This is a genomic window from Sphingomonas phyllosphaerae FA2 (genome assembly GCF_000427645.1).
GTDB classification, from domain to species: Bacteria; Pseudomonadota; Alphaproteobacteria; order Sphingomonadales; family Sphingomonadaceae; genus Sphingomonas; species Sphingomonas phyllosphaerae.
Window position 1 is genome coordinate 2,173,540 of sequence record NZ_KE386571.1, and the last position, 57,671, is coordinate 2,231,210.

49 protein-coding genes and 2 tRNA genes (2 of these 51 only partly in view) are annotated in these 57,671 nt (G+C 67.7%); 29 read left to right on the forward strand and 22 right to left on the reverse strand.

Translation table 11 applies throughout. From position 1 onward, the window contains the following. From SPHPH_RS0110530 to SPHPH_RS0110550, 5 genes are all read left to right on the forward strand, one after another. Positions 1-882, forward strand: partial view of an alpha-glucuronidase family glycosyl hydrolase gene (locus SPHPH_RS0110530; protein ID WP_028966659.1) — the 3' portion only. Its footprint begins 1,197 nt before the window's first position; the window shows 882 of its 2,079 coding nt (coding positions 1,198-2,079); the start codon falls outside the window, past its left edge; the stop codon is at positions 880-882. Positions 883-942: 60 nt separating this feature from the next. Then, positions 943-2,010 carry a LacI family DNA-binding transcriptional regulator gene (locus tag SPHPH_RS0110535; RefSeq protein WP_028966660.1) on the forward strand — a complete coding sequence of 356 codons (1,068 nt, stop codon included), beginning with the start codon at positions 943-945 and terminating at the stop codon, positions 2,008-2,010. 65 nt (positions 2,011-2,075) lie between these two features. Next, a complete protein-coding gene (locus tag SPHPH_RS0110540) occupies positions 2,076-2,747 on the forward strand; it encodes a glutathione S-transferase family protein (protein WP_028966661.1) in 672 nt (223 codons plus the stop codon). Next, positions 2,747-3,118 carry a tRNA-binding protein gene (locus SPHPH_RS0110545; RefSeq protein WP_028966662.1) on the forward strand — a complete coding sequence of 124 codons (372 nt, stop codon included), beginning with the start codon at positions 2,747-2,749 and terminating at the stop codon, positions 3,116-3,118. The genes SPHPH_RS0110540 and SPHPH_RS0110545 overlap by 1 nt, the downstream gene beginning before the upstream one ends. Further along, a complete protein-coding gene (locus SPHPH_RS0110550; protein WP_028966663.1) occupies positions 3,118-3,534 on the forward strand; it encodes a secondary thiamine-phosphate synthase enzyme YjbQ in 417 nt (138 codons plus the stop codon). The genes SPHPH_RS0110545 and SPHPH_RS0110550 overlap by 1 nt, the downstream gene beginning before the upstream one ends. Before the next feature lie 631 nt (positions 3,535-4,165). Here the strand turns inward: SPHPH_RS0110550 and SPHPH_RS0110555 are convergent. Further along, entirely contained in the window at positions 4,166-4,894 is a 729-nt protein-coding gene (locus tag SPHPH_RS0110555; protein ID WP_028966664.1) for a class I SAM-dependent methyltransferase, read from the reverse strand. Between the two features lie 16 nt (positions 4,895-4,910). Next, positions 4,911-5,360, reverse strand: coding sequence for a GtrA family protein (locus SPHPH_RS0110560; protein WP_051272963.1), 450 nt, complete (start codon positions 5,358-5,360; stop codon positions 4,911-4,913). 159 nt (positions 5,361-5,519) lie between these two features. Between SPHPH_RS0110560 and SPHPH_RS0110565 the strand changes: the two genes are divergently transcribed. Next, positions 5,520-7,316: an AcrB/AcrD/AcrF family protein gene (locus SPHPH_RS0110565; protein WP_238303035.1), complete on the forward strand. Its 1,797-nt coding sequence runs from the start codon at positions 5,520-5,522 to the stop codon at positions 7,314-7,316. Between the two features lie 18 nt (positions 7,317-7,334). On the opposite strand, the gene SPHPH_RS0110570 is transcribed toward SPHPH_RS0110565, so the two are convergent. The 6 genes from SPHPH_RS0110570 to SPHPH_RS0110595 all read right to left on the reverse strand — a co-directional run bounded on the left by SPHPH_RS0110570 (position 7,335) and on the right by SPHPH_RS0110595 (position 11,102). After that, positions 7,335-7,952 carry a MarC family protein gene (locus tag SPHPH_RS0110570; RefSeq protein ID WP_028966667.1) on the reverse strand — a complete coding sequence of 206 codons (618 nt, stop codon included), beginning with the start codon at positions 7,950-7,952 and terminating at the stop codon, positions 7,335-7,337. Continuing rightward, the gene (folD, locus tag SPHPH_RS0110575; protein ID WP_028966668.1) at positions 7,952-8,821 is read right to left on the reverse strand and encodes a bifunctional methylenetetrahydrofolate dehydrogenase/methenyltetrahydrofolate cyclohydrolase FolD; all 870 of its coding nucleotides are present in this window, start codon (positions 8,819-8,821) and stop codon (positions 7,952-7,954) included. The genes SPHPH_RS0110570 and folD overlap by 1 nt, the downstream gene beginning before the upstream one ends. Next, complete coding sequence (locus SPHPH_RS0110580; protein ID WP_028967999.1) at positions 8,818-9,120, reverse strand: DUF167 family protein; 303 nt, start codon at positions 9,118-9,120, stop codon at positions 8,818-8,820. The genes folD and SPHPH_RS0110580 overlap by 4 nt, the downstream gene beginning before the upstream one ends. Then, complete coding sequence (locus SPHPH_RS0110585; protein ID WP_028966669.1) at positions 9,117-9,428, reverse strand: YggT family protein; 312 nt, start codon at positions 9,426-9,428, stop codon at positions 9,117-9,119. The genes SPHPH_RS0110580 and SPHPH_RS0110585 overlap by 4 nt, the downstream gene beginning before the upstream one ends. Positions 9,429-9,495: 67 nt before the next feature. Continuing rightward, positions 9,496-10,401 (reverse strand): acetylglutamate kinase, encoded by a 906-nt coding sequence (gene argB, locus SPHPH_RS0110590; RefSeq protein WP_028966670.1) that lies wholly within the window; start codon positions 10,399-10,401, stop codon positions 9,496-9,498. Positions 10,402-10,415: 14 nt separating this feature from the next. Further along, the gene (locus SPHPH_RS0110595) at positions 10,416-11,102 is read right to left on the reverse strand and encodes a queuosine precursor transporter (protein ID WP_037489467.1); all 687 of its coding nucleotides are present in this window, start codon (positions 11,100-11,102) and stop codon (positions 10,416-10,418) included. Positions 11,103-11,315: 213 nt separating this feature from the next. Between SPHPH_RS0110595 and SPHPH_RS0110600 the strand changes: the two genes are divergently transcribed. Further along, positions 11,316-12,650, forward strand: a complete 1,335-nt coding sequence (locus SPHPH_RS0110600; RefSeq protein WP_028966672.1) for a NupC/NupG family nucleoside CNT transporter — start codon at positions 11,316-11,318, stop codon at positions 12,648-12,650. Between the two features lie 298 nt (positions 12,651-12,948). Here SPHPH_RS0110600 and SPHPH_RS21565 read toward each other — a convergent pair whose 3' ends face one another. Continuing rightward, positions 12,949-13,752, reverse strand: a complete 804-nt coding sequence (locus SPHPH_RS21565) for a PEPxxWA-CTERM sorting domain-containing protein (protein WP_028966673.1) — start codon at positions 13,750-13,752, stop codon at positions 12,949-12,951. Between the two features lie 157 nt (positions 13,753-13,909). Between SPHPH_RS21565 and aguB the strand changes: the two genes are divergently transcribed. Beyond that, entirely contained in the window at positions 13,910-14,773 is an 864-nt protein-coding gene (aguB, locus tag SPHPH_RS0110610) for an N-carbamoylputrescine amidase (protein WP_028966674.1), read from the forward strand. A gap of 85 nt (positions 14,774-14,858) precedes the next feature. Here the strand turns inward: aguB and SPHPH_RS0110615 are convergent, their stop codons facing one another. Then, positions 14,859-15,518: a uracil-DNA glycosylase gene (locus SPHPH_RS0110615; protein WP_028966675.1), complete on the reverse strand. Its 660-nt coding sequence runs from the start codon at positions 15,516-15,518 to the stop codon at positions 14,859-14,861. 23 nt (positions 15,519-15,541) lie between these two features. Here SPHPH_RS0110615 and folK point away from each other — a divergent pair, with 23 nt between their 5' ends. Both folK and SPHPH_RS0110625 read left to right on the forward strand, forming a co-directional pair. Continuing rightward, a complete protein-coding gene (gene folK, locus SPHPH_RS0110620) occupies positions 15,542-16,030 on the forward strand; it encodes a 2-amino-4-hydroxy-6-hydroxymethyldihydropteridine diphosphokinase (protein WP_037488441.1) in 489 nt (162 codons plus the stop codon). Further along, positions 16,031-16,106, forward strand: a tRNA-Lys gene (locus SPHPH_RS0110625). 239 nt (positions 16,107-16,345) lie between these two features. Here the strand turns inward: SPHPH_RS0110625 and SPHPH_RS0110630 are convergent. Next, positions 16,346-17,791 carry a methyl-accepting chemotaxis protein gene (locus SPHPH_RS0110630; protein ID WP_028966677.1) on the reverse strand — a complete coding sequence of 482 codons (1,446 nt, stop codon included), beginning with the start codon at positions 17,789-17,791 and terminating at the stop codon, positions 16,346-16,348. Between the two features lie 165 nt (positions 17,792-17,956). Here SPHPH_RS0110630 and SPHPH_RS0110635 point away from each other — a divergent pair, with 165 nt between their 5' ends. The 9 genes from SPHPH_RS0110635 (at position 17,957) to SPHPH_RS0110675 (ending at position 30,529) form a co-directional block, all read left to right on the forward strand. After that, positions 17,957-18,364, forward strand: coding sequence for a hypothetical protein (locus SPHPH_RS0110635; RefSeq protein ID WP_028966678.1), 408 nt, complete (start codon positions 17,957-17,959; stop codon positions 18,362-18,364). 87 nt (positions 18,365-18,451) lie between these two features. Beyond that, the gene (locus SPHPH_RS21420; protein WP_037488442.1) at positions 18,452-18,796 is read left to right on the forward strand and encodes a DUF2934 domain-containing protein; all 345 of its coding nucleotides are present in this window, start codon (positions 18,452-18,454) and stop codon (positions 18,794-18,796) included. A gap of 68 nt (positions 18,797-18,864) precedes the next feature. After that, on the forward strand, positions 18,865-20,961 hold the full coding sequence (glgX, locus tag SPHPH_RS0110645; RefSeq protein ID WP_037488443.1) for a glycogen debranching protein GlgX: 2,097 nt from the start codon (positions 18,865-18,867) through the stop codon (positions 20,959-20,961). Then, complete coding sequence (gene treZ, locus SPHPH_RS0110650) at positions 20,958-22,646, forward strand: malto-oligosyltrehalose trehalohydrolase (RefSeq protein ID WP_028966680.1); 1,689 nt, start codon at positions 20,958-20,960, stop codon at positions 22,644-22,646. Before glgX ends, treZ begins: the two co-directional genes overlap by 4 nt. Positions 22,647-22,809: 163 nt before the next feature. Further along, positions 22,810-24,672, forward strand: a complete 1,863-nt coding sequence (gene malQ / locus SPHPH_RS0110655) for a 4-alpha-glucanotransferase (protein ID WP_028966681.1) — start codon at positions 22,810-22,812, stop codon at positions 24,670-24,672. Continuing rightward, a complete protein-coding gene (gene treY, locus SPHPH_RS0110660) occupies positions 24,669-26,972 on the forward strand; it encodes a malto-oligosyltrehalose synthase (RefSeq protein WP_028966682.1) in 2,304 nt (767 codons plus the stop codon). Before malQ ends, treY begins: the two co-directional genes overlap by 4 nt. A 185-nt stretch (positions 26,973-27,157) precedes the next feature. Further along, positions 27,158-27,802, forward strand: coding sequence for a DUF47 domain-containing protein (locus tag SPHPH_RS0110665; protein WP_028966683.1), 645 nt, complete (start codon positions 27,158-27,160; stop codon positions 27,800-27,802). 18 nt (positions 27,803-27,820) lie between these two features. Then, positions 27,821-28,834, forward strand: coding sequence for an inorganic phosphate transporter (locus SPHPH_RS0110670; protein WP_028966684.1), 1,014 nt, complete (start codon positions 27,821-27,823; stop codon positions 28,832-28,834). 234 nt (positions 28,835-29,068) lie between these two features. Further along, the gene (locus SPHPH_RS0110675; RefSeq protein ID WP_028966685.1) at positions 29,069-30,529 is read left to right on the forward strand and encodes a DUF4403 family protein; all 1,461 of its coding nucleotides are present in this window, start codon (positions 29,069-29,071) and stop codon (positions 30,527-30,529) included. 93 nt (positions 30,530-30,622) lie between these two features. Here the strand turns inward: SPHPH_RS0110675 and SPHPH_RS0110680 are convergent, their stop codons facing one another. Both SPHPH_RS0110680 and SPHPH_RS0110685 read right to left on the reverse strand, forming a co-directional pair. Next, entirely contained in the window at positions 30,623-31,297 is a 675-nt protein-coding gene (locus SPHPH_RS0110680; RefSeq protein ID WP_028966686.1) for a hypothetical protein, read from the reverse strand. Positions 31,298-31,401: 104 nt separating this feature from the next. Then, positions 31,402-32,889 (reverse strand): replicative DNA helicase, encoded by a 1,488-nt coding sequence (locus SPHPH_RS0110685; protein ID WP_028966687.1) that lies wholly within the window; start codon positions 32,887-32,889, stop codon positions 31,402-31,404. An 85-nt stretch (positions 32,890-32,974) separates the two neighbouring features. On the opposite strand from SPHPH_RS0110685, the gene SPHPH_RS0110690 reads away from it, so the two are divergent. Genes SPHPH_RS0110690 through SPHPH_RS0110700 form a run of 3 tightly spaced genes read left to right on the forward strand, consistent with a single transcriptional unit; the run spans position 32,975 to position 34,602 of the window. Continuing rightward, complete coding sequence (locus SPHPH_RS0110690; protein WP_028966688.1) at positions 32,975-33,457, forward strand: UPF0262 family protein; 483 nt, start codon at positions 32,975-32,977, stop codon at positions 33,455-33,457. Positions 33,458-33,488: 31 nt separating this feature from the next. Further along, entirely contained in the window at positions 33,489-34,163 is a 675-nt protein-coding gene (locus SPHPH_RS0110695; protein ID WP_162143923.1) for a glycoside hydrolase family 25 protein, read from the forward strand. Continuing rightward, the gene (locus SPHPH_RS0110700) at positions 34,156-34,602 is read left to right on the forward strand and encodes a cytidine deaminase (RefSeq protein ID WP_028966690.1); all 447 of its coding nucleotides are present in this window, start codon (positions 34,156-34,158) and stop codon (positions 34,600-34,602) included. The genes SPHPH_RS0110695 and SPHPH_RS0110700 overlap by 8 nt, the downstream gene beginning before the upstream one ends. A gap of 460 nt (positions 34,603-35,062) precedes the next feature. On the opposite strand, the gene SPHPH_RS0110705 is transcribed toward SPHPH_RS0110700, so the two are convergent. Next, positions 35,063-35,146, reverse strand: a tRNA-Leu gene (locus SPHPH_RS0110705). 109 nt (positions 35,147-35,255) lie between these two features. Between SPHPH_RS0110705 and acs the strand changes: the two genes are divergently transcribed. From acs to SPHPH_RS0110720, 3 genes are all read left to right on the forward strand, one after another. After that, positions 35,256-37,184 carry an acetate--CoA ligase gene (gene acs / locus SPHPH_RS0110710; RefSeq protein WP_028966691.1) on the forward strand — a complete coding sequence of 643 codons (1,929 nt, stop codon included), beginning with the start codon at positions 35,256-35,258 and terminating at the stop codon, positions 37,182-37,184. Between the two features lie 165 nt (positions 37,185-37,349). After that, positions 37,350-38,198 carry a formyltetrahydrofolate deformylase gene (purU, locus tag SPHPH_RS0110715; RefSeq protein ID WP_028966692.1) on the forward strand — a complete coding sequence of 283 codons (849 nt, stop codon included), beginning with the start codon at positions 37,350-37,352 and terminating at the stop codon, positions 38,196-38,198. An 83-nt stretch (positions 38,199-38,281) separates the two neighbouring features. Next, on the forward strand, positions 38,282-39,226 hold the full coding sequence (locus SPHPH_RS0110720; RefSeq protein ID WP_051272964.1) for an alpha/beta hydrolase: 945 nt from the start codon (positions 38,282-38,284) through the stop codon (positions 39,224-39,226). Positions 39,227-39,433: 207 nt separating this feature from the next. Here SPHPH_RS0110720 and SPHPH_RS0110725 read toward each other — a convergent pair whose 3' ends face one another. Both SPHPH_RS0110725 and SPHPH_RS0110730 read right to left on the reverse strand, forming a co-directional pair. Continuing rightward, entirely contained in the window at positions 39,434-42,250 is a 2,817-nt protein-coding gene (locus tag SPHPH_RS0110725; protein ID WP_037489474.1) for a TonB-dependent receptor, read from the reverse strand. 506 nt (positions 42,251-42,756) lie between these two features. Next, positions 42,757-44,853 carry a malate synthase G gene (locus tag SPHPH_RS0110730; RefSeq protein WP_028966695.1) on the reverse strand — a complete coding sequence of 699 codons (2,097 nt, stop codon included), beginning with the start codon at positions 44,851-44,853 and terminating at the stop codon, positions 42,757-42,759. Positions 44,854-44,945: 92 nt separating this feature from the next. On the opposite strand from SPHPH_RS0110730, the gene SPHPH_RS19475 reads away from it, so the two are divergent. Further along, entirely contained in the window at positions 44,946-45,887 is a 942-nt protein-coding gene (locus tag SPHPH_RS19475; RefSeq protein WP_037488446.1) for a LysR family transcriptional regulator, read from the forward strand. Here SPHPH_RS19475 and SPHPH_RS20470 read toward each other — a convergent pair. Continuing rightward, positions 45,828-48,440: a PAS domain-containing protein gene (locus SPHPH_RS20470; RefSeq protein WP_162143924.1), complete on the reverse strand. Its 2,613-nt coding sequence runs from the start codon at positions 48,438-48,440 to the stop codon at positions 45,828-45,830. The two genes, SPHPH_RS19475 and SPHPH_RS20470, sit on opposite strands and share 60 nt — an antisense overlap. Before the next feature lie 138 nt (positions 48,441-48,578). Between SPHPH_RS20470 and SPHPH_RS0110750 the strand changes: the two genes are divergently transcribed. After that, positions 48,579-49,256, forward strand: a complete 678-nt coding sequence (locus tag SPHPH_RS0110750; protein ID WP_028966697.1) for a response regulator transcription factor — start codon at positions 48,579-48,581, stop codon at positions 49,254-49,256. A gap of 1 nt (position 49,257) precedes the next feature. After that, positions 49,258-50,577, forward strand: coding sequence for a sensor histidine kinase (locus SPHPH_RS0110755; protein ID WP_028966698.1), 1,320 nt, complete (start codon positions 49,258-49,260; stop codon positions 50,575-50,577). A gap of 130 nt (positions 50,578-50,707) precedes the next feature. Here the strand turns inward: SPHPH_RS0110755 and SPHPH_RS0110760 are convergent, their stop codons facing one another. The 5 genes from SPHPH_RS0110760 to hflK form a co-directional block, all read right to left on the reverse strand. Further along, on the reverse strand, positions 50,708-51,373 hold the full coding sequence (locus tag SPHPH_RS0110760) for an epoxyqueuosine reductase QueH (RefSeq protein WP_028966699.1): 666 nt from the start codon (positions 51,371-51,373) through the stop codon (positions 50,708-50,710). A gap of 131 nt (positions 51,374-51,504) precedes the next feature. After that, positions 51,505-53,142, reverse strand: coding sequence for a helicase HerA-like domain-containing protein (locus SPHPH_RS0110765; RefSeq protein ID WP_028966700.1), 1,638 nt, complete (start codon positions 53,140-53,142; stop codon positions 51,505-51,507). Between the two features lie 326 nt (positions 53,143-53,468). Next, positions 53,469-55,007 (reverse strand): Do family serine endopeptidase, encoded by a 1,539-nt coding sequence (locus tag SPHPH_RS0110770; RefSeq protein ID WP_028966701.1) that lies wholly within the window; start codon positions 55,005-55,007, stop codon positions 53,469-53,471. 109 nt (positions 55,008-55,116) lie between these two features. Further along, the gene (hflC, locus tag SPHPH_RS0110775) at positions 55,117-55,992 is read right to left on the reverse strand and encodes a protease modulator HflC (RefSeq protein WP_028966702.1); all 876 of its coding nucleotides are present in this window, start codon (positions 55,990-55,992) and stop codon (positions 55,117-55,119) included. Continuing rightward, a complete protein-coding gene (hflK, locus tag SPHPH_RS0110780; RefSeq protein WP_028966703.1) occupies positions 55,992-57,098 on the reverse strand; it encodes a protease modulator HflK in 1,107 nt (368 codons plus the stop codon). Before hflK ends, hflC begins: the two co-directional genes overlap by 1 nt. A 72-nt stretch (positions 57,099-57,170) precedes the next feature. Between hflK and SPHPH_RS0110785 the strand changes: the two genes are divergently transcribed. Further along, positions 57,171-57,671, forward strand: partial view of an Mrp/NBP35 family ATP-binding protein gene (locus tag SPHPH_RS0110785; RefSeq protein ID WP_028966704.1) — the 5' portion only. 444 nt of this gene lie beyond the right edge of the window; 501 of the gene's 945 nt are visible here — the first part of the coding sequence; the start codon lies at positions 57,171-57,173; the stop codon falls past the right edge of the window.

A 57,671-nucleotide genomic window follows, 5' to 3' on the forward strand; every position in this document is an offset into this window, starting at 1 on the left:
TTCGAGGAAGTGCTGTCGGCGAAGACCGGACGCGGCAACGAAACGGTCGCCAGCGTCGTCGACGGCAGCAGCGAGCGGCACCGGCTGACCGGCATCGCGGGCGTCGCCAATATCGGGCGCGATCGCGACTGGTCGGGCTCGACCTTCAATCAGGCCAATTGGTACGCGTTCGGCCGGATGGCGTGGGACCCGACGCTGACCGCGCAGCCGATCGCGCGCGAATGGGCGCAGCAGACCTTCGGCCCGAACCCGCAGGTGATCGACACCGCGGTGGCGATGATGATGGGCTCGCGCGAGGCGGTGGTCGATTACACCGGCGCGCTCGGGCTCGCGCATCTGATGGCGACCGGCCACCATTACGGGCCGGGGCCGTGGGTCGCCGACCTCGCGCGCCCCGAATGGAACCCGGTCTATTACCACAAGGCCGACCGCACCGGCATCGGCTTCGACCGGACGAAGACTGGCAGCAACGCGGTCGCGCAATATGCGTCGCCGGTCGCGAAGCGCTTCGCCGACTCGAAGACCACGCCCGAGCGCGACCTGTTGTGGTTCCACCATGTCGCATGGGACCGGAAGATGGCGTCGGGCCGGACGCTGTGGGAAGACCTCGTCGCGCATTACGATCGCGGCGTCGCCTATGTCGCGGCGATGCGACAGCAATGGGACGGCGTGCGCACGCAGGTCGATGCCGAACGCTGGCAGAAGACCGCCACCTATCTGGCGGTGCAGGAGCGCGAGGCGCGCTGGTGGCGCGACGCCAGCCTCGCCTACTGGATGTCGGTCAACGGCCGGTCGCTGCCCGCCGGGGTCGCGCCGCCCGCGCACGATCTGGCGTGGTACAAGGCACAGTCCTTTCCCTACGTTCCGGGTCATCACGACTAATCTCGTGCTTGCCGACGCCGCTCGGGCCCGCCAAGAACCGTAGCATATGGATTGCCCGGCATGAACGAACCGCGCGGATCGCGCCGCCAACGCAACGCCCCGACGATCAGCGACGTCGCGGCGCACGCGGGCGTGTCGCCGATGACGGTCAGCCGCGTCATCAATCGCGAAGGCAGCGTTCGCGACGCGACCCGCGAACGCGTCGAAAAGGCGATCGCCGCGCTGCGCTATGCGCCGTCGGCGGCGGCACGGATGCTGGCCGGGGGCGAGGATTTCCGCCTCGGCGTCCTGCACACCACGACCAGCCTGTTCTATTTCAGCGAGTTTCTGGTCGGCTGTCTGGATCAGGCCGCGCGCCAGAACGGGCAGATCATCGTCGAGCAATGCGCCGAGGGGGCGGAGCTGGCCGCGATCGAGCATCTGCTGAACGGCCGCGTCGACGGACTGCTGCTCCCGCCCCCGCTCGGCGATGCCGAAACGGTGCTCGCGATGCTGCGCGAGCGCGACGTGCCGGTCGTCGCGGTCTCGACCGGGCGCGCGCCGGAATGGGCGCTGTCGGTCAGCATCGACGATCGCAAGGCCGCCTACGAGATGACGCGCCATCTCGGCACGCTCGGCCACCGCCGGATCGGTTTCATCACCGGCGCGGCGAACCAGAGCGCGACCGGCGAGCGGCTCGCCGGCTATCGCGACGCACTGGCCGACATGGCGCTCGACGCCGACGACGCGCTGATCGCCGAGGGCAATTTCGGCTATCGCTCCGGGCTCGATGCGGCGGAACGCTTGCTCGATTTGCCCGACGCGCCGACGGCGATCTTCGCCAGCAACGACGACATGGCCGCCGCAACCGTCGCGATCGCGCACCGCCGCGACCTCGACGTGCCGGGCGACCTCACCGTCTGCGGCTTCGACGATTCGGCGCTGGCCACCACGGTCTGGCCGGAGCTGACCACGATCCGCCAGCCGGTCAGCGACATGGCGCGCACCGCGGTTGACCTGCTGATGCGCGAAATCCGCCAGCGGCGCGGCGGCAGCAGCGAGGATCATCCGCATGTCGTGGTCGATTACGCGCTGATTCGGCGACAGTCGGACGCGGTGCCGCGCCGTCGCCCGCGCGCCACGGGCTGATCGTCCCGAACCCGCGACGAAGGCGCTTCCCCCCGCCCCCTACTTCAGCCTAACAGCGCCAATATATGTGGCAGCTCTATCAGTTCCCGCTGTGTCCGTTCACGCGCAAGGTCCGTACCCTCCTCAATGAGAAGGACGTCGGCTATCAACTCATGCGCGAGAACCCGTGGGAGCGGCGCGACGCGTTCATCGACATGAACCCCGCCGGGCAGACCCCGGTGATGACCGACAACGAACGCGGCGTCGTGCTGGTCGATTCGATGGCGATCTGCGAATATTTCGAGGAGACGGTCGAGCGCGTCGCGATGATCAACGGCACCGCCGCCAACCGCGCCGAGATCCGGCGGCTGGTGGCGTGGTTCGACACGCATTTCTACCGAGACGTCACCCAGCCGCTGCTCGACGAACGCATGATCAAGCGCATCGCGCACCGCATGGCCCCCGACGCGTCGCGACTGCGCGAGGCAATGAAGTCGGCGGTCGGGCACCTCGATTACATCGACTTCCTGCTCGATCACCGCAAATGGATCGCCGGCTCGACGATCAGCCTCGCCGATCTCGCCGCCGCGGCGCAGATTTCGGTCGCCGACTATCTCGGCGGCATCGACTGGGCGGGCCATGCGCTGACCAAATCATGGTATTCGGCGTTCAAGAGCCGCCGCAGCTTCCGCCCGCTGCTCGCCGAACGGATCAGCGGGATCGAACCGCCCAGCTATTACGAGAACCCGGACTTCTGATGCACGCCACGCACGACCCCGCCGCCCCGCCCGCACCCGCGATCGGGTTCGACGACTTTCTGGCGGTCGACGTGCGGGTCGGGACGATCGTCGCCGCGGAGCCGTTGCCCGAGGCGCGCAAGCCGGCGTTCAAGCTGACGATCGACTTCGGCCCGACGATCGGCACGAAGCGTTCGTCGGCGCAGATCACCGAACATTACGATTGCGACGGGCTGGTCGGGCGACAGGTGGCGGCGGTGGTCAACTTCCCGCCCCGCCAGATCGGCAAGTTCATGTCGCAGGTCCTGACGCTCGGCTTCCCCGACGCGGAAGGAAAGGTCGTTCTGGTGCATCCAACCATTCCTGTGCCGAACGGCGGGCGCCTTTTCTGATGCGACAGGCGCACGGCAGATTGACGATCGCGACGCGCGGAGCGGGGCTGGTCGAGGTGACCGACGCGGTCACGGCATGGCTGGACGCGCAGGCTATCACCGACGGCCTGCTGACCGTCTTCTGCCGCCACACCTCCGCGTCACTCATCATCAACGAAAACGCCGCTCCAGCGGTGCGCCGCGATCTGGAACGCTATTTCCAGCGGCTCGCGCCCGAATCGCGCGACTACGAACATGACGACGAAGGGCCGGACGACATGCCGGCGCATCTGAAGACCGCGCTGACCAACGTCTCGCTCGGCATCCCCGTGGTCGACGGCCGGATGGTGCTGGGCACATGGCAGGGTCTCTACCTTTTCGAACACCGCGCCGCCCCCCATCGCCGCACCCTCGCGCTGCATGTGATCGGCGAGTAACCCGGCCTCTCGAAACGTCGTCCCGTAGAGAAAAACGTCGCCCCGTAGAAAAGGCCGTCGTACCTGCGAAGGCAGGGACCCATGTCTGCATCGTCCGGCAGCGCCCTCGACACAAAACCCGCCGCCCATGTGTCAGCGAACGACACAAACTCGACAGCCATAGGCCCCTGCCTTCGCAGGGGCGACGGCTGGATCATGATACCGTGCGTTCGACTATATCGTTCGTCATTGCGAGCGCAGCGAAGCAATGACGGCTTAGGTGGACGTCATCACGCGTTGAAGTGCCCGACGCGTCGCCCCGCCTTCGAACAGTCGTTCCGTAGAGAAAACCGTCGTCCCTGCGAAGGCAGGGACCCATGTCTGTATCGTCCGGAAACGCCCTCGACACAGAACCCACCGCCCATGTGTCAGCCGACCACACAAACTCGACAGCCATAGGCCCCTGGCTTCGGGGGGGCGACGATGGGAGCGCGATCGCTCAAAGTTGACGCGTCACCCCGGCGAAGGCCGGGGCCCAGTTGGGGGACGCTGATGCCGCGCATCGCGCTTCGTCACCGGCGCCTTCCCAATTGTCACCCCGACCTTCGCCGGAGTGACAGCCGAAATGACGCAAACCAGTGAGAAACCAGCCCTACCGCGGCTCCGCCAGCGTCAGGATCGACACGCCGGTCGGCATCGGCACCCGCCCGACCAGATACCGTTCCAGCCCGAAAATCCGCTCGAACAAGGCGTTGAGCGGCGCCGCGGGCGGCGAGTCGTCGCTGTCGTCGCGGCCGGTCAGCCGGCCCGCGACCCGCGCCGCGGCCGCCAGCGGAAACAGCAGCGAATTGAAATAGGTCAACCCGCGCTCCTTCAGCCCCGCCTTGTGGATCGCGCCCAGCAACGTCTTCTTCGAATAGCGGCGGTGATGGTGGTTCACCACGTCGTGCGCGCTCCACATCCATTGATGCGCGGGCACGGCGATCAGGATCTTGCCGCCGGGCGCCAGACACTCGCGCATCGCCGCCAGCGCCGCGACATCGTCCTCGATATGCTCGACGACATCCAACACCGCGATCAGATCGTAATGACCGCGCGGCACGCCCGGCAGCGCGGGGAGCGGGGCATCGCTAACCGGCTTGCCCAGCCGCTGGCTGGCGATCGCGCGCGCCGCCGGGTCGATCTCGATCGCATCGACGTCCCCGAACGCCCCGAGCATCGGCAGGTTGTGCCCGGTGCCGCAGCCGATCTCCAGGATGCGCGCCGATGCCGGCAATTTGCCTTCACGGGTCAGATAGTCGGCGAGGATGTCGCGGCGCGCGCGATACCACCAATGGGTGGAATCATGCTCGGCCATGCGATCATAGACGCGGCGGTCCATCAGCGATTACTCTTGTTCAAGCGAACACCCAGAAACGATAAAGTACGAACGTCACCATCGGCGTGACGAACACATTGGTGACGAGCGGCCACCAGGTCGCGCCGTGCATCGGCCCGGTCAGGAACCACACGAAGAAGGTGTTCAGCGCAAAGCTGACCAGCGTGACCACCAGAAAGCGACCGCCCGTGCGCGAGACATTGTCACGCGCGCCGACGTCGCGGAAGCTCCAGCGGCTATGGATGACATAGCCGGCCACCATCGACACCAGATAGCCGAGCACGTTGGCGATCAACGGCCAGACGCTGCGATGCTCCAGCGGCCAGCGCACCTGCGCATAGGTGGCGATCGGCCAGTAGACCGCGGCATAGATCGCGGTGGCCGCGCCCCCGGTCAGCCCGAAGCGCACCAGCTGCCAGAACAACGCACGCAACTGCTCGATCTTGCCGTGTGTCTGCAACGTCGCCACTGGCTTGCCCCTTTCGCCGCCCGACTAGGCCGGCACGTCGGTGCTGGCAATGGTCGCGTGTGTGCGAGCGCGGGACGCCCGTTGCCGTTTCCTCGCCCGCGGCCTAAGCATCGCCGGATCGACGGGCCGCCCTTTACGGTGCGGCGTGAAGGGAATGTGTTGACCGATCATCTGTTGCCGCCCGCCCCGCTCGACCGGGCCGCGCGGACGCTCGACCGCCACTGGCTTCGCCTGACGTTGCTGGCATGGGCCGGCATCGCGATCTGGTACGTCTGGCAACGCTGGGCGGCGATCCACTGGCTGTCGCTGGGCGACACCGACGACAACATGCGGCTGATGCAGGTCCGCGCGCTGCTGGACGGTCAGGGCTGGTTCGATCTGCGCAACTACCGGCTCAATCCGCCGGGCGGATTCGACATCCACTGGTCGCGGCTGGTCGATCTGCCGATCGCCGGGTTGATCGTGCTGCTCCGCCCGTTCGTCGGCGTGGCGGAGGCCGAGCGACTGGCGTGCGGCATCGCGCCGCTCCTCCCGATGGCGGTGGTGCTGGTGGCGATGGGCGCGACGCTGCGTCGGCTGGTGCATCCGCTGGCGTGGCCGCTGGGCATCGCGCTATTCCTCGCCACCAACGTCGCGCTCGGCATGTTCATGCCCGACCGGATCGACCACCACGGCTGGCAGCTCGCGATGCTCGCGGTGACGGTCGCCGGGCTGTGCGATCCGCATCTTCGGCGCGGCGGTGCACTGGTTGGCACCGCGACCGCGATTTCGCTCACGATCGGGCTCGAAATGCTTCCCTATGCCGCGATGTCGGGGGGTATTATCGCGCTCGCCTGGGTCTGGGAGCGCGCGGAACGTGAACGGCTGGCGCTTTACGCGCTCTCGCTCGCGGGCGGCGTGGCGGCGGGATTCGCCGCTTTCACCTCTTATGCCAATCGCGTCTATCGCTGCGACGCGCTGACCCCTGTCTATGCCTCGACCGTGGTGCTGGCCGGCGGACTGCTGCTGGCGCTCGCGTTCATTTCACCGCGCAAACCGTTGATACGCTTGCTGCTTGCTGTCGCGGCGGGTGCGGTGGTGGCGGCGTTCTTCGCGCTCGCCTTCCCGCAATGTCTGGGTCGCCCCGAACAGGTTTCGAACGAACTTTACACGAGCTGGCTGTCACAGGTCCGCGAAGCCAAACCGATCTATCGCCACCCCCTGCGCGTCGCCCTGCCGATCGTCACCCTCCCGCTCATCGGATTAATCGGCGCATTATTCGCGACTTGGCGGGCGCGGCGGCAGCCGACCTTGCGCGGCTGGGCGTGTGTGGCGCTGTTCGGCGCCTTCGCCGCGCTGATGCTGTTGTGGCAGGCGCGCGCCGGACCCGCGGCGCAACTCCTTGCAATCCCTGGCGCTTCGGCGCTGGCGTGGATGGCGGTGCCGTGGCTGATGGCCCCCCGCTTCTGGTGGGCGAAGGCGGCGGCCGCGGCGGCGCTGTTCGTGATCGTTTCGGGCAGCTTCACGCAGATCATCATCGACCAGTTCAAGGTCGATCGCCCCAACGCCTATGTCCGCCGCGTCAACAAGGCGACCGGGCGCTGCCTGACAATCCCGGCGATGCAACCGCTTAACCGCTATCCGGCGCAGACCGTCTTCACCTTCGTCGACCTCGGCCCGCGGCTCATCACGTTGACGCATCACAATGCGATCGCCGGACCCTATCACCGCAACGGCGACGCGATCCTCGACGTGCACCACGCCTTCATGGGCACGCCGGAGGTGGCGCGCGCGATCATGAAGCGCCACGGCGCGACGATGCTGCTGGTATGCCCGGACATGGCCGAGTCGACCAACTACCGCGCCAAGGCGCGCGGCGGCTTCTACGACCGGCTCGCGAAGGGCGAGCATTTCGAATGGCTGGTGCCGCTGCCGATCAAGAAGGGATCACCGTTCCGCGCGTTCCGCGTGGAATAGGCAGTCGCCATCAGCGGGTTACCGCAACTGCTCCATCACCCCGTCGATTACGAACTGCACCGCCAGTGCGGCGAGCAGCACACCAAGCAGGCGGGTGATGACCGCCTCGATCTTCACCCCCAGCACCCGCATCAGCGGCCCGGCGGCGAGCAGCGCCATCAGCATCAACAACAGGTTCGCGGCCAGCGCCGCCATCACCACCGCGGTCTGTTCGATCCCGTGGCTGCGCGCGGTGAGCAGCATCACCGAGGCGATCGATCCCGGCCCGGCGATCATCGGCATCGCCATCGGGAAGATCGAGACGTCGTCAGCCTCTTCCTCGGTGATCTTGGCGGCGCGGTCCTCGCGGCGCTGGGTGCGTTTCTCGAACACCATCTCCAGCGCGATCAGGAACAGCATCACCCCGCCCGCAATGCGGAACGACGCCAGCTCGATGCCGAGCGCGTGGAGCAAAGGCTCGCCCGCCAGCGCGAAGACCAGCAGGATACCCGCCGCGACCATCACCGCGCGGATCGCCATTGCGCGGCGGTGCGTCGCGGTGGCGCCGGCTGTGAGCCCGGCGAAGATCGGGGCGCAGCCGGGCGGATCGATGATGACGAAGAGCGTGATGAACGAGGAGACGAACAGCTCGATCATCAGAGCGCCGGATCGACCGCGATACCGGCGCGGCGCCCGGCGGCGACGAGCGTGTTGCGCATCAGCACGGCGATCGTCATAGGGCCGACCCCGCCCGGCACCGGGGTGATCGCGCCCGCGACCTCGGCGACGCGCGGATCGACGTCGCCGACCAGCCCGTCATCGGTGCGGTTGATGCCGACGTCGATCACGGTTGCGCCGGGCTTGATCCATTCCGGCTGGACGAACGCGGGGATGCCGACCGCGGCAACGACGATATCGGCCTGCCGGACATGTCCCATCACGTCGCGCGTGCGGCTATGGACGGTGGTGACGGTGCAGCTCTGCTGGAGGAGCAGCGCGGCCATCGGCTTGCCGACGATGTTCGAGCGGCCGATCACCACCGCCTCCAGCCCGGCCAGATGCGGGTGGATGTCCTGAAGCAACATAAGGCAGCCCAGAGGCGTGCACGGCACCAGCCCGTCGAGCCCGGTCGCGAGTCGCCCGGCATTGACCGGGTGGAAGCCGTCGACGTCCTTGTCGGGGTCGATGCGGGTGATGACCGCCCGCTCGTCGATGTGTTTCGGCAGCGGCAATTGGACGAGGATGCCGTCGACCGTCTCGTCGGCGTTGAGGCGATCGACCAGCGCGATCAGTTCCGCCTCGCTCACATCGGCGGACAGGCGGTGCTCGAAACTTTCCATTCCGGCCGCAAGCGTTGCCTTGCCTTTGGAGCGGACATAGACCGACGAGGCCGGGTCTTCGCCGACCAGCACCACGGCGAGGCCGGGCTTGCGCCCCGCCTGTTCGGTGAAGGCGGCGGCCGCAGTGGCGACACGGCCGCGCAGGGTGGCGGCAAAGGCTTTTCCGTCGATGAGGCGCGCAGTCATGGCGCGACCGCATAGAGCGAAGCGGCGGCGCGCGCCAGCACCTGTGGATCGCCCGTAATCGTCAACCGCTTCAGGCGGGCGGTCTGGCCGGCCACCAGCGCCACGTCGCGCTTGGGCACGCCGAAATGTTTGGCGACCAGCGCGAGCAGCGCCGCATTCGCCGCGCCATCGACGGGCGCGGCGGAGAGGCGTGCCGCGAAATGTTCGTCGGTGCCGGCGAGCAGCGCGTCACGCCCGCCGCGCGGGGTAACGCGCACCGCGATCGCGATCCCGTCCGCCGTCTCGCGCCAGGCGCTCAGATCGCCGCACCGCCGGTCATCGCGCTGATCGCGATATTGTTGAGGATGATGTTGAGGATCGCCATCAGCACCAGCACCACCGCCGGCGCGAAATCGATCCCGCCCGTGTTCGGCAGCATCCGGCGGATCGGCCGGTACATCGGCTCGGTCAGTCGATCGAGCCCTTCGTACAGCGAGCGGACGAAGTTGTTCGAGGTGTTGACGACGTTGAACGAGATCAGCAGCGACAGCACGAATTGCACGATGATGATCCACCAGACGAGGTTCAGGATCACCTGCAGGATCTGGATGATGGTGGTCGTCAGCACGCCGGGCGTCTCCCAATAGGTGTGCCGGTAATGTAGAGCACCGGCGGGCGGATCGAAAGGCTGCCGCTTATTTGCGGATCAGCGTGCCTGCACCGCGCTTCGTAAAGATTTCGAGCAGCATCGCGTGCGGCACCCGCCCGTCGAGCACGACGGCAGCGTCCACGCCGGATTCGACCGCAGCGACGCACGTCTCCAGCTTGGGGATCATCCCGCCCGAGATCGTGCCGTCGGCTCGCAGCTCGGCGACAGCGGCCGGGTTCAGGTCGGTGACAAGGTTACCCTGCTTGTCGAGCACCCCCGCCACGTCCGTCAGCAGGAAGAAGCGCGATGCGCCCAGCGCTGCCGCGATCGCGCCCGCCATCGTATCGGCGTTGATGTTATAGGTATGGCCGTCAGCGCCAATGCCGATCGGCGCGATCACCGGGATGATCCCGTCGCGGCTGAGCGAATCGATGATCCGGCGATCGACCGCGACCGGCTCGCCGACGAAGCCGAGATCGACCTTGCGCTCGATTCCCTGCAGCGGATCGGGGTCGCTGCGGCCGACCTTTTCGGCCTGCACCAGCCCGGCGTCCTTGCCCGAAATGCCGACCCCGCGGCCCCCGGCGCGGCCGATCCAGCTGACGATTTCCTTGTTGATCGATCCCGCGAGGACCATCTCGGCGATCTGCGCGGTTTCGGCATCGGTGACGCGCAAGCCATCGACGAAGCGCGATTCCACGCCCAGCCGCTTGAGCATCCGCCCGATCTGCGGCCCGCCGCCGTGGACGACGACCGGGTTGATCCCGACCGCCTTGAGCAACACCACGTCCTCGGCGAAATCGGCCTGCGCCTCCGGATCGCCCATTGCATGGCCGCCATATTTCACGACGAAGGTCGCGCCGGCATAGCGTTGCAGATACGGCAGCGCCTCGACCAGCGTTTCGGCCTTCAAGGCGGGCGACAGGTTCGGATCGGTCATGTGCGGCGCCATAGCGGCGGAGACGGTCAGGCGTCCAGACGGCGACCAATCGCGACCAGCGCGTAGATCAGCGGTGGGACGAGCGCGATCGACAGCACGACCTTGGCGAGCATCTGCCCCGCCATCAACCAGCCGACCGCCGACAGCCCGAAGGCGATCGAGATGAACAGGATCGAATCGACGATCTGGCTGAGCGCGCTGGCGGTTGCGGCTCGGAACCACAGGAACTTGCTGCCCTCCCGCCCCTTCAGCCACGAGAAGATCGTGACGTTGAGCGTCTGCGACACGCCGTACGCGACGATCCCACCCGCCCAGATCCACGGCGTCGCGCCCATCATCTGGTTGAACGCCGCAAGGTGACCGCGGTCCATCTCGGGTGCGGCGGGCAGGACGAGCACCACCAGCGTCAGAACCATCGACACCAGCAAGGGCACGAACCCCATCAGCACCAGCCGCCCCGCCACCTTCTGCCCGTGCAGTTCGGCGACCGCGCTGGAGGTGACGACCAGCAGCAGGAACGCGAAGATCCCCGCCTCGACCGCGAGCGGCGGCAACCCGACCAGCGGCCCAAGTTGCGAGATCGGGCCGAGCGACACCTGCTTGTTGCCGAGCACCCCGGCGATGCAGACCATCCCGCCGTAGAAGATCGAAAAGGCGAACAGCGAGGGCGAGATCGCACGGCGCGCGATCGGACGATGGTCGGGGGCTTCCATCGCGGCGGTGTACGGGGCGACGGCGGGGCGGGCAAGGTGCTGGCGCGGCGTCAAACCTCGTCGTTGCGAGCGCAGCGAAGCAATCCAGGGTTCCGTGCGACACCCTGGATTGCTTTGCTGCGCTCGCAATGACGGTGCACTCCGACCCGATCTTGGCTGGCGATCCGCCGGCGGGCATGTCATGGCGCGGAACTTCGGCAGCGAAGAAGAAAAATGCAACGGACTCTCATCGGCCTGGCGGGGATCGCCGTCATCCTGCTGCTCGCAACGTTGCTGTCGGCCGACCGGCGTGCGATCCGGCTGCGGATTGTCGCCAGCGCTTTCGCGCTGCAAGCGACGATCGCGGTGATCGTGCTTTACTGGACGCCGGGGCGCGCCGCGCTGGCCGGTGCCTCGGCGGGGGTCGCGGCGCTGCTCGGATATTCGCAGAAGGGCACCGAATTCCTGTTCGGCAACCTCGCCAGCCCGGCGGTCGGGGGGCAGAGCTTCGCGATCGCGGCGCTGCCGGTCATCATCTTCTTCGCGAGTCTCGTCTCGATCCTCTACTATCTGGGCGTCATGCAGTTCGTCGTCCGCTGGATCGGCGGCGCGATCGAGAAGGTGATCGGGACCAGCAAGGTCGAAAGCCTGTGCGCGGCCGCCAATATCTTCGTCGGGCAGAGCGAATCGCCGCTGGTGATCCGCCCCTACCTCGCCGGACTGACTCCGGCGCAGGTGTTTACGGTAATGACGAGCGGGATGGCGGGCGTCGCGGGGACGATCCTCGCGGCCTATGCCTCGATGGGGATCAGCATCGACTATCTGCTCGCCGCAAGCTTCATGGCCGCGCCGGGCGGGATCCTGATGGCCAAGATCATCATGCCCGACCGTGTCGTGCCGCCCGAGGGCGAATTGCCGCTTGGTGACCTGCCCGACGAGCAGCGGCAGATCGAACTGGCCGAGGCGCGGATCAGCGGGCGTGGCCCGGCGGCGCTGCTGCCCGAGGGCACGCCGGGCGAGCCATTGCCCGATGCGACGCATGACGAGGAAAAGCCGGCCAATCTGATCATGGCCGCCGCGCAGGGCGCGCAGACCGGCGTCAAGCTGGCGGTGGCGGTCGGGGCGATGGTGCTGGCGTTCGTCGCGCTGGTGGCGCTTGCCAACGGCTTGCTCGGCGCGGCCGGGGGTCTGGTCGGGATGCCGGGGCTGAGCTTCCAGGGGCTGCTCGGTTATGTATTCCAGCCGGTCATGTACCTGCTGGGGGTGCCGTGGAACGAGGCCGGGATCGCGGGCGGACTGTTCGGTGAGAAGATCGTGCTCAACGAGTTCGTTGCCTATATCGACCTCGGCAAGCAGGCGGCGGCGCTGTCGCCGCGGACGATCGCGGTGGTGACCTTCGCGCTGTGCGGCTTCGCCAATTTCAGTTCGATCGCGATTCAGATGGCGGTGACCGGCAGCCTCGCCCCCAACCAGCGACCGACGATCGCGCGGCTGGGGCTCCGCGCGCTGGCGGCTGGAAGCCTTGCCAATCTGATGAGCGCGGCGCTGGCGGGATTGCTGATCGGCTGAACCTCCAGACCGAAGTTGTCGAAGTTTGCGCAGAACGGCCTCTATGCGCGCGTCGGCGTGATGGTGATGCGCGAGCGTCGCGCCCATGCTGGCAGATGTTGGACGGTGTAGGACAGCGGTTCGGTGGGACCCGGTGTCTCTGCGGACCTTGTCCGGGGCTCTGCTGTCGGCCCCATCACTGAAAGAAGAAGCGGGGTCCCGGATCAAGTCCGGGACGACGTCGCTACCGGCCGGAGGCAAAGGAAAAGGCCGCCGGATCGCTCCGACGGCCTTCCCGCACGCAAAGGTGGAAGCAGGATCAGGCGATCGCGGCCTTGTTGCTGCTGCGACGGCGGCGGGCCGCTGCACCGATCATGCCGAAGCCCAGGATCATCGTCATCCAGGTGGTCGGCTCGGGCACCGCGCTGGTCACCGCGATCGAGTTCAGCTTGAACGCGTCGTTCTTGTTGTCCGGCCCGAAGTACGAACCGCCGATCACCCAGACGTTGCCACCCTTGCTCGGCGACAGATTGTAGGTCTGCTTGTTACCGGTGTACTTCGTGCTGTCGCTGTTGAACCAGGCGTCGCCCGACTGCTTGGTGGTGTCGATCTTCAGCCCGTCGGCCAGCGACTTCAGCGTCGTCGCGGTCATGGCCGTGGCGTAGTTGCCGATGCCGCGCGCGATGAACGCATCATTGTCGGTGTAATTGTTTGTGCCCAGCGCGAACGGCGTCAGCACCGCCGACTGCAACGCCACTTCCTGATCGAACTGCAGAACCAGGAACTCCCAGCCGTTCGCATTGTCGATCTGGTGCGTGTTGGTGATGTTTTCGCCCGGCTGGTAGATGCCCAGACCGTTGCTGCCCCACGATGCAATGGTCGAGGCCTGATAGGTGCCGTTCGTCAGCAACGTCCACGCGGTCGCGCGCACGTTCAGCGTCGACTTGCCGTCCGACGACTTCACGGCATAGTTAACGGTGCCGTAAGAGCTGCCGTCGTTGCTCGTGATCGTCTTGCCGTTCGACGTGCCGGTCGCGGTGCTGATGACGAAGTCTGCGGCCTGCGCCGGCATGGCGGCGAAAAGCGCGCCGGTAGCGATCGCGAGTTGCGCGAAACGAGTCATGTTGATGATTTCCCCTTACTTGTTGCGCGCAGCCTTCCCTTATCTGGATTATACCCGCAATGGTGATCGAAACGGGCCACGTCCCTGATCGGCACAATCTCAAGGGCTTGCCATCAACAGGTGGAAACCGGCGCGCGGGTCGCCTAAATGCGCCGCCATGACCGAGATCACCGTCGCCGCGCTGCAGCTCGCCTTTTCCGCCGACATCGACGCGAATATCGCGAAAGTGTCCGACGCCGTGCGCGAGGCTCATGGGCGCGGCGCGCAGGTGATCCTGCCGCCCGAATTGTTCGAGGGCGAATATTTCTGTCGCGTCGAGGACGAGGCACTGTTCGCCAACGCCGCCCCGGTCGCCGAGCACAAGGCGGTGCTGGCGATGCAGGCGCTGGCCGAAGCGCTGAAAGTGTATATTCCGACCAGCTTCTTCGAGCTGGACGGCCCGCATCATTACAATTCGCTGGCGATGATCGGCCCCGATGGCGAGGTGCAGGGCGTCTATCGCAAGAGCCATATCCCGGACGGGCCGGGTTATGAGGAGAAGTTCTATTTCCGCCCCGGCAACACCGGGTTCAAGGTGTGGGACGGTCCGCGCGCGCAAGGGCACCAGACCAAATTGGGCGTCGGCGTGTGCTGGGATCAATGGTATCCGGAAACTGCCCGCGCGATGATGCTGATGGGCGCCGAAGTGCTCTTCTATCCGACGGCGATCGGCAGCGAGCCGCATGATACGTCGCTGGACACCGCGCGGCTGTGGCGGCGCGCGATGGTCGGCCACGCGGTGTCGAACGTGGTGCCGGTGATCGCCGCCAACCGCGTCGGGGTGGAACACGGCCAGACCTTCTACGGCACCAGCTTCATCACCGACGAGCGCGGCGACATCCTGGCCGAGCTGGACCGCGAGGAAGAGGGCGTGATCGTCGCGACGCTAGACCTCGACCGCGTGCGCCGCCATCGTGCCGCGTTCGGCTTCTTCCGCGACCGGCGGCCCGAACTTTACGGGCGGCTGGTGCAGGATATCTGAGGCCCGTCCGTCATTGCGAGCGCAGCGAAGCAATCCAGGGTGTCGCGCAGAACACTGGATTGCTTCGCTCCGCTCGCAATGACGATCAGGACGGCCGTAATTCCAGCGCCCTGGCGAACACGCTCTCGAACATGTCCGCGGTCAGCCGCCCGGTGTTCTGATTGTAGCGCGAGCAATGATAGCTATCGATCAGCACGCGGCCGTCGGGCACGCGGTGCACCGCGCCGTGTTCGAAGCGCGCCTTGGGCAGCTTGCCGCCGAGCACCTTGACCACCGACTGATGCGCGAGCTGCCCCAGCGCGATGTAGACGCGCGCGGTCGGCAGTGCCGCGGCCTGATCCGACAGGAAGGCGCGGCAGGTGCGGACTTCCTCGGGGGTCGGCGCGTTACCGGGCGGCAGGCATTTCACCGCGTTGAGGATGATCGCGCCGTCTAGCGTGATATCGTCCTCGCGACTGCCGGTGAAGGTGCCGGAAGCCAATCCGAACTTGGCGAGTGTGGCGTATAGCATTGCGCCGGCACCATCGCCGATGAACGCACGTCCGGTACGATTCGCGCCCTTCATGCCCGGCGCGAGGCCGACGATCGCCAGCCACGGCTGCGGGTCGCCGAACGCCGGCACCGGCGCATTCCACCATTCGGGATGCTGCGCGCGCAGTTCGTGGCGAAGATCGACGAGGCGGGGGCAGCGCGGGCAATCGAGCGGCGGCTCGGTTGCGGGCAGCGGAGAAGGTGCGAAGTCCATCATGGTGCGATAGGCGGTTGTCGATGGTGGCATCAATCTTTCTCGTCGCACTGGGCTCCAATCGCTGCGGCCGGCACGGTCGCCCACGCGACGAGGTGGCGGCGGCGTTGCGATTGCTCGGCGGGCGCGCGGCGCCGATCGTGGCGAGCGCGCCTCTCGGGCCGTCGACGCGCACCTTCGCCAACAGCGCGGTGCTGATCGAGAGCGATGCGACGCCGCCAGAATTGCTGGCGCGGCTGAAGACGATCGAGCGCGCGTTCGGGCGGCGGCGCGGCCGGCGCTGGGGCGCGCGGGTGATCGACCTCGACATCATCCTGTGGTCGGGGGGCGCGTGGCGGAGCCCGAGGCTGACGATTCCGCATCCGGCGTTCCGCGCGCGCGCATTCGTGCTGGGGCCGGCAGCGACGATCGCGCCGGCGTGGCGCGTGCCGGGCAGCGCGCTGACCTTGCGCCAGCTTCATGCCCGGTTGACCCGGACGCGCGCCGCCCCTAACCGGCTTCGATCCGCGTGAGGGTCCGTAGCTCAGTCGGTAGAGCAAGCGACTTTTAATCGAGAGGTCCCGGGTTCGAGCCCCGGCGGACCCACCACGCGGAGCTTTTCAGCAGCTCCTTGCCTCTCTTCATTTCCTTATTCCCGCGCAGGCGGAATCCAGAGACGCTGTCGGTTGCGTTCCTATCGACGGACCTGTGCGTCCGGATTCCCGCCTTCGCGGGAAAGACGGCAACCCGTGTCCGCCGCGGCGAAGCCGCGTCGTCGGTCGGGGCGGTGCCCCGCCGGCCGGTCTTGGGCGAGTCCCGTCGCAGGATGCGACGGGCCGCCCTGCGACCTAGAACTCCGACCATTCCTCGTCCGCCACCGCCAGCGCGGTGCCGCGCGTGCCGGTGACCGGGCGGCGCGCGGTGCGCGCCAGGTCGCGGCCGGCCTGTGCGGCGCGCGCCTGAAGATCGTGGACCGGCGAGGCGGCCGGCGCGCTGGCGGCGAGCAACGGGCGTTGCGCGGTCGCGGTGCGGAAGCGCCCGACTTCGGTGGTCAGACGATCGGCCTCTTCGGCAAGGCTGCGTGCGGCGGCCGTGGCTTCCTCGACCATCGCGGCATTCTGTTGCGTGACGCCGTCCATCTCCGACACCGCGGTGTTGACCTGCTGCAAGCCGGTCGCCTGATGTTCGGCCGATACTGCGATCGTCGAGACGAGCGTGCTGATCTCGCCGATGCGCGTGATGATGCGCTGGAGCGCCTTGCCGGTCTCGCTGACCAGCGTCACGCCGGCCTCGACCTGCTCGGACGAGGCGAGGATCTTGGTCTTCACGTCCTTGGCGGCATCCGCCGAGCGCTGCGCGAGTGCGCGGACTTCACTCGCCACGACCGCGAAGCCCTTGCCCGCGTCACCTGCGCGCGCCGCCTCGACGCCGGCGTTGAGCGCCAGCAGGTTGGTCTGGAAAGCGATACCGTCGATGACGCTGATGATCTCGCTGATTTCGGAGGAGGAACGCTCGATCCCGCCCATCGCTTCGACCGCGCGGCGCACGACGTCGCCCGAGCTTTCCGCCTCGGTACGCGCGTCGACCACCGCATCGTTGGCGCGGCGCGCGCCAGCGGCAGTCTCCCGCACCGTGGTGGTGATCTCGTCCATCGCCGCCGCCGTCTCTTCGAGCGAGGCGGCCTGTTGCTCGGTGCGCTGCGACAGGTCGTCCGACGCCTGGCGGATGTCCGCCGCGCCGCTGTTGATGCCGTTGGCGGCATTGGTGACTGCGCCGATCGCATCGGACACCGCCGCCATCGCGCGGTTGAAGTCGCGGCGCAGCGCCTCGTAATCGGCAGTGAACGTCTGTTCGATGCGATACGTCAGGTCGTTGTCGGCAAGTCGGCTGAGCCCGGCGCCGAGCGCATCGACCACCTCGCGCTGCGCCGCCGCGGAGACCGCGATCACCTTGCCGTTGTTACGGAACACCTCCATCGCCTTGGTCATGCGTCCGACGCAGTCGCGCGAATCGGTGTAGCGGATCGGGCTGTCGTAATCGCCGCGCGCCAGCCCCTCCATCCGCACGACGGTGTTGACGTACGGGTCGCAGACGAGCGTGCGCGAGACGATCGCGACGATCGTCACCAATGCCAAAGCGGCACCGGCGATCGACAATGCCGGCATCGCTCCCAGCACGCCGAACGCCACGGCGCCGGTCGCCGCGAGCGAGAGGAGCGACAGGCCGATGTAGATGAAGGCCAACGTCGCGAACTTCGTTCGGACAGGCGCTACGTCACGAAACCAGGTAATCATCGCTTCCTCTCCGCACGCGTAAGGCGCGTTGCCGAACACAATTCGTCAGTAGCAAGCGTCACTAAAGATTACATAAATAATGTAGATCAAGGTTGCGTCGCAGCATCATGCAACTTCGCGATGGATGTGAAGTTGAAGAGCCGAACCTTCTGGAGCTTTTCAATAATGTTACGGTCGATCCTGATGGGCGCGGTGGCAGGTGCGCGCGCGATGACGCCGCTGGCGGCGCTGGCCGCAACGCGCGGCGGCGCACGCCGGCCGGTCGTCTCCGCCGGGTCGCTGCTGCTCGCAGCGGGCGAACTGGCCGGGGACAAGATGCGCAACGCCCCCGACCGCGTGGTCCCCGCCGGCATCGCAGGACGACTGCTGAGCGGCGCGATCGCCGGGGCGGTCTGCGCTGAACGCGACGATCGCGTCATGGGCGCAGTGTTCGGTGCCGCGGCGGCCGTGGTCGCATCGCACCTGACCTTCCGGTTGCGCGCGGCAGCGACGCGGCGGTGGGGACAGACCGCCAGCGGGCTGATCGAAGATGGCGTGGCGGTGGCGAGCGCGGTGGCGCTGGCGCGGGCTTGATCCTGAGAAAGCGATTTTCTTGACGACGCGTGCGACGATCCGCGCGTTCGGGAGTTTCGCGGTCAGGGACAATAAGGGGAAAAGCTCATGGGCGACGATCGTCACGCACGCATCAGCGAACATGCCTACCGGCTGTGGCAGCAGGAAGGCGAGCCGCATGGACGCGATCAGGCGCATTGGGACGAGGCCGAGCGCGCGTTCGCGGGTGAAGGCCCGATCGCCGACGAGCCCGATCCGCAGGACGGCGATCCGCAATCGGCGACACAGGACGCCTCGGGCGACGCGGCCCCCTTCGCGGCCCCCGAGCAACCGGCCGGCGCCGCCGCTGCCCCTTCCGAAACACCGGCCCCCGCCCCCGCGGCGAGCAAGCCGGTCGATGCCAAACCGGCCGCTGCGAAGAAGCCCGCCACGCGGCGCAAGCGCACCACCTGACCCACGGCGCGCCGTGTCGCGCCGTTCGGATCATTTAGCCCCCATTTCCTCCTGACGGGAGCACATCGTTGCACGACTTGCCGGACCGGCTACTGCCGGGATCGCCCTATCCGCTTGGCGCCACGTTCGATGGCGAAGGGGTCAATTTCGCGGTCTTCTCCGCCAACGCCGACGCGATCGAACTGTGCCTCTTCGACAGCGCGGGCAAGCGCGAGCTGAAGCGGCTGCCGCTGACCGAATGCACCGACGAGGTGTGGCACGGCTATCTACCCGATGTCGGGCCGGGGCTGGTCTACGGCCTGCGCGCGCATGGCCGCTATGCGCCCGAGGAAGGGCATCGCTTCAACCCCAACAAGCTGCTGCTGGACCCCTATGCGCGCCGCATTCAGGGGCAGATCAAATGGACCGATGCGCTGCACGGCTATCGCATCGGGCACCGCAAGGAGGACCTGTCGTTCGACAAGCGCGACAGCGCGCCGGCGATGCCCAAGGCGGTGGTGGTCGACGATCACTGGGACTGGTCGCGCGACCGGCGGCCGAATACGCCGTGGTCGGAAACGGTGATCTATGAGGCGCATGTCAAGGGGCTGACCAAGCTGATGGAGCTGGTCCCGGCGCGCGAACGCGGCACCTATGCCGCGCTGGGGCATCCGGCGGTCATCAAGCATTTGCAACGCACCGGTGTGACCGCGATCGAGCTGTTGCCGATCCACACCTTCACGCAGGACCGCTTCCTGCAGGAAAAGGGGCTGCGCAATTACTGGGGCTATAACACGCTCGGCTTCTTCGCCCCCGAACAGTCCTATATGGCGACCGAGCATCAGGACGAGCTACGCCGCGCGGTCCACCGGCTGCACAAGGCCGGGATCGAGGTGATCCTCGACGTCGTCTACAACCACACCTGTGAGGGGTCCGAGAAAGGCCCGACTTTGTCGTGGCGCGGGCTCGACAACGCCAGCTACTACCGGCTGGTCAAGGACAATCCGCGCTACACGATCAACGACACCGGTACCGGCAACACGCTCAACATGAGCAAGGCGCGGGTGATCCAGATGGTCGCTGACTCGCTGCGCTACTGGGCGACCAGCTTCGGCATCGACGGGTTCCGCTTCGATCTCGGGCTGACGCTCGGGCGCGAGGAGACGGGGTTCGATCCGGGCGCGGCGTTCTTCGACGTGCTGCGGCAGGATCCGGTGCTCGGGCGGCTCAAGCTGATTACCGAGCCGTGGGACGTCGGGCCGGGCGGCTATCAGCTCGGCAATTTCCCGCCGGGCTTTGCGGAATGGAACGACAAGTACCGCGATACGGTGCGCGAATATTGGCGCGGCGAGCCGGGCAAGCGCCCCGATCTGGCGGCGCGGCTGGCGGGGTCGGGCGACCTGTTCGACCGGCGCGCGCGGCGGCCGTGGGCGAGCGTCAATTTGCTGGCGGCGCATGACGGCTTCACGCTCGCCGACACGGTGATGTACGAGGAACGCCACAACGAGGCGAATGGCGAGGACAATCGCGACGGCCATTCGCACAATGCCTCGTGCAATTGGGGCGTCGAGGGGCCGACCGACGATCCGGCGATCAACGATGCGCGCGGACGGGTGATGCGCTCGATGCTGACGACGCTGATGACCTCGCTCGGTACCCCGATGCTGGTGGCGGGCGACGAGTTCGGGCGGACGCAGCAGGGCAACAACAACGCTTATTGCCAGGACAATGAGATCAGCTGGCTGGACTGGAAGGCGGCGGCGTCGCCCGAGGGTCAGGCGCAGATCGACTTCACCGGGCGGCTCGCGGAATTGCGGCGGCGGTTCGTGGTGCTGCGCAGCCCGACCTTCCTCTACGGGCAGGAAACCGCCGAGGGCGGGGTCAATGACATCGAATGGTGGGACGAGCGCGGCGGGCAATTGTCGCCGGAGGACTGGCAGAACCCCGACGGGCGCGCGCTGATGATGCGGCGTGCGGCACGCACCGGCACGGGCGAGATCGAGGCGGTGTCGTTGCTGCTCAATGCGTCGGGCGATCCGGTGACCTTCACCCTGCCCCCGCCCGAGGTGAAGCGGATCGTGCTGATCGACAGCGCCAAGCCCGAGCAAGGCGAGATCGAGATCGATAACAGCTACGAGGTCGCGCCGCAGGGTGCGGTGCTGGTGACGTGGACGAGCGCAGCGTGACACGCTGGGGCCCGGAGCCGCTGGCGGGCGGCGGCACGCGTTTTCATCTGTGGGCGCCCGATGCCGATAGCGTGACGCTCGAGATCGACGGCGCGGAGGCGGTGGCGATGGAGCGTGGCGCGGACGGCTGGTACGCGCTCGACCGTGCCGAGGGACCGGGTGCGCGCTATCGCTTCCGCATCGGGGAACAGGCGGTGCCCGATCCGGCGTCACGCCTTCAGTCGGGCGGGGTGCACGGGTGGAGCGTGGTCCCGGAGACGCGCTACGACTGGCAACATGCCGACTGGCGGGGCCGCGCGTGGCACGAGATGGTGATCCTCGAATGTCACGCCGGGACGCTGGGCGGGTTCGCGGGGGTGATCGAGCGGCTGCCGGCGATCGCCGCGGCCGGCATCACCGCGATCGAGCTGATGCCGGTCGGCGCCTTCGGCGGCACACGCGGCTGGGGCTATGACGGCGTACTGCCCTATGCGGTGCAGGAGGATTACGGGTCGCCCGCCGAGCTGCGGCGGCTGGTCGACACCGCGCACGGACTGGGCGTCAGCGTGTTCCTCGACGTGGTCTACAATCACTTCGGGCCGGACGGGAATTATCTTGGCGCCTATGCCGCCGGCTTCTTCGATGCCGAGGTCCATACGCCGTGGGGCGGCGCGGTGGCAGTCGAGCGCGAGCCCGTAGCGCGGTTCTTCGTCGACAATGCGTTGATGTGGCTGCGCGACTACCGGATTGACGGGCTGCGCTTCGATGCGGTGCACGCGATCGGCAACCCCGCCTTCCTCGACGCGATGGCGGCGGAGATCCGCGCCGCGCTGCCCGACCGGCACGTCCATCTGGTGCTGGAGAATGAAGAGAATGACGCCGCGCGGCTGCGTGACGGCGGGTTCGATGCGCAGTGGAACGATGACTTCCATAACGTCATGCACGTGCTGCTGACCGGCGAGACCAATGCCTATTACAGCGATTTCGCGGATCGTCCGGCCGAGCGGCTGGCGCGCTGTCTGGCCGAGGGATTCATCTATCAGGGCGAAGGCTCGGCCAACCACGACGGCAAGCCGCGCGGGAGCGCGAGCGCGCATCTGTCGCCGACGCGCTTCGTGGCGTTCCTCCAGAACCACGATCAGGTCGGCAACCGCGCGCTGGGCGAGCGGCTGATCGCGCTGACCGACAAGGCGAAGCTGCGCGCGGCGACCGCGCTCCTGCTGCTGTGCCCGCAGGTGCCGTTGCTGTTCATGGGTGAGGAAGAGGGCAGCGAGACGCCGTTCCTGTTCTTCACCGATTTCCATGACGAACTGGCCGATGCGGTGCGCGAGGGGCGGCGCAAGGAATTCGCCAAGTTCGACGCCTTCGCCGATCCGGACGCGAGGGCGCGGATTCCCGATCCGAATGCGGTGACGACCTTCGCGGCGTCGGTGCCGCAGCCGGGGGCGGAGGCGGACGAATGGCGGGCGTTTTATCGCGACCTGCTGACCTTGCGGCGCGAGCGCATCGTGCCGCATCTGTCGGGAGCGGTGTCGGTCGGGGCGCAGGTGCTCGGCGAAGCGGCGGTGGTCGCGCGCTGGCGGCTGGGTGACGGGACGACGCTGGGGGTCGCGATCGATCTGGGCGATACGCCCGCGACGCTGCCGGGCGGTGCGGACCCGCTATTTGTCGAGGGTGAGCGGTTCGTGGCGTGGATCGAAGCGTGAAGAGGTCGGCGACTCCCTCACAACCGTCAGCCCGGCGAAGGCCGGGGTCCAGCCGCGTACGTAACATCCGTGGTGCTGCTTGGCTCTGGACCCCGGCTTTCGCCGGGGTGACGGTTAGTAGTGGGCGGCGCCCCCTTCACGCCCGCCGCACGGATACTCCCGCATGACACTCTCCGAACGCGCCGCCGCCGCCGGCCTCTCGCGCGACTGGGAGGATGCCGACGGCCGGCCGCAGCGGGTCGCCGACGAAGTGCTGGAGGCGATCCTCGCCTGTCTTGACACCACCCTGCCCGACGTCCCGTTCCTCTCCGCCGATGCCGGGCGCGCGATCGACCTCCCGGACGGCGTAACCGGCGACGCCGAGCTGCTGCTCGACGACGGCAACCGGCTCGCGCTGACGATCGCTGCCGACGGGACGCTGCCGCCGGTCGAGCGCGTCGGCTATCACCGGCTCCATGCCGGTGGGCGCGAATATACGCTGGCGATCGCGCCCCGACGGTGCGCGCTGCCGAAGCGCGGCTGGGGCGTCGCGGTGCAGGTGCCGAGCCTGCGCGCGGGCACCGACAGCGCGTTCGGCGATGCCGGTGCGCTGGTCGAGGCGGCCGCGTCGTTCGCGCGCGTTGGAGCGCAGGCGCTGGCGATCAGCCCCACCCACGCTTTGTTCCCTGCCGACCCGACGCGCTTCAGCCCCTATTCGCCGTCGACGCGGCTGTTCCACAACGTGCTGCTCGCCGATCCGGCGCTGATCGGATTGCCGCTGCCCCCGGCGCGTGCCACGACGCTGATCGATTGGCCGCAGGCGGCGCGCGAGCGGATCGCGCAATTGCGCACCGCGTTCGAGCTGGCGAGCGAGGGCGCCTTGTCGGCGGCGCGTACCCATCGGCGGCAGCGCGGTGCGGCGCTGGAGGCGCATGCGCGGTTCGATGCGCTCCACGCGGCGCTGGGCGGGCATGGCTGGCAGGACTGGCCCGCCGCCTATCACGATCCGAACGGCGAGGCGGTGATCCGCTTCGCCGCCGAGCATGAGCGCGAAGTCGCTTTCTACGCCTTCCTGCAATGGCTCGTCGACCTCGGGCTGGCGACCGCGCAGCGCATCGCGAAGGAGCGCATGGCGACCGGGATCGTCGCCGACCTCGCGGTCGGGATGGACGCCGGGGGCAGCCATGCGTGGGGCGCGCGCGACGAATTGCTGACGGGGCTGACGGTCGGCGCGCCGCCCGACCCACTTGGACCGGACGGGCAGAATTGGGGGATCACCGCGCTCGACCCGTTCGCGCTGCAGCGCACCGGTTTCCGCGCCTTCATCGAGACGCTGCGCGTCGCGCTCGCGCATGCCGGGGGCATCCGGATCGACCATGCGCTGGGGCTGGAACGGCTGTGGGTGATCCCGGCGGGCGCGGACGCCAGCGAGGGTGCGTATCTGCGGATGCCGGGCGAGAATCTCCGCCGGATCGTCGCGATCGAGGCGCATCGCGCCGACGCGGTGGTGATCGCCGAGGATCTCGGCACCGTGCCGCCCGGCTTCCGCGACACGCTGGCGGCCCGCTGTATGCTCGGCATGCGCGTGCTGCCGTTCGAGCGCAATGCCGAGGGCGGGTTCGTGCCGCCTGCCAACTGGGATGAGGCCGCGGTGGCGATGACCGGCACCCACGACACGCCGACGCTAGCCGGCTGGTGGAAGGGCCGCGACATCGACTGGGCGGAGAAACTGGGTCGCAGCGGCGCAGATCGCGAGCGCCGCGCCACCGAGCGTACCGCCTTGTGGCAGGCGATGGACAAGCCCGGTGATCCGCCGGCCGCGCCGCCGGTCGACGCGATGATCGCGCATGTCGCAAGTGCGCCGTGCCCGCTGGCGATCGTGCCGCTTGAGGATCTGCTCGCGCTCGAGGAGCAACCCAACCTGCCCGGCACGATCGACGAACATCCCAACTGGCGGCGGCGTATGGATGCACCCACCCCCGCCCTGCTGGCGCGCCGCGACGTCGCGCGCCGCATCGCCCTGCTCAACGCGGAGAGACACGCATGACACCCCCCCGCGCCACTTATCGCTTCCAGTTCCACAAGGACTTCACCTTCGCCGATGCCGAGGCGCTGGTGCCGTATCTCGACGATCTGGGCATCAGCCACGTCTATGCCTCGCCGGTGACGACAGCTGCGCCGGGCTCGACGCACGGCTATGACGTGGTCGATCCGACGACGATCAACCCTGAGCTGGGCGGTGAGGCGGCGTTCCGCTCGCTGGTCGCGGCGCTGCGCGCGCGCGGGATGGGCATCATCATCGATATCGTGCCGAACCACATGGGGGTCGCGGGTGACAGCAACGCATGGTGGCGCGACGTGCTGGCGCGCGGGCCGGACAGCGACCATGCCGCGGTGTTCGACATCGACTGGCGCGAGCGCGTCGTGCTGCCGGTGCTCGGCGCGCCCTTGCCGGAGGCGCTGGCCAACGGTGACCTGACGCTGGAGCGTGACGGTGCGCGCTGGACGATCGTCGCTTATGGCGAGCATCGCTTCCCCGTGCGCGACGCGGATCAGGATACGGCCGACACGCTGCCACTCGCCGAGTTGCTCGCGCGGCAGCATTACCGGCTCGCTTATTGGCGGGTCGCCAACGACGAACTGAACTGGCGGCGTTTCTTCTCGATCAACGAGCTGGCGGGGGTGCGGATCGAGGACCCGGCGGTGTTCGAGAAGACGCACGCGCTCTATTTCCGGCTGCACGACGAGGGGCTGATCGACGGGGTGCGCGTCGATCACGTCGACGGGCTGACCGATCCGATCGGCTATTGCCGCGCACTGCGGGCACGGCTCGGCGATAACGCGTGGATCGTGATCGAGAAAATCCTTGCCGCCGGTGAGCCGCAGCCGCTCGGCTGGGGCGTGGATGGCACCAGCGGCTATGACTTCATGGAACAGGTCGCGGCACTGCTCCACGATCCGGCCGGGGCGGAACCGCTCGGTGCCTTGTGGGAGGAGATCAGCGGGCGCAGCGCATCGTTCGAGCCCGAGGAATTCCAGGCGCGGCAGGACCTGTTGTCGTGGCAGTTCAGCGGGCAGCTCGACGCATGCGTCGCCGCCTTCCACGCGGTCGCGCCGGAGGGCGTCACGTCCGCGATGCTGCGTCGCGCGATCGAGCGGTTGCTGTGGGTGTTCCCGGTCTATCGCACCTATGGCCCCGCTGCGCCGGCCAGCGACGCCGCGATCCGGGCGGAGGCGTGCGCGCGGGTCGCCGAGCTGATCCCGCCGGGCGAGGCGCAGGTGGTCGATCTGGTGCTCTCATGGCTCGCGGGCGAAGGTCCGGTGGAGGCAGCGGATGCGGTGCGGCGCTTTCAGCAACTCTCCGCGCCGATCGCGGCCAAGGCGGTCGAGGACACCGGCTTCTATCGCTACGGTAGGTTGCTGTCGCGTAACGACGTCGGCTTCGATGCCGAGCGGATGGGGATGACGCCTGACGACTTCCACGCGCTGATGCAGGCGCGCGCGCGCGACGTGCCGCACGCGATGCTGACCACCGCCACCCACGACCACAAGCGCGGCGAGGACACGCGCGCGCGGCTCGCGGCGATCAGTGCACACCCCGAGGCGTGGCGCGACGCGGCAACGGCGTGGCTGGAGCGCGACGACGGCGGGGTCGACGATGCCGACCGCTACATGCTGTTCCAGACGCTGGTCGGTGCATGGCCCGAGGATGGCGCCACCCCGGAGTTCGTCGACCGTGTAAATGCGTGGCAGCAAAAGGCACTGCGCGAGGCGAAGCTGCGCTCCTCATGGGAAGCACCCGACGAGGAATATGAAGCGGCGGCGACCGCGCTGGTCGAGGCTTTGCCCGGTGATGCCGAGGCGCTGGCGCTGATCGCGAAGACGGTCGCGATGCTGGATGCGGCCGCACAGGACAATATGCTGGCGCAAGTACTGCTGCGCTACACCGCGCCGGGCGTGCCCGATCTGTATCAAGGGACCGAGTTCGCCGACCTCAGCCTCGTCGATCCCGACAATCGCCGGCCGGTCGATTACGACGCGCGGCGCGCGGCGTTGGCAGGCGACCCGCCGGCCAAGCTGCGGCTGATCGCCGACCTGCTACGGATGCGGCGCGACGATCCGGCCCTGTTCGCCGAGGGTTCGTACCTTCCCGCGCAAGTCGAGGGGCCCGGCGCGGCGCAGGTGCTTGCGTTCGAACGGCGGCACGACGGGCGTGTCGTGCGCGTCGCGGTGGCGCTGCATGGACAGCGCCCGGGTGCCGACACGTACGTCACCTTCAGTTCGGGTCATCGCACCGACGCCGCGACGCTGTTCGGCAACGCGGCGATCTGGTACGAACGCAGCTGAGCCGGTAACCGGACGTCGTCCCGATCGGGGGCGACGACGAACGGCACGGGAGACGGAATGCGCCAGACGCGGCTCCTGAGTCACGCAATTGTCTTACATGACGTGCACGGCCCGACTCGGCCTTCCGGTGCGATCGTGTCCGGAACGGTGCAGCTATTCTCTAGATTTGTTCGGGATGGAGTTTGATGTTCGCCTGGTTCCAGCGACTGTTGCCGAAGACCGGCAATTTCTTCGAGCAGTTCGAAGGACATGCCGCCATCGGCCTGGCCGCCGCGCGCGCCACCGCGCAATTGCTGGAGGGCGGGCCGGACCGTTCCGCGTTGCTGGTGGACATCAACAAGCGCGAAAATGAGGCCGACGAAATCACCCGCGACGTGCTGAAAAGCGTGCGCGCGACGTTTTTGACGCCGTTCGATCGCGGCGCGATCACCGCGCTGATCGGTGCGCTCGATGATACGATCGACGAAATGTACGCGGCCGCCTCGGCGATCGACCTGTACGGACTGACCGAATTCGCGCCCGAGATGCGCGAGATGGCGCAGGTGGCGGTCGATGCCGCCGGGCTGGCGGTCGAGGCGATGCCGCTGCTGCGCGACGTCAGCCGCAACGGCCCGCGGCTGCACGAACTGACCGAGCAGCTGATCCGGCTGGAAGGCCGCGCCGACGATTGCCACGCCGCCGGGCTGCGCCGCTCGCTGGGGCAATATGGCAAGAGCGACACGCTGCGCTTCGTCGTCGAGCGTGAGATCTACAAGCATCTGGAGCGGATCCTCGATGCGTTCGAGGATGTCGCCGACGAGATCGACGGCATCGTCATCGACCACGCCTGACGCCCGGTCGACGCTCCCATGCACGAACTCGCCTTTCCCCTGTTGGTCGGCCTTATTCTGGTCGCGCTGGCGTTCGATTATCTCAACGGACTGCACGACGCCGCCAATTCGATCGCGACGGTGGTCGCCACGCGGCTGCTGTCGCCGGTCAAGGCGGTGGCCTTCGCGGCGTTCTTCAACTTCGCCGCCTATTTCCTGACGCTTGCGGTGCCCAGCCTCCATGCGGTGGCGGAGACGATCGGTAAGGGCCTGATCGATAAAGACGTCATCACGCCGGCGGTGATCTTCGGCGCGCTGGGCGGGGCGATGACGTGGAACGTCATCACCTGGCTCAAGGGCATTCCGTCGTCGAGCAGCCACGCGCTGGTCGGCGGGTTGGTCGGCGCGGGCGTCGCGCATGCCGGGATGACCGGGGTGAAATGGGCCGGGCTCAACAAGACGTTGCTGGCGATCGTGCTGTCGCCGGTGATCGGCATGTTCCTCGCGATGCTGGTGATGTTGCTGTCGAGCTGGGCGTTGCGCCGCTCGACCGCGCCGCAGGCGGAGCGCAGCTTCCGCGCGCTGCATCTCGCATCCTCGGCGGCCTATTCGCTGAGCCACGGGCTCAACGACGCGCAGAAGACGATGGGGATCATCACCGTCCTGCTTTATTCGACCGGCTATCTGACCGGGCCGTTCGAGGTGCCGCACTGGGTGGCGATCAGCTGCTACATCGCGATCGCGCTGGGCACGATGACCGGCGGCTGGCGGATCATCGAGACGATGGGCTCGCGGATCACGCGGCTGTCGCAGCATCAGGGGTTCAGCGCCTCGCTGGCCGGATCGATCGTGGTGTTCAGCGCCTCGACGCTCGGCATTCCGGTATCGACCACACATACGATCACCGGATCGATCATCGGCGCGGGCGTCTCGCGGCGCGCCTCCGCGGTGCGCTGGGGCGTGGCGAAGAATGTCGTCGTCGCGTGGGTCATCACGATCCCGGCGTCGGCAGTGGTCGGGGCACTGGTGTATTCGACGACGTTGCTGTTCTGACGCCGGATCGACGTGCGGGCTTCTCGAAGGCTTGCATCTGCCAACCCGAGCAACTTTCTCCTTCCTCGTCGCGGACTTGATCCGCAACCCCGCTCCATCGGACTGCTAAAAAAAGAAGTGGGGTCCCGGATCAAGTCCGGGACGACAGGAAGGGCGTGAACCCCTTACGGTACCAACAAGGATCGAAACCAGCCGTTACGGATTGGTAACATCAATCAGGGGACGGAGACCGGCGTGCGGCGCGTGTTGTTCATTTTCGTGCTGCTCGCCGCGGGGTGTGCGCGGCATGATCCGTCCCCTGCCCCGCCGCGTGTCGAAAGCGCGATCGCGCCCTTCCCCGACCAGACCTCGACGATCGTCGTGCCGATGACCGCGCGGCTCGATCAGCTCGAGCGCGGGCTCGACAAGGAAACGCCGCGCGTGCTGTGGACGATCGACGAGCATCGCGACCGGTGCGTCAAGGGCAAGCGCGTCGACCTCGGCATCGGCAAGGTCAAGGTGACGCCCGACCTCGGCTGTCGGCTGGTCGGGCAAGTGACCCGCGGCGCGATCCAGGTGTCCGGCGCGGGCGAGCGGCTCGACATCACCATGCCCGTGTCCGCGGTGATCCATGTCCGCGACATCGGCGGGGTGCTGGGCGAGACGGTGACCGCGCGCGCCTTGGTGCATGCGACCGGCAAGCTGGCGATCGTCGGCAATTGGCAGCCGCGCGCAACGCTCAACCTCGCCTATGACTGGCGCGAGCCGCCGGGGATCGAGATCGCCGGACAGCGGATCACCTTCACCAGCCGCGCGGACCAGAAACTGAAGCGCGTCGTCGCCAAACTGGAGCGCGATCTGCCGCGCGAGGTGGCGAAGCTCGATCTGCGCGCGCAACTGGACGGTGCGTGGCGGCACGGCTTCACGGTCGTCGAACTCAGCAAACGCAACCCGCCCGCCTGGATGCGCATCGTGCCGCGCGCCTTGGGGGTCGGCGGCTACCGGATCGATGGACGGCAGTTGCAGTTGACGCTGGCCGCCGAGGCGCTGACGCAGACGTTCGTCGGCAAGCGCCCCGCCGATCCGACGCCCGCACCGCTGCCGCCGCCGTCGCGCGTCGCCGGGCAGCCGGGGCTGCGGTTCTTCATCCCGGTGCTCGCCGATTATGCACAACTGGAACCGGTGGTGTTGCGCACGCTGCGCAAGCTGGCGGCCAAGGGCATCTCGCTGACGGGGGTCGGTCCGGTCGACGTCGATTTCGGCAAGGTCACGGTCTATGCCACCACCAACAACCGGCTGGCGGTGGGCGTGACCGCGCGCGTCGTGCCGCGCGACCGCGCGTTTCCGGCGACCAGCGGCGAGGCGTGGCTGACCGCGCAGCCGTATAATGACGAGAATTCGCAGCTGGTGCGCGCGCGCGACGTCCAACTCGCCGCCGATACCGACTCCGACGCGGTCGACCTGATCGTCAGCCTCGTCGACGCCACGCAGGTGCAGCAGGCGGTGGCGCTGGCATTGCAGCACGATTTCGCGCCCGATTATCAGCACGTACTCGGCAAGGCGCAGGCGGCGATCGGCGCGCGGCAGGAGGGCGACTTCTTCCTGTCGACCGATGTGACGCGGGTGTCGACCGGGCGGTTGCAGGTGACCGGCGCCGGGCTGTTCCTGCCGGTGCGTGCCGAGGGCGCCGCGCGGATCGCGTATCGGCCGCGGTGAGGCCCTGCGCGAAGTTGCGAGCGGAGCGAAGCGATCCGGGAGCGCACCAAGACGCCCTGGATTGCTTCGCTCCGCTCGCAATGACGACGTTAGTTAGAAGCGCCAGCCGAGCGCCAGTTGCACGATCGGCCAGACCTTTACCTTGTCGACATCCTTCTGGAGCGACACGCGTTCGCGCTCCAGCGCGGCCTGGAAAGCGGGATCGTCACGCAGCGTCCCGCTCGACTGGAAACGCTCGATCCGGTACGCACCCTGGAACAGCGCGCCGAATTCAGTCCCGAAATAAAAGCCGGTGCGGTTCTTGCCCGCCCAGCCGAACGTCAGCGCGGGTGCGAACTTCTTGACGTTCGCACGGCCGCTGATCCGTCCGACCTCGGCTGCGGTATAATCCTCCTCGCCGATCGTGGTCTCACCGCTGGGCGTCAAGCCGACGTCGACGCGACTGCGGTTGATCCTTGCGCCCGCCGAGAGCCGGAACGCGCCGCCGAACGGATAGACGTCGGCCATCCCGCCGAACGACTTCAGCCGGACCTTGGCATCGTATTTCTCTTCGTCGGACTCGGCGGTGCCGTTGCCGGTCAGAAAACCGGCCCCGGCGCGGATACCGAGATGATCGTTGAAGCGCACGCCCAGCTCCGGGCCGATACCCAGCGTTCCCACCGTCACCGCGGCGCGGACGTGCGTGCCGTTGTCGGCGTTCTGTGCGCGTGCCGGGGTCGTGCCCAGCATCAGTCCAGCCGCCAGCGCGGCCGCCCCCATCGTCTTCATCTTATCCCCCTGTCAGGCCGCCCCCCGGCGGCTCGATCACGCCCTTGTGCGATTTTGCGCGCTGCGTCTTACCCTGAATCAATTAGGGCGATCAGTTTCCTGCATCAGAAGCCGGCATAATCCGAGAAGCGCGTAATCGTCGGGTCGAATTTCAGCACCACCTTGCCGGTCGCGCCGTGACGCTGCTTGGCGACGATCAGCTCGGCGAGGCCGTAGACGCGCTCCATGTCCGCCGCCCAGCGCGCGTGATCCTCGAACACCTTGGCCTCGTCGCCCTCCATCGGGCGCTTGGGCTCGCGCTGCGCCGTGTAATAATCCTCGCGGAAGACGAACCACACCATGTCGGCGTCCTGCTCGATCGACCCCGATTCGCGCAGATCCGAGAGCATCGGGCGCTTGTCCTCGCGGCTTTCGACCGCACGGCTGAGCTGCGACAGCGCGAGCACGGGGACGTTCATGTCCTTCGCCAAGGTCTTGAGCCCGCGCGAAATCTCCGAGATTTCCTGCACGCGGTTGCCGTCGCCCTTGCCCGAGCCGGTCAGCAGCTGGAGATAGTCGACCACCACCAGCCCGATCTCGTTATTATGCCGGCGCTGGAGCCGGCGGACGCGGGTGTGGAGCGAGGCGATCGTGAGGCCGCCGGTATCGTCGATGAAGAACGGCAGGTTTTCCAGCTCCGCCGCCGCCGCCGCGAGTTGCTCGAACTCGGCCTTGCTGATCTTGCCCATGCGCAGCGCCTCGGAACTGATCCGCGATTGTTCGGCGAGGATACGCGTCGCGAGCTGGTCGGCGCTCATTTCGAGGCTGAAGAACGCGACCTTCGCGCCGACCGACTTCGACGGCGGGATGCCGTCGCGCATGTCGCGCATCCAGCGTTGCGCGGCGTTGAAGGCGATGTTCGTCGCGAGCGAGGTCTTGCCCATGCCGGGACGCCCGGCGAGGATCATGAGATCGCTGTGGTGCATGCCGCCGATCTTGGAATTGACCGAATCGAGCCCGGTGGTGACGCCCGAGAGATTGCCGCCCCAGTTGAGCGCCTTCTCGGCCATCTTGACCGCCATCGTGCTGGCCTGCGCGAAGCTCTTGACGCTGTTCTCGGCCCCGCCGTCGGCGGCGACGCGATAGAGTTCCTCCTCGGCGGCCTCGATCTGCGCGCGCGGGTTGACCTCCTCGCTGGTGTCCATCGCGCGATCGACCATCGAATGGCCGACCGAGACGAGCGTGCGCAGCATCGCGAGATCGTAGATCTGCGTCGCGAACTGCCGCGCGCCGATCAGCCCCGCGCCCGACCCGGTGAGGCTGGCGAGATAGGCGACCCCGCCCAGCTCCTTCATGCCCTCGTCGGCCTCGAACATCGGGCGCAGCGTCACGGGGGTGGCGAGCATGTCCTGCGATCGCAGCGACTTGATCGCGGCGAAGATGCGACCGTGGACTGGCTCGTAAAAGTGCATCGGCTCGAGGCGGTCGACGATGTCGTCGGCCAGCCGATTGTCGATCATCATCGCGCCGAGCATCGCGGCCTCGGCCTCGACGTTGCGGGGCAGGTGGACGGGTTCGGCCGAAGCCGGTTGCGGGAATGCCAGAGTCGCCATTTCCCCGGCTATAGTCGATCGCGGCGCATCGCATAACCGGGGAACGACGTTGTCGCGGCGCGACTTCGGCTTTAACGGGACACGGATGGCCGATCCGCGGATCATCGACATCGAACTCGACGAGCGCACGATCCTGTGGCGCTCGGCCGATATCGAGCAGGAACGGCGGATCGCGATCTTCGACCTGATCGAGGACAATCACTTCGCGCCGCAACGCGAACAGCCCGACGGTTATGCCGGGCCATATCGCGTTAAGCTGGGCGTCGAGGAAGGGCGGCTGGCGATCCAGATCGCGCGCGAGGACGGCACCCCGCTGGAGACGCTGGTGCTGGGGCTGGCGCGATTCCGGCGGCCGATCCGCGACTATTTCGCGATCTGCGACAGTTACTTCCAGGCGATCCGTCAGTCGACGCCCGCGCAGATCGAGACGGTCGACATGGCGCGGCGGGGTATTCACAACGAGGCGGCCGAGCTGCTGCGCGAGCGGCTGGACGGCAAGATCGATATCGATTTCGACACGGCGCGGCGGCTGTTCACGCTGATCTGCGTCCTGCACATCAAGGCTTGAGTTACGGATTATGTGGGGTTTGGGACGGCTCGTGCTGGTTCTGGCCGCGTTGGCGCTGGCCGGCGTCGCGGCGTGGCGGCTTGCGGTGCGCTGGGCGCCGGGGGTCGAGAAATATCCGGTGCAGGGCGTCGACGTGTCCGAAAATACCGGCACGATCGTGTGGCCGGTGCTGAAAGGTGCGTCGGGCGCACGCTTCGGATACGCGGTGGCGACGGTCGGTGCCACGACGCGCGACCGCAACTTTCAGGCGAACTGGGATGCAATGGCCAAGATCGGGCTGAAGCGCGGCGCGGTGCACGTCTTCTCCTTCTGCCAGTCGCCGCGTGTGCAGGGCGACGTGTTCAACACCGTCGTGCCGCGCGACCTGAAAGCGCTGCCCGCCGCGATCGCGTTCGATTATGACGAGACCTGCGCCGACCGGCCCGAGCGCGCCGCGCTGATCACCGGGGTGCGCGCGATGATCGAGCGGATCGAGGCGCATATGGGCAAGCCGGTGGTGCTGCGCATCTCAGGCCGGGTCGAGGACGATTACCGGCTGACCGAGGCGCTGGACCGCAAATGGTGGGCGATGGGCAATTTCCTGAAGCCCAGCTATGGGGCGCGACCGTGGGCCGTGTGGCGCGCGAGCGACATGCGCGGCGTCGACGGGGTCGATGGACCGCTCAACTGGGATGTGGCGACAGAAGGAGCCTTCGAAAATGAGTGACGCCCCCCGGTTAATCGCCGCCGCGCGTGAGGCTGCGCGCCATGCGCACGCACCTTATTCACGTTTTGCGGTCGGCGCGGCGGTGCTGCTGACCGACGGCAGCGTCGTGACCGGCGCGAATTTTGAGAACGCCAGCTACGGGCTGTCGCTGTGCGCGGAGACGGTGGCGATCGCGACCGTGTCCGCGCAGGGGCGGCTGCGCGAGGTGGTCGCGGTGGGCGTGATCGGCGGGGCGATGGACGCTGAGGGGCGCGCGCGCGGCGACCAGCCGGTGCGGCCGTGCGGGCGGTGCCGGCAGGTGCTCAACGAGGCGGCGCAGATGGGCGGGCGCGATCTGGCGGTGCATTGCGCGGGCGCCGAGGGGGACGCGGTGGCGAGTTACCGGCTGAGCGAGCTGTTGCCGGATGCGTTTGGGCCGGGGGATCTGGGGATTTCGTGAGGTACGGGGAGTAAACCCAGTTCTGTTACCCCGGACTTGATCCGCGGGGGCGCTTCTTTTCTCGGGCACGGGGAAGAAGAAGCGGGATCCCGGGTCAAGCCCGGGATGACGGTAGAAGGTGAGCGGGCCCCCGCCCCAAGCGCCGTCGCCCCTGCGCAGGCAGGGGCCTATCTCTGCTTCGTCCGGGCGGGATGGCTGACACATGCGGCGCCATGCCCGTGACCGCCGTTTCGCGACACGACGCAGACATGGGCCCCTGCCTGCGCAGGGGCGACGGAATTTGGTGCGGGCGGCGCTGGTCCCAGTGACCATCGCCCCTGCGGAGGCAGGGGCCTATTTCTGTATCGTCCGGGTGGAACGGCTGACACATGCGCCGCCGCCCCCGTGACCACCGCCGCGCGGCACGGTACAGACATGGGCCCCTGCCTGCGCAGGGGCGACCGGCGTTTTTGATTTGGGGTGGTGCGGGCGGTCGGACTCGAACCGACATGTATTGCTACGGCAGATTTTGAGTCTGCTGCGTCTACCATTTCGCCACGCCCGCAGCGTGCGACCGGCGGCGCTATAGGACAGCAATTCGGCGCTGGCTAGGTGTCGCTGTCTTGACCCATCACCTACTTAGGAGTCATCGCACGTCGCCATAGGAGAGCTGCATGAGCGATAGCGTTTACCCCGCCCCCGCAGGCACCGACGACAGCATCGACCGCGCGCAGGCCGCGGCGGCGTGGCAGCGCTCGGTCGACGACCCCGAGGGCTTTTGGCGCGAGGAAGCGCAGCGGCTCGACTGGATCGCACCGTTCACGCAGGTCAAGGATACCTCGTTCGACGAGGCCGATTTCCGCATTCGCTGGTTCGCGGACGGCGTGCTCAACGTCTCGGCCAATTGCGTCGACCGTCATCTGGCGACGCGTGGCGACCAGACCGCCATCATCTGGGAGGGCGATGAGCCCGGCGAGACGAAGACGCTGACTTATCGCGAACTGCACCGTGACATGTGCCGTTTCGCCAACGTCCTCAAATCGCTGGGCGTCAAGAAGGGTGACCGCGTCACGCTCTACCTGCCGATGATCGCGGAGGCGGCGGCGGCGATGCTCGCCTGTACGCGGATCGGCGCGATCCACTCGATCGTATTCGGCGGCTTCTCCCCCGACAGCCTCGCCAACCGCATCCAGGATTGCGATTCGACGCTGGTGATCTGCGCCGACGAAGGCTGCCGCGGGGGCAAGCGCATTCCGCTGAAGGCCAATGTCGACAAGGCGGTCGCGCGCTGCCCGAGCGTCCAGCATGTCCTCGTCATCCGCCGCACCGGTGGCGAGGTGGCGATGAGCGAGGGGCGCGACATCTGGCTTCACGATGCACTGGAGGGGGTGAGCGACGATTGCGCGCCCGAGCCGATGAACGCCGAAGACCCGCTGTTCATCCTCTATACCTCGGGGTCGACCGGCAAGCCGAAGGGCGTGCTCCACACCACCGGCGGCTACCTGTTGTGGGTGACCAAGACGTTCAAGGACGTGTTCGATTACCGCGATGGCGAGGTATACTGGTGCACCGCCGATATCGGCTGGGTCACCGGGCACAGCTATGTCGTGTACGGCCCGCTGGCGAACGGCGCGACGACGGTGATGTTCGATGGCGTGCCGAACTATCCCGATCACGGGCGGCTGTGGGAGACGATCGACCGGCTGGGGGTCAACATCCTCTACACCGCGCCGACCGCGATCCGCGCGCTGATGCGCGAGGGCGACGATTGGGTGACGCGCCACGACCGTGGATCGCTGCGGCTGCTGGGCAGCGTCGGCGAGCCGATCAACCCGGAGGCGTGGAGCTGGTATCACCGCGTCGTCGGCGGCGGGCGCTGCCCGATCGTCGATACGTGGTGGCAGACCGAGACCGGCGGCATCCTGATCTCCCCCCTGCCCTATGCCACCGACCTGAAGCCGGGCTCGGCCACAAAGCCGCTGCCGGGCGTGCAACCGCAGCTCGTCGATGCCGAGGGCAAGGTGCTGGACGGCGCGGCCGAGGGCAATCTGTGCATCACCGATAGCTGGCCGGGGATGATGCGCACCGTCTGGGGCGATCACGAACGCTTCTTCCAGACCTATTTCAGCACCTATCCGGGGAAGTATTTCACCGGCGACGGGTGCCGGCGCGATGACGACGGCTATTATTGGATCACCGGGCGCGTCGATGATGTCATCAACGTCTCCGGCCACCGCATGGGCACCGCCGAGGTCGAATCGGCGCTGGTCGCGCATGCCAAGGTCGCCGAAGCGGCGGTGGTCGGGATGCCGCATGAGGTGAAGGGTCAGGGCATCTATGCCTTCGTCACGCTCAACAGCGGGGTCGAACCGTCGGACGAGTTGCGGACGGAATTGCGGCAATGGGTGCGCAGCGAGATCGGGCCGATCGCCAGCCCCGATGCACTGCAATTCGCGCCCGGGCTGCCCAAGACGCGGTCGGGCAAGATCATGCGCCGCATCCTGCGCAAGATTGCCGAGAACGACACCGGCAATCTGGGCGATATTTCGACGCTCGCCGATCCGGGGGTGGTCGAGACGCTGGTCGCCGAACGGGTGCGATAGCGCTTTGGCGATCTGCCTTCTCCCGTCATCCCGGATTTGATCGGGGATGCCGCTTCTTGCGCCGGTCATCAGGAAGAAGCGGGGCCCCGGATCAGGTCCGGGGCGACGGACGAGGGAGCCGGCGGGATGTGGGTTAATCCGGACCAATCAACGCAAGGGCGGATGATGGACGATCTGTACATACTGCGGCTGTCGTGTCGCAACCGGCCGGGACTGGTGGCGCGGGTCGCCACCTTCCTGGCCGAGCGTGGCGGCGACATCATGGATGCGCAGCAATTCGACGACCGGCTGAACGAGCATTTCTTCATGCGCGTCGTGTTCGCGCTGCCCGGCGCCGACGTGGCGGAGCTGCGGGCTGCCTTCACCCCGGTCGCGGCGGCGATCGGCGCGGACTGGACGCTCCAGCCCAAGGCGCGGCTGCCGCGCGTGCTGTTGATGGTGTCGAAATTCGACCATTGCCTCGGCGACCTGCTGTACCGGCAGCGGCTGGGCGAGCTGCCGATGGAGGTGGTCGGTATCGTCGGCAACCACCCGCGCGAGGCGCTGACCGTCGATGTCGGCACGGTGCCGTTCCACCACCTGCCGGTGACGCGCGAGACGAAGCCGGCACAGGAGGCGGCAGTACGCGCGCTGGTCGAGGAGACCGGCGCGGAGCTGGTGGTGCTCGCGCGCTATATGCAGGTGCTGTCCGACGAGATGGCGGCGTGGCTGTCGGGACGATGCATCAACATCCACCACAGCTTCCTGCCCGGCTTCAAGGGCGCCAAACCGTATCATCAGGCGCACGAGCGCGGCGTGAAGATGATCGGCGCGACCGCGCACTACGTCACCGCCGATCTCGATGAGGGACCGATCATCGCGCAGGACGTCGAGCCGATCGGGCATGCCGACACCCCTGACGATCTGGTGCGTAAGGGACGCGATATCGAGCGCCGCGTACTCGCCGAGGCTGTACGGCTGCACCTTGAAGGACGCGTGCTGCTAAATGGCGGGCGGACGGTAGTTTTTCGCTGAGGCGACACTTGGCAGCCCCCTTACGTTAGCGCTATCTTTTGCAGGCTCGCTGCGGCGGGACGCGAAAAGATAACGATGGAGGGATGGCCATGACGAGGCGCAAGGTTCGTAACGGATGGGTCGCGGGCTGGGCGGCGGTGCTGCTCGCGGGGGCAGCGTCGCCTGTGCTGGCGCAGGCCGACAGGATGACGCCGATCGCTACCCCGGCGCAGCCGACCGCGATCACGCTCGACACCGGGCCGCTGCCCGATGCGCCGAACAAGGAGGCGTGGCACCGGCAATATGGCAGCACCTTTACGCGCAACGTGACGGTCGCGACGCTGACCCCTTTCCTCCCGGCCCCCGGCACCGCGACCGGTGCGGCGGTGGTGGTCGCGCCGGGCGGTGGGTTCCGCACGCTGTCGATGGAGAATGAAGGCTGGGACGTCGCCAAGGCGCTGGCGAAGCGCGGCGTGGCGGCGTTCTTGCTGAAATACCGGCTGAACCAGACGCCCGCCGACATGCCCGGTTTCGAGAAGTCGATGGCGGAGATGTTCTCCGGTTCCGCGCCGCGACCGCGGGTCGATCCGGGCGCGATGACCGCGCGGCTAGGGCCGCAGATCGCCGATGCGCGCGCCGCCTTCGCGCTGATCCGGAGCCGTGCCGCGGAGTGGAAGGTCGATCCCGACCGGATCGGGATGATCGGCTTTTCGGCGGGCGCGATGCTGACGATGGCGACGACGCTTGCCGGGCAGGACGCGAAGCCGGCGTTCGTCGCGGACATCTATGGTCCGCTCGGCGCGGTCGAGGTGCCGGCGGATGCGCCGCCGCTATTCATCGCGCTGGCGGCGGACGATCCGTTCTTCGCCAATGACGGGATCGGACTGGTCGACAGATGGCGCGCGGCGAAGAAGCCGGTCGAGTTCCACCTGTACGAGCAGGGCGGGCATGGCTTCGGCATGTACCAGAAGCCGACGACCAGCACCGGGTGGTTCGATGCGTATGTGCGGTGGCTGGGGATGCACGGGTTGCTGGCGAAGAAGAAGTAACCCGTCGTCGCCCCTGCGCAGGCAGGGGCTATGACTGTTTCGTCAAGCGGAGGGGCTGACACAGCAGCCAGCGAGCATGTGTCCGATGATCCTCGGCACGAGACAGTCATGGGCCCCTGCCTTCGCAGGGGCGACGGTGTTTCTGGCGAGTGTACGAAGACCCGGCCGCCGGTATCGCCCCTGCCTTGGCAGGGGGCGACGGGAGCGTCAGAGGCGGAAGCGGATGCCGAGCGAGTAATAGCGGCCTTCCTCGCGGACATCGACGGGATAGCCGGCGTCGGCGGCGAAGTTGCGATAGTTCTGCCACGGCTGCGCGAGGATGTTGCTGACGTCGGCGGTGAGCGTGATGTTCTCGAACGGCGTATAGGACGCCGAGAAGTCGAGCCGCGAAATCGGCCGCACCGTCACGCCCGCGAACTGCGCCTCGCCAGGGTTGCGGGTGAAGCTGTCGACGAACTCCGAGCGGCGATTATACGACAGCCGCGCCGAGATCGGGCCCTTTTCGTAGAAGCCGGTGGCATTGTACGTCCACTTCGACACGCCGGTGATCGGGACGACCGGCGCCGCCTCGCCCAGCGTCGAGGGCAATTGGTTGGTGCCGTCGAGGTAGGTGACGTTGAGCTGCGTCCCGAAGCCGCTGAGCAGGCCGGGCAGGAAGTCGAAGAAGGTCTGGAAGTTGGCCTCGGCACCCTTGATCCTGCCCGAACCGGCATTTTCTGGGCGCGATATTTGCACCCGGCCAAAGGTCGGATCGTCGACGACCGAGGTATAATTGCTGATAAAACCGAACAGGTCGCGGTAGAAGACCGACGCCGTGAACGAGCCGGTCGGCGCGAAATACCACTCCAGCGTCGCATCCCAATTGTTCGAGGTCAGCGGCTTCAAATCAGGATTTCCTCCGCTGCCGGTCGCGGCGAAGGCAGCACCAGTATCGGTATTGCGGGTAAAGCTGAACGCGGGATTCAATTGATTGAAGTTCGGTCGCGTCCGCGTTTCGGTGTAGGCGAGGCGCGCCTGCAGCTTCGGCGTGAACTTCAACCGCGCGCCGAACGACGGCAGCACGTCGACGTAATTCTGGCGATTGATCTGCGGTACGAAGGAGATGACGTTGTTGGTGCTGAGCCGCGTCACACCCCGATAGGTGCCGTCGTTGTTGACGACGCGCACGCCCGCGGTGCCGTCGACCTCGACGCCGGCAATCGTGAAGTCGTAGTGCGCCATCGCATAGGCGGCATAGGTGCTTTCCTGCGCGCTGAACCCGCCGTCCTCGCGCAGCGCAATCTCTTCCTGACCGAAGCGGGCGACACTGTCGCGCAGGTCGACGTTGGTCGGATCGCGCGCGATCAACTGAGGGCCAACCGAATAGGTCAGCGCGCGCAACGCGTCGAAGTTCGAGCGGATCGCGGTGCGCGACGGCATCAGCCAGTTGCGGAACTGCGCGGCGGGCTGACGGAAACCGTCCTCGACCTTCTCCAGCGCGCCGGTCGGCAGGCTGGCGAGCGGGATGCCGAGCGCGTCGGTGGCGAGGTAGCGGTCGCCCTGCTCCAGCTTCGCGGTGCGCGATACCCAGCGGACGCCGAAGTCGAGCCGCTGGATCAGCGGCAGTTCGGTATCGAGCTGCAGATCGGCGCGCCACTGATGCCCTGCGCCGGTCGCGTGGTACCGCTTCTGATAGAAGCCGCGCCAGATGTAATTGTCGGGGTTGAGCGCGTCGAAGCCGGGGAAGTTGAACGATGCGCCGCCGTCGCGGTCGAACTCGACATCGACCTGCGGCGACGAGGCGAAGCGCGCGTCGAGGCTGTATTCGAGCTGCGAATAGGTGCTGTAGGTATAGGCGTAGTCGCTGCTGATCTTCGCGCGGTCGCCCTTCCATACGAAGCCGATCGCGCCCTGATAGGTGTCGGTGCGGTCGTTGAAGGTCGAGCGGAACTGCTGCGGGGCGAGCCCACCGGTCTTGGTGAGGCTGAGCACCTTGCGCGGATCGCTGGGGTCGAGGACGATGTTGCTGAGCGTCGGGCGCGTGCCGTTCTGACCGGGTAGCGCCAGCGTTTCCGCCTCCAGCAGCGCGGTGAAGTTCTCGTTCGACTGTTCGCCGCGATACGCCTGCCACAGTCCGTCGGCGTAGACCTCCAGCCGGTCGTTCGGGCGCCATTGCAGGCTGCCGTTGACAGACGGCCGCGTGCGGGTGCCGGTCGCGAAATAATTGCCGACCGAATTGGGGATACGGAAATCGGTGCCGACGCCCGGTGTCGCGACGGTCAGGTCGTCGTTGGCGTTGTTGACGTCGCCGGTCGGGGTGCGGGTCGTCTGGTCGTTGAAGCGGACCGCGTTGCGGTAGCGCGTGCGGGTGACCGCGACGTTGACCAGCGCGCCGATCTCGCCGATCCCGGTGTCCCAGCGGTCGGTGATCAGGATGTTGCCGACCGGGTCGAGTTTGCCCGACTGATCGTTGTACGCGCCGCGGATGCCGCCGGCGATCTCGAAGCCGGTGAAGTCGAACGGGCGACGCGAGCGGACGTTGACCAGCCCCGCCAGCCCCGGCTCGATCAGGTCGGCGGTGCCGGACTTGTAGACCTCCAGCGCGGCAAGCGCACCGGCCGGAAAGTCCTGAAGCGCGACGCCGCGGTTTTCGGCGGTGAAGATCTCGCGGTTGTTGAAGGTGGTGCTGATGTCGCCGAGACCGCGGATCAGCACACCGTTCGCTTCGTCGTTCGAGCGGTTGACCTGCACGCCGGTGACGCGCGCCAGCGCCTCGGAGGCGTTGTTGTCGGGCAACTTGCCGATGTCCTCGGCGACAACCGCATCGAGGATCGACGTCGAATCGCGCTTGAGCGCCTGCGCCGAGCGGAGGCTGGCGCGCACGCCGGTGACGACGATGTCGTCGGCGGCGGGGCCGGTGGTGGCGACCGGCGACGTCGGCGCGACCGCGCTCGCCTCCTGCGGCAGCGGTGCGTCCTGTGCGGCGGCGAGGCCCGGCGTCAGCGCGGTTCCGGCCAGCAATGCCGTTCGGAACAGGGTTTTCATCGTCGCCTTCACTGCATCTCTCCCAAGCTCCGCAGCCGGTGCCGCGGCGTTTATTAAATCAGACATAATGCTCGGAGTATTGAAGCGTCAATATCATGACAGATTCATGCAGCACAGATTTGCAAAAATTAAGTGAGACTCCACTGAGTGTTAGCAATGCAGAACAAGGCGACCTAGGGCCTTACTGGGGCTCAGCTTGTCTGACATTCGCGTCGGCTTACCGCGCATGATCACCTGCGCTGAAGGCGAACACACGACGACGGTAGGTTGGCGAGGTGGCGGTGCCCCGCCCTCAATTCGTCCGCTTGTTCGCCGATGCTGCCTGCTCGGCTTTGGCGCGGTAACCAGCCGCCATCGATCGCAGGAATGCAGCGTCGCCACGACTGTCGAGTTCGCTCGCGAGCCGGCCCTAACGCGCGGCCTGCGCCAGAAGATGCCTTACAATCGATTCCACAACAAAGGAGCGAACAAGGGCGGGAACCGTTCCCGCAGTTCACCGTTTTGGGTCACCCAGCAGCCTTGGCCCCGCGGCGATACAGATGAAGCAACGGCTCGGTGTAGCCGCTGGGCTGTGCGGTGCCCTTGAACACCAGCGCACGCGCCGCCTGCATCGCGAGGCTGTCGGGCGTCAGTGGACGATAGGCCGGGTCGGACGCATTCTGGGCATCGACCCGGGCCGCCATGCGCGTGAACGCGGCATCGACCTGCGCCGCGGTGGCGACGCCGTGCTCCAGCCAGTTGGCCAGGTGCTGCGACGAAATGCGCAACGTCGCGCGGTCTTCCATCAGCCCGATGTCGTGGATGTCGGGGACCTTCGAACAACCGACACCCTGATCGATCCAGCGCACGACATAGCCCAAAATGCCTTGCGCATTGTTGTCGAGTTCGTCGGCAATCTCCTGCGCCGACCAGTTGTGCCCGGCAGCGAGCGGGATCGTCAGCAACGCGTCGAGCGACGCCACCTGCTCGGTCGCGCGCGCGGCCTGTCGCGCGGCGACGTTGACGCGGTGGTAATGCGTGGCGTGGAGCGTCGCGGCGGTCGGCGAAGGTACCCAGGCGGTAGTCGCCCCGGCACGCGGGTGCGCGACCTTCTGTTCGAGCATGTCGCGCATCCGGTCCGGCGCGGCCCACATCCCCTTGCCGATCTGCGCCCGCCCCGCCAGCCCGCAGGCGAGCCCGATCTGGAGGTTGCGATCCTCGTATGCGGTGATCCATGCCGCGCTCTTCATGTCCGCTTTGCGCACCATCGCTCCGGCGTGCATCGCGGTGTGGATCTCGTCACCGGTGCGATCGAGGAAGCCGGTGTTGATGAAGACGATCCGGTCGCGCACCGCATGGATGCAGGCGGCGAGATTGGCGCTGGTACGGCGTTCCTCGTCCATGACGCCGATCTTGATCGTGTGCCGCGCCAGCCCGAGCAAATCCTCCACCGCGTCGAACAATCGATCGGTGAACGCCGCCTCGTCGGGGCCGTGCATCTTGGGCTTGACGATGTAGATCGAGCCGGTGCGGCTGTTGTAGCGGCCGCCCAGATCGTGAAGGTCGTGCACCGCGATCAGGCTGGTGATCGCCGCATCGAGGATGCCTTCCGGCGCCTCGCTTCCGTCCGGTAGCAGGAGCGCCGGCGTCGTCATCAGATGACCGACGTTGCGCACGAAGAGCAGACTGCGTCCCGGCAGCCAAAAGGCTTTCCCATCGGGCGCGACATAGCCGCGATCGTCGTTGAGCCGACGGGTGAGCGTCCGCCCGCCTTTCTCGAACGTCTCCTCCAGATCGCCGCGCATCAACCCCAGCCAGTTGGCATAGGCCGCCACCTTGTCTGCGGCATCGACCGCGGCAACCGAATCCTCGAGATCGCAGATCGTGGTGAGCGCGGATTCGAGGATCACGTCGGCCAGCCCTGCGGCATCGTCGCGCCCGATCGGGTGCGTGCGGTCGATCACCAGCTCGATATGCAGCCCGTGGTGGCGCAGCAGCCAATTGTCGCCCGCGCGCCCGGCCAGTTGCGACGGATCGGCGAGCGCGGGCATGCCCCCTGCCCAGTCGCGCCAGCTTCCGTGCGCCAGCGGCACCGCATCGTCGAGGAACGCGCGCGCCCAGTCGATCACCTGCGCGCCGCGTGCCGGATCGTAGCCGGGGCCGGCGGCGGCACCCGGCAGCGCATCGGTGCCGTACAGCGCATCGTACAGGCTGCCCCAACGCGCGTTGGCGGCGTTGAGCAGGAAGCGGGCGTTCAGGATCGGCACCACCAGTTGCGGCCCGGCGATGCGTGCGACCTCGTCATCGACGTCGCGCGGCGCAATCTCGAACGGTGCCGGTTGGTCGACCAGATAGCCGATCGCGCGCAGGAACGACTGATAGGCGACCGGATCATGCGGCTGCCCGACCCGATTGCGGTGCCAGGCGTCGATCTGCGCCTGCAACGTGTCGCGGTGGCGAAGCAATGCCGCATTCTCCGGGGCGAAGCGCGCGTAAAGCGCCGCAAGGCCGCGCCAAAAGGCATCCGCCGCGATGCCGGTGCCGGGCAGCGCGCGTTGCTCGACGAAGGAGGCAAGCTCGCTTGCGACCCGCAATCCCGCGCGATCCTCATAAACATCGGCCATCGTGCACCTCCTCCTCGCCGACCGACATAAACGCCTTGCGATCCTGTCGGTAGCAGACAAAGGTTCGAAACACCTTTTCCTTGGAAGAACGAATGCTCGATCCCGATTACGTGCTGTTCGCGCAAGTGATCGAGGCGGGCAGCCTGTCGGCGGCGGCGCGCGCGCTGGGCATCTCCCCGGCGATGGCGTCGAAGCGGCTGGCACGGCTGGAGGCGCGGCTGGGCGTGCGGCTGATCCAGCGCACCACGCGGCGGCTGGCCGCGACCGATGCCGGCGAACGCTTCCACGCCGATGTCGTCGCGATCCTGCGCGACATCGCCGCGGCGGAGGCGCGCGTCACGGGGGTCCGCGACGAACCGACGGGGGTGCTGCGCGTGTCGGCGCCGACATCGTTCGGGCGGCTGCATATCGCGCCGCGGCTGCACGACTTCCTGCGCGCCGCGCCGCGCGTGACGCTGGAGCTGAACCTGACCGACGCCAATGTCGATCTGGTCGCCGAGCGCGTCGATGTCGCGGTTCGGATCGCCAGCGAGATCCCGCCCAGCCTGGTCGCGCATCGGCTGGGAAACAGCCGGCGGCTGCTGTGCGCGGCCCCGGCGTATCTTGCCGAACATGGCCAGCCGCGCACGCCGGGCGAATTGATGCGACACCGGCTGCTCGCCGCGGACGGGCAATGGCCGTGGCGGTTGGTGAACGGACGACGGCGACAGGCGATCGACGGGCAGAGCCACGTGCGCACCAATTCGAGCGAGATCGTCCGCGAACTGGCGTTGTCCGGCGTGGGCATCGCGTTGCGATCGATCTGGGATGTCGGCGACGCGCTGGCGGCGGGACGGCTGGTGCCGGTGCTGCCCGGCTGGGAGGGGCCGAGCGATCTGGCGATCCACGCGCTGCATCCGCGCGCGCCCGCGGTTCCGGCGGCGGTGACCGCGTTCGTTGCCTTCCTGCGCCGGACGCTCGATCCGGCGCCGTGGTCAGCTATTGTGGCGGGAGATCGGGATCGCGATCCGGCAGCGGACGCCGTCGGCGCCTAGCACGAACGAAGTTTGCGCGCCGAGCTGATAGGGCAACGCCCGCTCGATCAGCTCGCGTCCCTCGCCCGATCCGATCGGGACGCTCCCGGACGCGGGCATCGGGACGCCGGTTTCGTGCCAGTCGATATGCAGCCACGGCGTCCCGTCCTCCCCCGCCGACAGGTTCCACGTGATCGCGAGCTTCCCGCCCGCGGTGCCGAGCGCCCCGTATTTGACGGCATTGGTCGCCAGCTCGTGCAGCGCCATCGCCAGCGTCTGCACGGTCGACGAGCGCAGCCGCACGCCCTTCGGCCCCGAAAGCGTGACCGCCGCCGCCTCCCCGTCCAGCGCGGCCATCTCCGCATCGAGCAGGCTGTCGAACGTGACGCGATCACTGTCTGACAGCCGCGACAACAGTCCCTGCACGCGCACCAGCGCCTGCAGGCGATCGCCGAACCGCTGGTGGAACTCGACCAGATCATGGCTGGAGCGCGCGCATTTGTCGGCCAGCGCGCGCACCACGCCGATCAGGTTGCGCGTGCGATGCTGAAGCTCGGCGATCAGCACCTGCTGCCGCTCGGCCCAGGCGCGGCGCTCGGTAACGTCGACGATTGCGCCGACCATCCGCACCGGTTGCGCGGCATCGTCGAAGAAGAAGCGCCCGCGCGCCGAATGCCAGTGCACCGACCCGTCCGGGTGGACGACGCGGAATTCCTGCTTGTAGGGGCGCCCGCCGCCCATCGCCTCGGCCATCAACGTCTCGGCCTCGGCCCGATCGTCGGGATGGACGCGCGCCAGCCACGCCGAATAGCTGGGCTCGACCGAGCCGACCGGATAGCCCTGCAGCAGGAAATGCTCGGCCGACCAATGGACTTCGTCGGTCGCGACGTTCCAGTCCCACAGGCCGATCCCGCCGACCTCGACCGCACTGCGCAGCCGTTCCTCGCTGCGCGTCACCGCCTCGCGCGCATGATGCGACGCGGTGACGTCGGAGGTGATGCCGCCGATCAGCACCACCTGACCCGCGGCATCGCGGATCGGAAATTCGGTGGTTCGCAGCCAGCGCGTTCGGCCGTCGGGGGCGCATCGGATGCGGTAATCGACGGTGGCATGTTCGCCGCCGCGCACGCGGGCGGTCGCCGCCTCCACCTGCGCGCGGTCGTCGGGCAGGATCAGCGCCAGCCAGTTGCGGTAATGATCGCCGGTCAGCACCTGTCGCCGCGGCTGGCCGTAGATCGTGCGGAACGCCGGCGTGACATAGCGCCAGTGCAGCGTCCGCGCATCGCGGATCCACAGCGCATCACGAGAGGCATCGCCGAACAGGCGCAGCATCTCCTCCCGCTCGCGCAGCCGCTCGGTCGCCTGCCGCTGTTCGGTGACGTCGAAGACGACGCCGTGCAGGATGCGCGTATCGGGGCCATCGGCGCGCCCGCGCCACCGCAGCCAGCAGCCCGCGGTCGGCCCGGCGACGATCTCCAGCTCGCCGTCGAATTCCTCGCCGGGCACGATGCGGCGCGTGACGAAGCGGTTGACCGCCTCGCGCCCCTCCGGAGACAGGCGGTCGAGGAAGTCGGTCGCCAGCCGCGGCTCGTCGCTGGGCGGCATGCCGAGGAACGCGAAGAAGCGCGCGTCGCCGCGCACCTCCCGCGTGGCCATGTCGATCCGCCACGCCCCCATCCCGCCGCCGTCGAGCGCGATGCGACGCATCTCCTCGCTGCGGCGTACGACCTCCTCGGCGGTACGCCGCGCGGTGATGTCGATCCCGGTGCCGAACCATTCCACCACCCGGCCATCGGCATCCACCACCGGCAGCGCGCGCGACGCGACCCAGCCGATCGACCCGTCGGGACAGCGGACACGGTGCTCCAGCTCGAACATCGTCGGGCCGTCGAGCGCGATGGCCATCGCCGCGAACACCGCGCCGCGATCCTCGTGCGGGATGAAGCGTTCGACCCAATCGTCAATCGGCTCGGTCACGTCGGGCAGCATATCGCGCCCGTCGAGATACAACAGCGCGCGCCAGTCCGCGCTCATCCGGAACAGCATGTGGCGCCCGGTGGTCACCATCATCCGCAACTGCGCCTCGCTGTCGCGCAATTGCGCGGTGGCGCGGCGATGATCGGTCACCTCGACAAGCTGCTGCAACGCGCCCGCGACCACGCCGTCGGCATCGCGGATCGGCAACCAGGTGATGTCGAAGCTGCGGCGCTCATACTGTCCGGCCGCATCGCGCATCGACACTTCGCGCCCCGCCACCGACACCGCCGCGCCCGCGAGCACCGTCGCCAGCCGCTGCGCCACCTCGTCATCGTAGATGTCGTCCCACCCTTCCGCGACCGGCCGTCCGAGCAGCGCCGGATGGCGATCGCGCGCAACCTCGACATAGGCGTCGTTGTACATTTGCAGCAGCGCCTCACCCCACAGCAGGGTCGCGGGGCGCGGCATCGCGAGCATCGTCTCGACCGTCGACAGCAGTTCCGCCGGCCAGGTCGCGATCGGGCCCAGCGCGGTCGCCGCCCAATCGAAGGCGCGGATCCGCGCCGCCATGTCCCCGGTGCCGGACGGTCGCGTCATTCCTGGCTTCATCCCCGTCAGCAAAGCGCGAACATTAAACTTTGGCAAGATAAGCCTTTGGCGCGGCAAGCACGATAGCAGTCCCCGCGCCGATCGGATAGCAGCGGACGATCATCATCAAAGTGGCGATCCCCACCCATGAAGCTGCTGATCGTTGAGGACGACGTCGAATATGCCGCCGCGCTGAAGGCCGAACTGGCGCAGCGCGACCATCACGTCACGATCGCCGAAACCGGCCCCAGCGCACTGACCGCGATCGAACGCGACGCCTTCGACGCGATGATCCTCGATTCGATGCTGCCGCAATTGACGGGTGTCGCCGTCGTGGAGCGACTGCGCGATGCCGGGCACAATCTTCCGGTGCTGATGCTCTCCGCGCTGGGCCGCTCTACCGAGAAGATCGGCGGCCTGACCGCGGGCGCGGACGATTATTGCGTCAAGCCGACCCCGGCGGCGGAGATCGAGGCGCGGCTGCACGCGCTGCTGCGCGCGCGCGGCTGGACCGCGGCGGGCGACGCCGACATGCTGCGCGCCGGCGACATCGTCGTCAGCCCCGGGCAGCATCGCGCGTGGCGCGCCGACCAGCCGCTCGACCTGACGCGGCTCGAGTTCGGGTTGCTCGCCGAGCTGATCCGCCATGCCGGCAGCTTCCTGACGCGGGCGATGCTGATCGAGCGCGTCTGGGGCTATGATTTCGAGCCGGGCACCAACATCGTCGACGCGCAGGTGCGGCTGTTGCGGCGCAAGCTGACCGCGGGCGGCGGCGACGATCCGATCGCGACCAAGCGCGGCGTCGGTTACATGCTGCGCGCGTAGGATGGCGTCGCTCGGGCGGCTGACCGCGCTGTTCCTGGGCGCATTCGGGGCCGCGACCGCGCTGACCGGCTATGCCAGCTATTCGGCGTCGCGCCACACGATCGAGGCGCTGGTCGACCGGCGGCTGGACGAGGTGAGCCGCGCGCTGCTCGACGAATCGTTGCGCGGCAATCCGGCTGCGATCCTGGCGCGGATCGCGGCGCTGTCGACGCAGCGCGAGACCGGCGACCTGGGCTTCGAACTGGTCGATGCGCGCGGCGAACGGCTCGGCGGCAACGTGACCGTCACGGGGCCGGTGCCATCAGGGTTCTCGACGCTGGGGCACAACGTGCTGCCGGGGACGACGGCGTTTCGCATCCAGCGGCGCGATGCCGGTGGGGGCCTGCAACTGGTGACGCTGGTCGAAACCGAGCCGGTCGAGGGGTTCGCGGCGGTGTGGCTGCGCAGCTATGCGCTCGGCTTCGGGTTGATCGTCATCATCGTCGTCGCGGGCGCGGTGTCGTTCAGCACGATCGTGCGGCGGCGGATCGGCGAACTGCGCAGCACCGCCGAGGCGATCATCGACGGCGACCTGACGCAGCGCGTGCCGGTCGAGCCGGGCAGCGGCGCGTTTGCGGGGCAGGCCGCGACCTTCAACCGGATGCTCGACCGGATCGCGGCGCTGGTCGAAAGCCTGCGGCATGTCGGCGGCGATGTCGCGCACGATCTGCGCACCCCGCTGGCGCGACTGCGCAGCCGCCTCGCGCTGATCGTCGCCGAGACGCCGACGCCCGAGCTGGAGGCGGCGCTGGAGCAATGCGACGAATTGCTGGCGATGTTCTCCGCGATGCTGCGCATTTCGGAGGTGGAGGGCGGCGAGCGGCGGACGGCGTTCCGTGCCTTTTCGCTGGCGGGGGTGGCGATCGACGTGACCGAGACGCTGGCGGCCAGCGCGGACGACAGCGGGCATGAGCTGACGCTGGACGCGATCGCGGACGGCGAGATCGAGGGCGACCGGCAATTGTTGACGCAGGCGGCGCTCAATCTGGTCGGCAATGCGCTGACCCATAGCCCGCCCGGATCGCGCGTGACGGTGGCGGTGACGCGCGCGGCGGCGCAGATGCGGCTGACGGTAACCGACGATGGGCCGGGGATTCCCGCCGAGGAGCGCGCGACGGCGCTGCGGCGCTTCGGCCGGCTGGATGCGAGCCGCCATCGGCCCGGACACGGGCTGGGGCTGCCGCTGGTCGAAGCGATTGCGCGGATGCACGGCGGGACGCTGTCGCTGGATGACGCCCGGCCGGGGCTGCGCGCGACGATCGCGGTGCCGGTGGCGGGGTGACGGTGTCGCCGCTCCCGCTGAAATCACCGTCGCCCCGGACTTGATCCGGGGCCCCGCTTCTTTCCGGCAGTGGGAGCAAAAAGCGGGATCCCGGATCAAGTCCGGGATGACGGAAGAATTGAGGCCGCCGCTATTCCGCCTTCGTTTCCTCGCCGTAGAACAGCTCGCCGATGCGGATTTCCTCGCGCCCCTGCGAAACGCGATGCGCGTTGGTGTCGCGCAGCGAATAGACGCAGCCGCAATATTCCTGCTGGTAGAAATGCTCGCGCTTCGAGATCTCGATCATCCGCGCCGCGCCGCCGCCCTTGCGCCAGTTGAACGTCCAGTAAGCGATATCGGGATAATGCGCCGCTGCGCGCTCGCCGCAGTCGTTGATCTGCGCCATGTTCTTCCAGCGCGAGATGCCCAGCGACGAGGTGATGACCGGGAACCCGTGCTCATGCGCATAGAGCGCCGTGCGCTCGAAGCGCATGTCGAAGCACATCGTGCAGCGCAGCCCGCGCTCGGGCTCGAACTCCATCCCGCGCGCGCGCTTGAACCAGTTGACCGTGTCGTAATCGGCATCGACGAACGGGATGTCGTGCTTCTCGGCGAAGCGAATATTCTCCTCCTTGCGGAGAATATATTCCTCCTTGGGGTGAATATTCGGATTGTAGAAGAAGATCGTATAGTCGATCCCGCTCGCGGTCATCGCTTCCATCACCTCGCCGGAACAGGGCGCGCAGCAGGAATGGAGCAGCACTTTCTTCTGCCCGTCGGGCGGGGTGAGCAGCGGGCGGTCGTAGTCGGTCGTCATGCGCGCCGCCTTAGCGGAAAATGTTCGGGTGGTCACGGCCACCTCATCGTCATCCCGGGCTTGACCCGGGATCCCGCTTCCTGTCGACCTGAGAAAAAAGCGGGGCCCCGGATCAAGTCCGGGGCGACGTATCAGCGCCGCATCAACCCGCCGAGCACGCCGCGCACCACCTGCCCCAGCAGCCCACCGCCGCTCGCGCCGCGCCGCGAGCCGCCGAACACCGCCCTGGTCACTTCGTTCGCCACCGCGCGGCCGACCGCCGACGAGGCCGACCGCGAAGCCGAGGTCATCGCGCGGTTCCACGGATCGTTCGCCGACTCGCGCTCGGCCGCACGACGCGCGCGTTCTTCCTCGCGGGCGGCACGGTCCGCCTCGCGCGCCGCGCGGGCATCTTCCTTCGCCTGCGCAGCGGCGGCCTTCTCCGCGTCGGTCGAGGCGCGCGCCGCAGCCGCCGCGGCGGCGGCCTCGTGCGTCTTGGCCGACAGCAGTTCCTCGGCCGATTCGCGGTCGACCAGCGTATCGTACTTGGTGCCGATCGCGTCGGTCTGGATCAGCACGCGGCGTTCCTCGGGCGTGACCGGGCCGACGCGGCTCGACGGCGGACGGATCAGCGTGCGCTGCACCGGCGATGGCGCGCCATCGCGCTGGAGCAGCGACACCAACGCCTCACCGGTGCGCAGCTCGGTGATTGCGGTTGCCACGTCGACGTGCGCGTTGGCGCGGAACGTCTCGGCCGCGGCCTGCACCGCCTTGCGGTCGCGCGGGGTGAAGGCATTCAACTTGTGCTGGATGCGGTTGCCCAACTGCCCCGCGACGTTGTCGGGCACGTCGATCGGGTTCTGCGTGATGAAATAGACCCCGACGCCCTTCGAGCGGATCAGCCGCACGACCTGCTCGATTCGGTCCATCAGCGCGGGCGGCGCCTCGTCGAACAGCAGATGCGCCTCGTCGAAGAAGAAACACAATTTCGGCTTGTCGGCATCGCCGATCTCGGGGAGGAATTCGAACATCTCGCCGAGCAGCCACAGCAGGAACGTTGAATACAGCTGCGGCGAGGCCATCAACTTGTCGGCGGCGAGGATGTTGACCAGCCCGCGCCCGTTGTCGTCGGTGCCGAACAGGTCGGAGAGCGCCAGCGCCGGCTCGCCGAAGAAATGCTCCGCGCCCTGCGCGCGCAATTGCAGCAGCGCGCGCTGGATCGCACCGACCGACTGTTTCGAGACGTTGCCGTAGCGGGTGGTGAGTTCCTCGGCGCGCTCAGCGCAATGCGCGAGCATCGCCTGAAGGTCATCGAGGTCGAGCAGCAGCAGGCCCTCTTCGTCGGCGACGTGGAAGGCGATCGTCAGCACGCCTTCCTGCACCGCGTTCAGCCCCATCAGCCGCGCGAGCAGCAGCGGGCCCATCTCGCTGATCGTGGTGCGGACCGGATGCCCCTGCTCGCCGAACAGGTCCCAGAACTGCACCGGGGTATCGGCGTATTTCCAGTCGGTCGCGCCGATCTCGGCGGCGCGCGCGGCGAAGGCTTCGTGGGTCTTGGCAGTCGCCGAGCCCGGCATCGCCAGCCCCGACAGATCGCCCTTCACATCGGCGAGGAAACAGGCGACCCCGGCGTTCGAAAAGCCCTCGACGATGCCCTGCAGGGTCACGGTCTTGCCGGTGCCGGTCGCACCCGCGATCAACCCGTGGCGATTGGCGCGCGCGAGGTCGAGCCGCTGCGGGTCGGCGCCGCCTTCGCCTGCGCCGATCAAAATGCTGCCGCCGTCCGCCACGCTCTCTCTCCCACACAAAAGGGCCGCCGCATCATGCGATGCGACGACCCGTTTGACTAGTTACTTGCCCCGTCGCCCCGGACTTGATCCGGGGCCCCGCTTCTTGCGACGCAGCCCGGGAAAAGCGGGACCCCGGATCAAGTCGAGGCATCTGCGAAAGTCCCCTTCTTGTACCCCGGCGAAGGCCGGGGCCCAGTTGGGGGACGCTGATGATGCGCGTCGCGCTTCGTTTGATAGGCCTTCCCAACTGGGCCCCGGCCTTCGCCGGGGAACAGAAAGTGGATTTCGCAGAGGGCTCGATCAAGTCCGGGGTGACCGAAAGGCACTTACTTGATCTTCACCGCCATGAACACGCCGGTGGTGCGGCCACGGGTCAGGTTGAGCAGCACCGACGGGCGTCCCGCCGCCTTTGCCGCCGCGACGATCCGCGCGACATCAGCGCCGGTGCGGACCGGCTGCGAATTGACCGACGAGATTACGTCGCCGCGCTTCAGCTTCTGCCCGGCGTCGCTCGACGGATCGACGCCAGCGACGACCACGCCCTGCACAGTCGAATCGACGCCAATTGAACGCGCGATCTGCGGGGTGAGCGGCTGGACCGAGATGCCGAGCGAGCTCGACCCCGGCGTCACCTGCGCGCCGCTGTCGTCGTCAGGCAGACCGTCATCGCCATCGCCGTCGCCGTTGATCGCGGCGAGCTGGTCATCGGTTGGGCGGGTCGCCACCACCGCGTTCAGTGATTGGCGCTTGCCGTCACGGATCACGTCGAGCTTGATCGTCGAGCCCGGCGCGGCGTTCGCGACCAGCGACGACAGCGTGCGATCCGGCGTCACCGCCTCACCGTTGATAGCGACCACCACGTCGCCCGACCGCAACCCGGCCTTGGCACCCGGCCCGCCCGGCTCGACGCGGCCGATGATCTCGCCCTGATCCTTGGGCAGCCCGAGCGCGCCGGCGATGTCGTCGTTCACGCGCTGGATGCCGACCCCCAAATAGCCGCGCTTGATCGATTCACCCTTCATCAGCGTGGCGAGGATCGGCTTGGCCTCGCTCGCAGGAATCGCGAAGCCGATGCCGATGTTGCCGCCCGATTGCGAATAGATCTGGCTGTTGATGCCGATCACCTCGCCGTTCAGGTTGAACATCGGGCCACCCGAATTGCCCTGGTTGATCGCGGCATCGGTCTGGATGAACGTGTCGAACGGCCCCGGCTGCCCGGTCGACCGGTGCACCGCCGAGACGATGCCCGCAGTGACGGTGCCGCCTAGCCCGAACGGCTGGCCGATCGCCACCACCCAGTCGCCGACGCGCGCACGCGTCGAGTCGCCTAGCTTCACGTACGGCAGCGGCGTCGGCGAGGTGATCTTGAGCACCGCGAGATCCGAGGTCGGATCGCGGCCGATCAGCTTCGCCTTATATTCCTTACGATCCTGCAAGGTGACGGTGATCGACTCGACCGTCGCGCCCTTCGCTGCCGGTGCGATGACGTGGTTGTTGGTGACCACGTAACCGTCCGCCGAGATCAGGAAGCCCGACCCGAGCGACTGGCCCTCGCGGGTGACAGGCGCGCCGCCGCCACCACCGCCGCCGAACTGGCCGAACAGGTCGCCGAACGGCGTGCCCGCAAACGGATTCGCCTGCTGCTGGACGGTCACCTTCTGCGTGGTGGAGATGTTGACCACCGCCGGCTGGAGCTTGGCGACCATGTCCGCGAAGCTCATCGGCGCACCGGCGCGCGGCGCGGCGGCGCTGATCGCGCCCGGCTCATTCTGCGCGATCTGCGCGGTGGCCGGGTTCTGGAGCGCGAGCGACGCGGCCGTGCCGCCAAGCAGGAGGGCGCCGGTCAGGGCGTAAGCGTAACGCACGGTTTTCATGTCCTCTTGGTCACCCGATCCGAAAGTGATGAATACATTGCACCCTGTGCGGCCATCGCGATGAACGGCGTTTGAATATGAACGCCTTGCTCATCGTCGATTAACGACCGCCGCCTTCGAACGCACGAAGATAGCCATTGTTCGGGCTCATGATGATATTGGTCGAACCTTCCGGCTGCGCCTGACCATCGGCCCCGAACGTGTGGCGATAGCTCTGCATCGCGCGATAGAAGTCATAGAAATCAGCGTCCTTGCTGAATGCCTCGGCATAGATTCGCGCGGCCTGCGCATCGGCTTCGGCGCGGACGATCTGCGCCTGCTTCTGCCCTTGCGCGCGGATCGTGTTCGCCTCCTGCTGGCGCGCGGTGCGCATCCGCTGAAGCGCGCTGTCGAGCGGGCTGCCGTCGGGCAGGTCGGCATGCTTGATTCGCACGTCAACGATCTCCGCCCCGTACTGGCGCGCCGAGCCCTGCAAGGAGTTCTGGATCGCGTCCATTACCGCACCACGCTCGGGGCTGAGCAGCACCGCGAACGGCACCTTGCCGAGTTCGTTGCGCAGCGCGGTGCCGAGCAGCGGGCGAAGCTGGTCGGCGACGCGCTCCTCGGTGTTCGAGGTGCTGCCCGTCGACGTCACCGCCTTCAGCGGATCGACGATGCGGAAGCGCGCATAGGCATCGACGTTGAGCCGCAGCTGATCGGTCGACAGCACCAGGGTGTTGTCGAGATCGGCGTCCAGTACACGCTTGTCGACCCACACGATCTTGTCGATGAACGGCACGCGCGCGATCACACCCGCGCCGGTATTGCCGATCATCTGCCCCGGCTGCCACTGGTTCACCAGCCGCACCGGATTGTTGAGCCGCAGGACCACCGCCTGCTGCGTCTCGGGGACGATCGCGAAGGTCGCCGCGGCGAGGATCGCCAGCACCAGCGCCAGCATCCCGATCGCGATCGGGTTACGCGTCAGCTGGCTCATCAGCGCTGCCCTCCCTGCGCGGGGGCGGTGGTCGTGGTGGTCGTCGTCGTCCCCTGCGTCGGCTCGACCAGCTTGCGCGCGCGATCGAGCGGCAGGTACGGCGTCACGCCCGGCGTTTCGACGATCGTCTTGTCGGTCTTGGCCAGCACGGCCTCCATCGTCTCGTAATACATGCGTCGGCGCGTCACCTCGGGGGCGAGGCGATATTGCGCATAGACCTGGTCGAAGGCCGACGCCTCGCCCTGCGCACGCGCGATCACCTGCTGCGAATAGCTGCGCGCATTGTTGAGGTTGCCGACCGCTTCCTGCTGCGCGGCGGTGACGGCGTTGAAGTCGTCGACCAGCGCGGCGGGCGGCGACGCCTGCTTGATCGACACGCCCTGCACGCGCACCCCGGCCTGATAGCTGTCGAGGATCTGCTGCATCACCTGCGTTACGCGCGCCTCAATCAGCCCGCGGCCCGCGCCGATCGCATCGTTCATCCGCGTCGTGGCCAGTACCGCGCGCATCGCGCTTTCGGCGGTCGCGCGGACGGTCTCCTGCGGGTCCTTGATCTCGAACACGTAGTTGCGCGGATCGGACACGCGCCAGCGCACCGTATAGGCGAGGTCGATGATGTTCTGGTCACCGGTCAGCACCGTTTCCCCGCCGTCCTGCGGGAATTCGTCGGTGCGCACCTGCTCGACGTCGACCTTCGTCACGTTGACGATCGGCGCGGGCAAGGTGACGCGAATGCCGGGCTCCAGCATCCCCGAATATTTGCCGAAATAGGTGACGACCCCGCGTTGCTGCGGCCCGATCTGGTGAAAGGACGTCAGCAACAGCCAGATCGCAACCAGCAGGCCGACGCCGATCAGCCACAGCGTCCGCGCCGACGCCCCGAGCGGCAGTTGCGGGCGACCGCCGCCCCCGCCCCCGCCGCCGACGCGCGTCTTCTTGAGGAACTCGTCGAGCGCAGTTGGCTTGGACGAGCCGCGCCGGCCACCCGGCGGCACCGACCACGGGTTGCGCGGGCCGGCACTGTCGTCGCCGCCGCCTCCCCACGGTCCATTGTTGTCGGCAGCAAGGATGATCGGGCGCCGGAGCCAGCGTCGCAGGATGGTCATGTTGGTCTTTATAGGTGCGCCGTTCACGAAAAACAGTGGCAAGCGGCGTGCACGCGCCTACGGATCGCCGGCATGGACCAGAAAGATGTGGCAGCAGCGGTCGCCGCGGTGGCCGGAACCCGCGCGACCGTGCGAATCGAGGGGCAACGGATCGGCGTGGTGATCGACGCCGCCGGGCTCGACGCACCGGCACGCGACGCACTGGAGGCAAGCGTGCAGATGGCGGCGGCGCGCCCCGGCTATGAGGTGCGCACGGTCGTCACCGCCGAGCGCGTCGCGCGCCGCATCGTCGCGGTCGCCAGCGGCAAGGGCGGGGTCGGCAAGTCGACGCTGTCCGCCAATCTCGCGATCGCGCTGGCCAAGGCGGGGCGGCGCACCGGACTGGTCGACGCCGACATCTACGGCCCGTCGCAACCGCGGCTGATGGCGGTCGAGGGCACGCGGCCCGAGGCGCGCGACAAAGTGTTGCTGCCGGTCGCGACCCCGTACGGCGTGCCGCTGCTGTCGATGGGGCAGCTGGTGGAGCCGGGCCGCGCGATCGCGTGGCGCGGGCCGATGACCGCGGGCGCTTTG

Excerpts from the sequence above, each read along its gene's own strand:
- argB (WP_028966670.1), bottom strand. The coding sequence starts at position 10,401 with ATGGCGCCGCACATGACCGATCCGAACCTGTCGCCCGCCTTGAAGGCC.
- SPHPH_RS20470 (WP_162143924.1), bottom strand. The coding sequence starts at position 48,440 with ATGACGCGACCGTCCGGCACCGGGGACATGGCGGCGCGGATCCGCGCC.
- SPHPH_RS0110720 (WP_051272964.1), top strand. The coding sequence starts at position 38,282 with ATGGCCATGACGAGGCGCAAGGTTCGTAACGGATGGGTCGCGGGCTGG.
- SPHPH_RS0110550 (WP_028966663.1), top strand. The coding sequence starts at position 3,118 with ATGCGACAGGCGCACGGCAGATTGACGATCGCGACGCGCGGAGCGGGG.
- folK (WP_037488441.1), top strand. The coding sequence starts at position 15,542 with ATGGTGGCATCAATCTTTCTCGTCGCACTGGGCTCCAATCGCTGCGGC.
- SPHPH_RS0110540 (WP_028966661.1), top strand. The coding sequence starts at position 2,076 with ATGTGGCAGCTCTATCAGTTCCCGCTGTGTCCGTTCACGCGCAAGGTC.
- hflC (WP_028966702.1), bottom strand. The coding sequence starts at position 55,992 with ATGAGCCAGCTGACGCGTAACCCGATCGCGATCGGGATGCTGGCGCTG.
- SPHPH_RS0110730 (WP_028966695.1), bottom strand. The coding sequence starts at position 44,853 with ATGGCCGATGTTTATGAGGATCGCGCGGGATTGCGGGTCGCAAGCGAG.
- treY (WP_028966682.1), top strand. The coding sequence starts at position 24,669 with ATGACACCCCCCCGCGCCACTTATCGCTTCCAGTTCCACAAGGACTTC.
- SPHPH_RS0110690 (WP_028966688.1), top strand. The coding sequence starts at position 32,975 with ATGGCCGATCCGCGGATCATCGACATCGAACTCGACGAGCGCACGATC.
- SPHPH_RS0110535 (WP_028966660.1), top strand. The coding sequence starts at position 943 with ATGAACGAACCGCGCGGATCGCGCCGCCAACGCAACGCCCCGACGATC.
- malQ (WP_028966681.1), top strand. The coding sequence starts at position 22,810 with ATGACACTCTCCGAACGCGCCGCCGCCGCCGGCCTCTCGCGCGACTGG.
- SPHPH_RS0110685 (WP_028966687.1), bottom strand. The coding sequence starts at position 32,889 with ATGGCGACTCTGGCATTCCCGCAACCGGCTTCGGCCGAACCCGTCCAC.
- purU (WP_028966692.1), top strand. The coding sequence starts at position 37,350 with ATGGACGATCTGTACATACTGCGGCTGTCGTGTCGCAACCGGCCGGGA.
- SPHPH_RS0110665 (WP_028966683.1), top strand. The coding sequence starts at position 27,158 with ATGTTCGCCTGGTTCCAGCGACTGTTGCCGAAGACCGGCAATTTCTTC.
- SPHPH_RS0110595 (WP_037489467.1), bottom strand. The coding sequence starts at position 11,102 with ATGGAAGCCCCCGACCATCGTCCGATCGCGCGCCGTGCGATCTCGCCC.
- aguB (WP_028966674.1), top strand. The coding sequence starts at position 13,910 with ATGACCGAGATCACCGTCGCCGCGCTGCAGCTCGCCTTTTCCGCCGAC.
- SPHPH_RS0110600 (WP_028966672.1), top strand. The coding sequence starts at position 11,316 with ATGCAACGGACTCTCATCGGCCTGGCGGGGATCGCCGTCATCCTGCTG.
- SPHPH_RS0110635 (WP_028966678.1), top strand. The coding sequence starts at position 17,957 with ATGTTACGGTCGATCCTGATGGGCGCGGTGGCAGGTGCGCGCGCGATG.
- SPHPH_RS19475 (WP_037488446.1), top strand. The coding sequence starts at position 44,946 with ATGCTCGATCCCGATTACGTGCTGTTCGCGCAAGTGATCGAGGCGGGC.
- SPHPH_RS0110700 (WP_028966690.1), top strand. The coding sequence starts at position 34,156 with ATGAGTGACGCCCCCCGGTTAATCGCCGCCGCGCGTGAGGCTGCGCGC.
- SPHPH_RS0110545 (WP_028966662.1), top strand. The coding sequence starts at position 2,747 with ATGCACGCCACGCACGACCCCGCCGCCCCGCCCGCACCCGCGATCGGG.
- SPHPH_RS0110680 (WP_028966686.1), bottom strand. The coding sequence starts at position 31,297 with ATGAAGACGATGGGGGCGGCCGCGCTGGCGGCTGGACTGATGCTGGGC.
- hflK (WP_028966703.1), bottom strand. The coding sequence starts at position 57,098 with ATGACCATCCTGCGACGCTGGCTCCGGCGCCCGATCATCCTTGCTGCC.
- SPHPH_RS0110615 (WP_028966675.1), bottom strand. The coding sequence starts at position 15,518 with ATGGACTTCGCACCTTCTCCGCTGCCCGCAACCGAGCCGCCGCTCGAT.
- SPHPH_RS0110755 (WP_028966698.1), top strand. The coding sequence starts at position 49,258 with ATGGCGTCGCTCGGGCGGCTGACCGCGCTGTTCCTGGGCGCATTCGGG.
- SPHPH_RS0110555 (WP_028966664.1), bottom strand. The coding sequence starts at position 4,894 with ATGGACCGCCGCGTCTATGATCGCATGGCCGAGCATGATTCCACCCAT.
- SPHPH_RS0110630 (WP_028966677.1), bottom strand. The coding sequence starts at position 17,791 with ATGATTACCTGGTTTCGTGACGTAGCGCCTGTCCGAACGAAGTTCGCG.
- SPHPH_RS0110725 (WP_037489474.1), bottom strand. The coding sequence starts at position 42,250 with ATGAAAACCCTGTTCCGAACGGCATTGCTGGCCGGAACCGCGCTGACG.
- SPHPH_RS0110570 (WP_028966667.1), bottom strand. The coding sequence starts at position 7,952 with ATGATCGAGCTGTTCGTCTCCTCGTTCATCACGCTCTTCGTCATCATC.
- SPHPH_RS0110670 (WP_028966684.1), top strand. The coding sequence starts at position 27,821 with ATGCACGAACTCGCCTTTCCCCTGTTGGTCGGCCTTATTCTGGTCGCG.
- folD (WP_028966668.1), bottom strand. The coding sequence starts at position 8,821 with ATGACTGCGCGCCTCATCGACGGAAAAGCCTTTGCCGCCACCCTGCGC.
- acs (WP_028966691.1), top strand. The coding sequence starts at position 35,256 with ATGAGCGATAGCGTTTACCCCGCCCCCGCAGGCACCGACGACAGCATC.
- SPHPH_RS21565 (WP_028966673.1), bottom strand. The coding sequence starts at position 13,752 with ATGACTCGTTTCGCGCAACTCGCGATCGCTACCGGCGCGCTTTTCGCC.
- SPHPH_RS0110760 (WP_028966699.1), bottom strand. The coding sequence starts at position 51,373 with ATGACGACCGACTACGACCGCCCGCTGCTCACCCCGCCCGACGGGCAG.
- SPHPH_RS21420 (WP_037488442.1), top strand. The coding sequence starts at position 18,452 with ATGGGCGACGATCGTCACGCACGCATCAGCGAACATGCCTACCGGCTG.
- SPHPH_RS0110750 (WP_028966697.1), top strand. The coding sequence starts at position 48,579 with ATGAAGCTGCTGATCGTTGAGGACGACGTCGAATATGCCGCCGCGCTG.